The 57,671-nt window shown below is 61.9% G+C and carries 46 protein-coding genes (2 of these 46 cut by a window edge); 29 read left to right on the forward strand and 17 right to left on the reverse strand.

Annotation, left to right across the window (positions count from 1 at the left end; translation table 11 throughout):
- Positions 1-100: the 3' end of an RrF2 family transcriptional regulator gene (locus AC2CF9_RS01905; protein ID WP_039384233.1), read on the forward strand. Its footprint begins 386 nt before the window's first position; 100 of the gene's 486 nt are visible here — the last part of the coding sequence; its start codon lies beyond the left edge, outside the window; its stop codon occupies positions 98-100.
- 82 nt (positions 101-182) lie between these two features.
- Here AC2CF9_RS01905 and AC2CF9_RS01910 read toward each other — a convergent pair whose 3' ends face one another.
- Together AC2CF9_RS01910 and AC2CF9_RS01915 are read right to left on the reverse strand one after the other, a co-directional pair.
- Positions 183-3,335: an efflux RND transporter permease subunit gene (locus AC2CF9_RS01910; protein ID WP_484556121.1), complete on the reverse strand. Its 3,153-nt coding sequence runs from the start codon at positions 3,333-3,335 to the stop codon at positions 183-185.
- Positions 3,336-3,350: 15 nt separating this feature from the next.
- On the reverse strand, positions 3,351-4,505 hold the full coding sequence (locus AC2CF9_RS01915; protein ID WP_484556122.1) for an efflux RND transporter periplasmic adaptor subunit: 1,155 nt from the start codon (positions 4,503-4,505) through the stop codon (positions 3,351-3,353).
- Positions 4,506-4,793: 288 nt separating this feature from the next.
- On the opposite strand from AC2CF9_RS01915, the gene AC2CF9_RS01920 reads away from it, so the two are divergent.
- The 3 genes from AC2CF9_RS01920 (at position 4,794) to AC2CF9_RS01930 (ending at position 5,962) form a co-directional block, all read left to right on the forward strand.
- Complete coding sequence (locus AC2CF9_RS01920) at positions 4,794-5,141, forward strand: helix-turn-helix domain-containing protein (RefSeq protein ID WP_039384236.1); 348 nt, start codon at positions 4,794-4,796, stop codon at positions 5,139-5,141.
- A gap of 87 nt (positions 5,142-5,228) precedes the next feature.
- Positions 5,229-5,690 carry a ribonuclease domain-containing protein gene (locus tag AC2CF9_RS01925; protein ID WP_484556123.1) on the forward strand — a complete coding sequence of 154 codons (462 nt, stop codon included), beginning with the start codon at positions 5,229-5,231 and terminating at the stop codon, positions 5,688-5,690.
- Between the two features lie 2 nt (positions 5,691-5,692).
- On the forward strand, positions 5,693-5,962 hold the full coding sequence (locus tag AC2CF9_RS01930; protein WP_150016090.1) for a barstar family protein: 270 nt from the start codon (positions 5,693-5,695) through the stop codon (positions 5,960-5,962).
- Here AC2CF9_RS01930 and AC2CF9_RS01935 read toward each other — a convergent pair whose 3' ends face one another.
- The 4 genes from AC2CF9_RS01935 to AC2CF9_RS01950 all read right to left on the reverse strand — a co-directional run bounded on the left by AC2CF9_RS01935 (position 5,963) and on the right by AC2CF9_RS01950 (position 13,916).
- Positions 5,963-8,329, reverse strand: coding sequence for a virulence factor SrfC family protein (locus AC2CF9_RS01935; protein ID WP_484556124.1), 2,367 nt, complete (start codon positions 8,327-8,329; stop codon positions 5,963-5,965).
- Complete coding sequence (locus tag AC2CF9_RS01940) at positions 8,326-11,268, reverse strand: virulence factor SrfB (RefSeq protein ID WP_484556125.1); 2,943 nt, start codon at positions 11,266-11,268, stop codon at positions 8,326-8,328. The genes AC2CF9_RS01935 and AC2CF9_RS01940 overlap by 4 nt, the downstream gene beginning before the upstream one ends.
- Positions 11,269-11,270: 2 nt before the next feature.
- Positions 11,271-12,587 (reverse strand): SrfA family protein, encoded by a 1,317-nt coding sequence (locus AC2CF9_RS01945; RefSeq protein WP_150016093.1) that lies wholly within the window; start codon positions 12,585-12,587, stop codon positions 11,271-11,273.
- Between the two features lie 150 nt (positions 12,588-12,737).
- A complete protein-coding gene (locus AC2CF9_RS01950; RefSeq protein ID WP_484556126.1) occupies positions 12,738-13,916 on the reverse strand; it encodes a benzoate/H(+) symporter BenE family transporter in 1,179 nt (392 codons plus the stop codon).
- 95 nt (positions 13,917-14,011) lie between these two features.
- Between AC2CF9_RS01950 and AC2CF9_RS01955 the strand changes: the two genes are divergently transcribed.
- Both AC2CF9_RS01955 and AC2CF9_RS01960 read left to right on the forward strand, forming a co-directional pair.
- Positions 14,012-14,593 (forward strand): helix-turn-helix domain-containing protein, encoded by a 582-nt coding sequence (locus AC2CF9_RS01955; RefSeq protein WP_150016095.1) that lies wholly within the window; start codon positions 14,012-14,014, stop codon positions 14,591-14,593.
- Positions 14,574-15,131, forward strand: a complete 558-nt coding sequence (locus AC2CF9_RS01960; protein WP_150016096.1) for an isochorismatase family protein — start codon at positions 14,574-14,576, stop codon at positions 15,129-15,131. Before AC2CF9_RS01955 ends, AC2CF9_RS01960 begins: the two co-directional genes overlap by 20 nt.
- A gap of 37 nt (positions 15,132-15,168) precedes the next feature.
- Here the strand turns inward: AC2CF9_RS01960 and pqqU are convergent, their stop codons facing one another.
- Positions 15,169-17,277 (reverse strand): TonB-dependent receptor PqqU, encoded by a 2,109-nt coding sequence (gene pqqU, locus AC2CF9_RS01965; protein ID WP_484556127.1) that lies wholly within the window; start codon positions 17,275-17,277, stop codon positions 15,169-15,171.
- Between the two features lie 205 nt (positions 17,278-17,482).
- Between pqqU and AC2CF9_RS01970 the strand changes: the two genes are divergently transcribed.
- Positions 17,483-18,355: an NAD(P)-dependent oxidoreductase gene (locus tag AC2CF9_RS01970; protein WP_484556128.1), complete on the forward strand. Its 873-nt coding sequence runs from the start codon at positions 17,483-17,485 to the stop codon at positions 18,353-18,355.
- Positions 18,348-19,130: an AraC family transcriptional regulator gene (locus AC2CF9_RS01975; RefSeq protein ID WP_484556129.1), complete on the forward strand. Its 783-nt coding sequence runs from the start codon at positions 18,348-18,350 to the stop codon at positions 19,128-19,130. The genes AC2CF9_RS01970 and AC2CF9_RS01975 overlap by 8 nt, the downstream gene beginning before the upstream one ends.
- Here AC2CF9_RS01975 and leuA read toward each other — a convergent pair.
- Positions 19,051-20,763 carry a 2-isopropylmalate synthase gene (gene leuA / locus AC2CF9_RS01980; protein ID WP_150016099.1) on the reverse strand — a complete coding sequence of 571 codons (1,713 nt, stop codon included), beginning with the start codon at positions 20,761-20,763 and terminating at the stop codon, positions 19,051-19,053. The two genes, AC2CF9_RS01975 and leuA, sit on opposite strands and share 80 nt — an antisense overlap.
- 150 nt (positions 20,764-20,913) lie before the next feature.
- Here leuA and AC2CF9_RS01985 point away from each other — a divergent pair, with 150 nt between their 5' ends.
- From AC2CF9_RS01985 to AC2CF9_RS02050, 14 genes are all read left to right on the forward strand, one after another.
- Entirely contained in the window at positions 20,914-21,939 is a 1,026-nt protein-coding gene (locus tag AC2CF9_RS01985) for a dipeptidase (RefSeq protein WP_039384263.1), read from the forward strand.
- 139 nt (positions 21,940-22,078) lie between these two features.
- Positions 22,079-22,150: a pyrroloquinoline quinone precursor peptide PqqA gene (gene pqqA / locus AC2CF9_RS01990; protein WP_010617686.1), complete on the forward strand. Its 72-nt coding sequence runs from the start codon at positions 22,079-22,081 to the stop codon at positions 22,148-22,150.
- Between the two features lie 55 nt (positions 22,151-22,205).
- Complete coding sequence (gene pqqB, locus AC2CF9_RS01995; RefSeq protein WP_150016100.1) at positions 22,206-23,132, forward strand: pyrroloquinoline quinone biosynthesis protein PqqB; 927 nt, start codon at positions 22,206-22,208, stop codon at positions 23,130-23,132.
- Positions 23,126-23,881, forward strand: a complete 756-nt coding sequence (gene pqqC, locus AC2CF9_RS02000; protein ID WP_484556434.1) for a pyrroloquinoline-quinone synthase PqqC — start codon at positions 23,126-23,128, stop codon at positions 23,879-23,881. Before pqqB ends, pqqC begins: the two co-directional genes overlap by 7 nt.
- A 5-nt stretch (positions 23,882-23,886) precedes the next feature.
- Complete coding sequence (gene pqqD / locus AC2CF9_RS02005; protein ID WP_039384271.1) at positions 23,887-24,165, forward strand: pyrroloquinoline quinone biosynthesis peptide chaperone PqqD; 279 nt, start codon at positions 23,887-23,889, stop codon at positions 24,163-24,165.
- Positions 24,152-25,291: a pyrroloquinoline quinone biosynthesis protein PqqE gene (pqqE, locus tag AC2CF9_RS02010; RefSeq protein WP_484556130.1), complete on the forward strand. Its 1,140-nt coding sequence runs from the start codon at positions 24,152-24,154 to the stop codon at positions 25,289-25,291. Before pqqD ends, pqqE begins: the two co-directional genes overlap by 14 nt.
- The gene (gene pqqF / locus AC2CF9_RS02015) at positions 25,291-27,606 is read left to right on the forward strand and encodes a pyrroloquinoline quinone biosynthesis protein PqqF (RefSeq protein ID WP_484556131.1); all 2,316 of its coding nucleotides are present in this window, start codon (positions 25,291-25,293) and stop codon (positions 27,604-27,606) included. The genes pqqE and pqqF overlap by 1 nt, the downstream gene beginning before the upstream one ends.
- Positions 27,607-27,716: 110 nt before the next feature.
- Positions 27,717-28,076 carry a hypothetical protein gene (locus AC2CF9_RS02020; RefSeq protein ID WP_484556132.1) on the forward strand — a complete coding sequence of 120 codons (360 nt, stop codon included), beginning with the start codon at positions 27,717-27,719 and terminating at the stop codon, positions 28,074-28,076.
- A 49-nt stretch (positions 28,077-28,125) separates the two neighbouring features.
- Positions 28,126-30,129: a protein-disulfide reductase DsbD family protein gene (locus tag AC2CF9_RS02025; RefSeq protein WP_484556133.1), complete on the forward strand. Its 2,004-nt coding sequence runs from the start codon at positions 28,126-28,128 to the stop codon at positions 30,127-30,129.
- Positions 30,129-30,848, forward strand: coding sequence for a DsbA family protein (locus tag AC2CF9_RS02030; RefSeq protein ID WP_150016106.1), 720 nt, complete (start codon positions 30,129-30,131; stop codon positions 30,846-30,848). The genes AC2CF9_RS02025 and AC2CF9_RS02030 overlap by 1 nt, the downstream gene beginning before the upstream one ends.
- Entirely contained in the window at positions 30,845-31,351 is a 507-nt protein-coding gene (locus tag AC2CF9_RS02035; RefSeq protein WP_484556134.1) for a protein disulfide oxidoreductase, read from the forward strand. The genes AC2CF9_RS02030 and AC2CF9_RS02035 overlap by 4 nt, the downstream gene beginning before the upstream one ends.
- Before the next feature lie 256 nt (positions 31,352-31,607).
- Positions 31,608-32,444 carry an MBL fold metallo-hydrolase gene (locus tag AC2CF9_RS02040; protein ID WP_484556135.1) on the forward strand — a complete coding sequence of 279 codons (837 nt, stop codon included), beginning with the start codon at positions 31,608-31,610 and terminating at the stop codon, positions 32,442-32,444.
- Between the two features lie 111 nt (positions 32,445-32,555).
- Entirely contained in the window at positions 32,556-32,978 is a 423-nt protein-coding gene (locus AC2CF9_RS02045; RefSeq protein WP_039384314.1) for a DUF2231 domain-containing protein, read from the forward strand.
- Positions 32,975-34,270, forward strand: coding sequence for a PQQ-dependent sugar dehydrogenase (locus AC2CF9_RS02050; RefSeq protein WP_484556136.1), 1,296 nt, complete (start codon positions 32,975-32,977; stop codon positions 34,268-34,270). Before AC2CF9_RS02045 ends, AC2CF9_RS02050 begins: the two co-directional genes overlap by 4 nt.
- Positions 34,271-35,486: 1,216 nt before the next feature.
- On the opposite strand, the gene AC2CF9_RS02055 is transcribed toward AC2CF9_RS02050, so the two are convergent.
- Both AC2CF9_RS02055 and AC2CF9_RS02060 read right to left on the reverse strand, forming a co-directional pair.
- Positions 35,487-36,815, reverse strand: coding sequence for an MFS transporter (locus AC2CF9_RS02055; RefSeq protein WP_484556137.1), 1,329 nt, complete (start codon positions 36,813-36,815; stop codon positions 35,487-35,489).
- 187 nt (positions 36,816-37,002) lie between these two features.
- Entirely contained in the window at positions 37,003-37,971 is a 969-nt protein-coding gene (locus AC2CF9_RS02060; protein WP_484556138.1) for a GT-D fold domain-containing glycosyltransferase, read from the reverse strand.
- 615 nt (positions 37,972-38,586) lie between these two features.
- Here AC2CF9_RS02060 and AC2CF9_RS02065 point away from each other — a divergent pair.
- Positions 38,587-40,941 carry a membrane-bound PQQ-dependent dehydrogenase, glucose/quinate/shikimate family gene (locus AC2CF9_RS02065; RefSeq protein ID WP_484556139.1) on the forward strand — a complete coding sequence of 785 codons (2,355 nt, stop codon included), beginning with the start codon at positions 38,587-38,589 and terminating at the stop codon, positions 40,939-40,941.
- Between the two features lie 53 nt (positions 40,942-40,994).
- Here AC2CF9_RS02065 and AC2CF9_RS02070 read toward each other — a convergent pair whose 3' ends face one another.
- Together AC2CF9_RS02070 and AC2CF9_RS02075 are read right to left on the reverse strand one after the other, a co-directional pair.
- Positions 40,995-42,461, reverse strand: a complete 1,467-nt coding sequence (locus tag AC2CF9_RS02070; protein ID WP_150016113.1) for a catalase — start codon at positions 42,459-42,461, stop codon at positions 40,995-40,997.
- Between the two features lie 141 nt (positions 42,462-42,602).
- A complete protein-coding gene (locus AC2CF9_RS02075; RefSeq protein ID WP_150016114.1) occupies positions 42,603-43,058 on the reverse strand; it encodes an RpiB/LacA/LacB family sugar-phosphate isomerase in 456 nt (151 codons plus the stop codon).
- A 281-nt stretch (positions 43,059-43,339) separates the two neighbouring features.
- Between AC2CF9_RS02075 and AC2CF9_RS02080 the strand changes: the two genes are divergently transcribed.
- Together AC2CF9_RS02080 and AC2CF9_RS02085 are read left to right on the forward strand one after the other, a co-directional pair.
- The gene (locus AC2CF9_RS02080) at positions 43,340-44,125 is read left to right on the forward strand and encodes a triose-phosphate isomerase family protein (protein WP_150016115.1); all 786 of its coding nucleotides are present in this window, start codon (positions 43,340-43,342) and stop codon (positions 44,123-44,125) included.
- Positions 44,126-44,176: 51 nt separating this feature from the next.
- Positions 44,177-45,148, forward strand: a complete 972-nt coding sequence (locus AC2CF9_RS02085; protein ID WP_039384324.1) for a sugar-binding transcriptional regulator — start codon at positions 44,177-44,179, stop codon at positions 45,146-45,148.
- An 8-nt stretch (positions 45,149-45,156) separates the two neighbouring features.
- Here AC2CF9_RS02085 and AC2CF9_RS02090 read toward each other — a convergent pair whose 3' ends face one another.
- Positions 45,157-45,879, reverse strand: a complete 723-nt coding sequence (locus AC2CF9_RS02090) for an HPP family protein (RefSeq protein ID WP_484556140.1) — start codon at positions 45,877-45,879, stop codon at positions 45,157-45,159.
- Positions 45,880-46,044: 165 nt separating this feature from the next.
- Here AC2CF9_RS02090 and rluF point away from each other — a divergent pair, with 165 nt between their 5' ends.
- Positions 46,045-46,926 (forward strand): 23S rRNA pseudouridine(2604) synthase RluF, encoded by an 882-nt coding sequence (rluF, locus tag AC2CF9_RS02095; RefSeq protein ID WP_484556141.1) that lies wholly within the window; start codon positions 46,045-46,047, stop codon positions 46,924-46,926.
- A gap of 37 nt (positions 46,927-46,963) precedes the next feature.
- Here rluF and AC2CF9_RS02100 read toward each other — a convergent pair whose 3' ends face one another.
- Positions 46,964-47,704, reverse strand: coding sequence for a nitroreductase family protein (locus AC2CF9_RS02100; RefSeq protein ID WP_150016118.1), 741 nt, complete (start codon positions 47,702-47,704; stop codon positions 46,964-46,966).
- A 127-nt stretch (positions 47,705-47,831) separates the two neighbouring features.
- Positions 47,832-48,857, reverse strand: a complete 1,026-nt coding sequence (locus AC2CF9_RS02105; protein WP_150016119.1) for an NADP-dependent oxidoreductase — start codon at positions 48,855-48,857, stop codon at positions 47,832-47,834.
- A gap of 202 nt (positions 48,858-49,059) precedes the next feature.
- Here AC2CF9_RS02105 and AC2CF9_RS02110 point away from each other — a divergent pair, with 202 nt between their 5' ends.
- Both AC2CF9_RS02110 and AC2CF9_RS02115 read left to right on the forward strand, forming a co-directional pair.
- Entirely contained in the window at positions 49,060-50,172 is a 1,113-nt protein-coding gene (locus tag AC2CF9_RS02110) for a lactonase family protein (protein WP_484556142.1), read from the forward strand.
- 302 nt (positions 50,173-50,474) lie between these two features.
- Positions 50,475-52,586 carry an FUSC family protein gene (locus tag AC2CF9_RS02115; RefSeq protein WP_484556435.1) on the forward strand — a complete coding sequence of 704 codons (2,112 nt, stop codon included), beginning with the start codon at positions 50,475-50,477 and terminating at the stop codon, positions 52,584-52,586.
- On the opposite strand, the gene AC2CF9_RS02120 is transcribed toward AC2CF9_RS02115, so the two are convergent.
- Entirely contained in the window at positions 52,568-56,974 is a 4,407-nt protein-coding gene (locus tag AC2CF9_RS02120; protein ID WP_484556143.1) for a DEAD/DEAH box helicase, read from the reverse strand. The two genes, AC2CF9_RS02115 and AC2CF9_RS02120, sit on opposite strands and share 19 nt — an antisense overlap.
- Positions 56,975-57,080: 106 nt before the next feature.
- Between AC2CF9_RS02120 and AC2CF9_RS02125 the strand changes: the two genes are divergently transcribed.
- Positions 57,081-57,632, forward strand: coding sequence for a YbhB/YbcL family Raf kinase inhibitor-like protein (locus AC2CF9_RS02125; RefSeq protein ID WP_484556144.1), 552 nt, complete (start codon positions 57,081-57,083; stop codon positions 57,630-57,632).
- Positions 57,633-57,665: 33 nt separating this feature from the next.
- Here AC2CF9_RS02125 and AC2CF9_RS02130 read toward each other — a convergent pair whose 3' ends face one another.
- Positions 57,666-57,671: the 3' portion of a glycoside hydrolase family 2 protein gene (locus AC2CF9_RS02130; RefSeq protein WP_484556145.1), read on the reverse strand. Its footprint extends 2,199 nt past the window's final position; 6 of the gene's 2,205 nt are visible here — the last part of the coding sequence; its start codon lies beyond the right edge, outside the window; it ends in the stop codon at positions 57,666-57,668.

The raw sequence follows: 57,671 nt of genomic DNA on the forward strand, positions 1-57,671 counted from the left end.
CGTGGCGGATGCGCTGAATGAACTGAAAAGCAACGATACCAGCAATTGCGAACCGCTGCCGGACGCTGAACCCGCCGGGCTCTGCCAGAAAACCCGTTGATACCGGCGCTGCATGCGCGTCCGACGGTCAGGAAGATATAAAAAAGCCCGGCTTCAGCCGGGCTTTTCCATTTGTACCGCTGTTAAAGTGACGTTGCGCTTTCCGCACGCGTGCGGCGCGTTACCAGCTTGCGCAGCGTAACGTAGAACACCGGCGTCAGGAACAGGCCAAACAGGGTCACGCCAAGCATCCCGGCAAACACGGTTATACCGGTCACACCGCGCACTTCTGCGCCAGCCCCTTCACCCAGAATCAGCGGAACCGTACCGGCGATAAAGGCAATTGAGGTCATCACAATCGGCCGCAGGCGCAGACGACACGCCTCCAGCGCGGCAGCGGTCACGCTTTTACCCTGCATCTCCAGCTCACGTGCAAACTCCACAATCAGAATGGCGTTTTTGCACGCCAGCCCCATCAGCACCACCAGCCCGACCTGGACAAACACGTTATTGTCACCGCCGGTCAGCCAGACGCCCGCCAGCGCGGAAAGCATGGTGACCGGGACAATCAGGATCACCGCCAGCGGCAGCGTCCAGCTCTCGTAGAGCGCTGCCAGTACCAGAAACGCCAGCAGGACCGCAACCGGGAAAACGATCAATGCGCTGTTGCCCTGGGTCGCCTGCTGATAGCTCAGGTCAGTCCATTCGATATTCATGCCGTTGGGCAGCCTCTGCGCTGACATCATCTCCAGCTGCGTCATCGCCTGCGCGGAAGAGAGCACGCGCGGATCGGCATCGCCAATCAGATCCGCAGCGGGATAGCCGTTATAGCGGATCACCGGATCGGGGCCGTAGGTGGTGGCGACATGCACCATGCTGCCGACCGGCACCATTTCGCCCCGGTCATTACGGGTACGCAGCGAAGTGATATCCTCAACGCTGTCACGGAAATCACCGTCCGCCTGCGCCATCACGCGCCAGGTACGGCCAAACTTATTAAAATCGTTCACGTACGCGGAGCCGAGATAGACCTGCAGCGTGGTAAAGAGATCGGGTAACGCCACGCCCTGTGCGCGGGCTTTATCGCGATCGACCTGCACATCCAGCTGCGGAACATTGGCCTGATAGGAGGAGATCGGAAACATCATGCCCGGCGTCTGCATCACGGCACCGGAGAGGGTGTTAATCGCCTCCTGCAGTGCGCCATAGCCGAGGCCACCGCGATCCTGCACATAAAGCGAATACCCCGATCCCTGGCCCAGGCCCAGAATTGGCGGTGGCATAATCGAGAAGCCAAAACCCTGCTGAATCTTAGCGATTTTTGCATTCAGCTCCGCGTTGATCTCTGCCGCGCTGCGCGTTCGTTCGCTGAACGGTTTCAGGCCAAAAAACACCGTGCCGGCGTTAGGCGTATTGGTAAACTGCAGCGCGTTCAGGCCGGGAAACGCAACCGCATAGGCGACGCCGTCAGTATGCATGCCAATCTCGCTCATCTCGCGGATCACCGCATCGGTGCGCGCCAGCGAAGCGCCTTCCGGCATTTTTACGCCGCCGATCAGATAGAGCTTATCCTGCGTGGGAATAAAACCGCCCGGCACGCTGTGAAACAGCAGGCCTGCGCCGGCAAGCAGCAGCAGATAAACCGCAAACACCGCGCCGCGCCGGCGCAGCGTGGTGCCCACCAGGGATTCATAGCCCGTTGCACTGCGCTGGAAAAAGCGGTTGAACGGGCGAAACAGCCAGCCAAGCAGGCGGTCAATCAGCCGGCCCGGCAGATCTTTAGGCGCGTCATGGGCTTTCAGCAGTTTAGCCGCCAGCGCCGGCGAGAGCGTCAGCGAGTTAATGGCGGAGATCACCGTTGAAATAGCGATGGTCACGGCAAACTGCTTATAGAACTGCCCGGTCACGCCGGAGAGAAACGCCATCGGCACAAACACCGCGCAGAGCACCAGCGCAATGGCGATAATCGGACCGGACACCTCGCGCATCGCCTGGTGCGCGGCGGCCACCGGCGTCAGACCCTGTTCGATATTGCGCTCAACGTTCTCCACCACCACGATGGCGTCATCCACCACGATGCCGATAGCCAGCACCAGCCCGAAGAGGCTGAGCGTATTCAGTGAGAAACCCAGTAGCCAGAGCACGCTAAAGGTGCCAACCACGGAAACCGGTACCGCCAGCAGCGGAATAATCGACGCGCGCCAGGTCTGGAGAAACAGGATCACAACTAGGACAACCAGCGCAATGGCTTCAAACAGCGTCTGCACCACGGCGTGAATTGAGTCGCGGACAAACACCGTGGGATCGTAAGGTGCAGCCCATTGCACATCCTCCGGGAAGCGCGTGGCCAGCTCGTTCATTTTGGCCCGCACCGCGTCGGAGAGATCGATAGCGTTCGCGCCTGGCGCCTGGAAAATACCGATGCCGACCGCATCCTTGTTATTCAGCTGAGAGCGCAGGGCGTAGCTGCCGGAGCCCATCTCAATACGCGCCACGTCGCGCAGCCGGACCAGAGAGCCGTCAGCCGTGCTTTTCAGGATGATGTCACCAAACTGCTCTTCGCTCTCCAGCAGACCCTGGGTATTGATAGAGAGCAGGAAATCGCTGGCTTTGCGGGTCGGTTCCGCGCCAAGCTGTCCGGCAGAGACCTGCACGTTCTGCTCACGCATGGCGGTCATCACCTCTGCGGCCGTCATGCCGCGCGCGGCGACTTTGTTGGGATCGAGCCAGACGCGCATCGCATACTCACCCGCGCCGAAGATCTGAATCTGGCCGACGCCGGGGAGGCGTGCCAGCTCATCTTTCACCTTCAGGGTGGCGTAGTTGCGCAGGTAGAGCGAATCATACTTGCCGTGCGGGGAGAAAAGATGCACAACCAGCGTCAGCGTAGGCGACATTTTCTGGGTGGTCAGCCCCAGCTGGCGTACCGCTTCCGGCAGACGCGCCTCAGCCTGCGCCACGCGGTTCTGCACCTGTACCTGCGCCCGATCGGGATCGGTGCCGGGGCGGAAGGTCACGGTGGTGACCAGTACGCCATCGGAGCCAGCCACCGACTTCATGTACATCATGTTTTCAACGCCGTTGATCGCCTCTTCCAGCGGGGTCGCCACAGAATCCGCGATCGCTTTTGGGTTAGCGCCGGGATATTCGGCGCGTACCTGCACGCTGGGCGGCACCACGTCCGGATATTCGCTGATTGGCAGCAGCGGGATCGCAATTAGCCCGGTGGCAAAAATCAGTATCGATAGCACCGCCGCAAAAATGGGACGGTCGATAAAAAAACGAGAGAAATCCATAGAGTAGGGTCTCGGTTAAGGAGCGGGGCGCATCGCGACTGACTGAGCCTGTACCGGCATGCCGGGCATAAAGACTTTTTGCAGACCGTTTACGATCACGCGATCGCCTGGCTGCAGACCCTGCTGAACAATACGCAGTCCGCCGGAGAGATCGCCAGGCTGGATATCGCGCCGCTGCGCTTTGCCTTCGGCATCAACAATGTAGACATAGCGGCGGTCCTGATCGGTGAGAATCGCCTTATCATCAATCAGCAGCGCGGTGAAATCGGCACGACCCGGCAGCCGGACGCGGGCAAACAGCCCCGGCGTCAGTTCGCGCTGCGGGTTATCGAGCAGCGCGCGCATGCGAATGGTGCCGGTACTGGCAGTAAGCTGATTATCCAGAAAATCCACCGTGCCGCGATGCGGATAGCCGTGTTCGCCGGTCAGGGAAACCTGCAGCGGCAGGGCGCCGCGCTGTTCGCCCTGGCGCGCCAGCTGCTGATAGTGCAGAAATGTTGCCTCATCGACATCAAACCAGACATACATCCGATCCTGGGAAACCAGCGTGGTCAGCACGCTGGCGCTGTCGCCTGCCGTGACCAGATTACCGGCGGTGATCAGCGCGCGGCTGGCGCGGCCATCAATCGGGGCGGTCACGCGGGTAAAACTCAGGTTGAGGCGGGCCATATCAACCGCCGCCTGCGCCGCCAGCACGCTTGCCTGCGCCTGCTGCGTGGCCGAACGACGCTGCTGCCAGATCTCGCGGGACACCACCTGGCTGTTGATCAGCTTATCGGTACGATCCGATTCACTGCGCGCCAGCGCCGCCTGCGTGCGCGCACCGGCGAGCTGCGCCTCAGCCTGCGCCAGCGCGGCACGGTAGCTGCGGTCATCAATGGTGAACAGCACCTGACCTTTTTTAACCTCATCGCCTTCGCGATAGTTTACCCGGTCGATATAGCCGGAAACGCGCGGGCGCAGCTGAACGCTCTCGACCGCCTCGATCCGGCCATTGAAGTTATCCCATTCGCTGACCTGCTGCCGGATCACCTGTGCCGCACTCACCTCCGGCGGCGGCGGCGGGGCGTTTTGCGCCACGCCGCGATCGCAACCCGCCAGCAAACCTGCCAGCAGCGCCGCGCCTGCCAGGCCAATAGCCTGACGAACCCTGTCTTTTTTTCCGGACATTATTGTTATTCCACGTTGATGAAGCACGAAAGACGACGTAAAAATATGCAACTTTAACGATTGCATTAATCGGGAGGAGTGTAGGTCGCGGCGAAGTGCATCTGCAAGAATATCTGATACACTTTATGTGCGGTCTGACGGGCGCTCAGCGCAGAGAGAAAAACCCTGCTTTATGTGCGGCATTTAATGTAATAATAAAACTTGCATTAAGTGCGATAGTCAGTCACCCTTAAAGTGTAACTGCAACTGATACTGATACTGTTCGTAACGGCGACGGGAGAGAATGGGATGATGAGCGACGCGTTTATGCACGATCTGATTGACTGGATCGATAACAATATCGAAGCACGGCTGGATCTTGATACCGTGGCTGACCGGGCGGGCTACTCCAAATGGCACCTGCAGCGTATGTTCAAAGAGCACACCGGTTATCCGCTGGGCGAGTATATCCGGGCGAAAAAGCTGAAAAAATCAGCGGACCGGCTCACCACGACCAACGAGCCTATTCTGAACGTAGCGATTTCGCTGGGTTTTGATTCCCAGCAGTCGTTTAACCGCAGCTTTAAGCGCCAGTATGGCGTAGCGCCCGGCGCGTGGCGTCGTCACGCTTCACATGCACCCGGTGCCATGCAGTAAGTTCTCCGCCAGGGCCAGCCACGCTGGCCCGCGTCAATTTCCCGCCTGAATCTGCTATGCTGACCTCCTTTTTTCAGGGGTGTCTCAATGTCAACATTACGCTGGATCGGCCTGCTGGCGATCGTCATTGTCTGCTGGATCGCGCTGCGACCACAGCTTAGCACGCCGCCTGCCAATCCCACGGCTGGCCACGTCACGGTTTCCTCCTCCGCTACCATTGATGCGCTGACGCAGGCCGAACGCGTTGCGGACTGGCTGGTACAGCATCAGCGTCTGCCCGATTTTTACCTGACCAAAGCGGCCGCGCGCCGTCAGGGATGGGAGCCGGATAAAGGCAATCTGTGCGAGGTTCTGCCAGGGCGCGCCATCGGCGGTGACCGTTTCAGTAACCGTGAACAGCAGCTGCCGCGTCAGGCGGGACGGCAGTGGTATGAGGCGGACGTCAATTACCGCTGCGGGCGACGCGGCGCTGACCGTCTGATCTACTCCTCCGACGGGCTGATCTACCTCACGCGCGATCACTATCGCAGTTTCAGAAAGGTGCACTAGGCGTGCTGACTATACATATCGACTTCGCCACGCTGCGCGATCGCGCGGCGTTTTATCAGGCGCTCAATGCGCAGAGCGGTGCGCCTGCTGCTGCGGGCGAAAATCTGGACGCGCTGTGGGACTGGCTGACCGGCGGCATGGCGCTGCCGGCAACGCTCTGCCTGATACATGCAGAGCAGGCTGCGCAGCAGGCGGAGTTTGCGCCGGTTCTGGCGCTGCTTGAGGAGGCGGCGCAGCTGCTGGAGGGCGAGCTGCGCCTGGTCTGGCGCTGATCAGGCGTGCAGCGGCAGCAGCAGCACCGACAGCGTCTGCCGCGCGCCGGCGGGCAGATCGCTACCGCCCGTATAGCCATTATTCTCCACAATCAGCTGGTTGAGTCCGACCAGCCAGTCATAGATATAGAACGCCGTATGATTAGCGGGCGCAGCCGTCAGCCGCGTCAGGCGCTGGCCTGACGAGAAGCTGACGCTCGGCGCGGGCGGACGGGAAAAAATCGTCTGCCCCCGGTTTACGCGGCTTTCAGGCCGCTCGCTCTCCGGGCGCTGTAAAAAACCGAGCCAGGCGACAAAATCACCCAGCACCGTCATGGCGCGCGAAACCTGACGATCGGTGCGTGCTTCATGCGTGCTGCTGTCCGGCTCATTCAGCGCGCTCTGCAGCCTTGCCAGCAGCTTAAGACGAAAACTGGCCGCAATCAGCTCCTCAGTCAGCAGCTCCATGGTGGACTTGTCGACGTTCAGCAGCGCCAGCAGGCTGCGGTTCTCAGGCAGCTGGCGCAGATGCGCCAGCCACAGCGTCAGAACCTGCTGCGGAAACTGCTGATCGCTGCGGACGCTCGTATGCTGCGGCTCGCCGGCGGGAGCGGGCGCGTCGCTGAACAGATCGAATTCAAAGCCGATACCAAAATAGCTTTGCTCCGCAGCGGGCTTGCCGCTGTGCGCCGCCGTTACCGCGCCGCTGCTCTGACTCAGCCAGAGCTGGCGCACGGCATCACGCGACGGCTGCAGCCGCTCCAGCAGCTCACCGTGCAGGCCGGTGCGGTGCTGCAGACATTTCAGCAGCGTATCGGCGATGGTCTGCTTACGCAGCGCCTGCTCGGGTGAGGCGCTCGCTTCTGTCCACGGCTGCAGCCGGGCCGCCACTTTCTGCTGCAGCGCGCCCGTCAGCAGCGCCAGACGGTCGCGACGCGCCTCGGGCTGCATCTCCTCCTGCAGCCAGCTGCTCATGCGATCGACGCCAGCGCGATCCTGCGCCAGCATTGAGCCCCAGCTCTGACCCGGCTGGCCGATCTGACGCTGTACCGCCTCATCGACATTGATCTGCTGCGCCTGATAGCGCGCATCGTAAGGGGTTATCGCCCAGATCAGACGCGGTTTTTCGCTGCCGCTGCTTGCGTTCTGCTGCATCTGCCATTCGCGCAGCGCGCTGGCGGCGGGATCGGCGTCGTGCCGCTGGCTGGCGGCGGTGCAGATCAGCATCAGGTCAATACCCTGGCGCGTGGCGTAAAAACCGGGCAGCAGGGCGCGCTTCTGCTCCAGCAGCTGCGCACGCAGCGGATCGCGCAGACGCAATTGTGCCTGCTCCTCCTGCAGCTGGCGATCGGGAAGCGTGCCGGGTGCAGGCAGATCCAGCATGTCCGCCTCATCATAGAGCGCCTGACGCGGCGTGGAGCTGAGCGGTATGGTCAGCTCCAGCGTCAGCAGCGCCAGCTCGCCGAGCGCGACCCGCTGTGGCTTACCGCTGCGGCTGGCTACCACCGGACAGACCTCAATCATCTCCTGCAGATCGGCGTCGTGACCAATCAGCTTTTCAGCCGGCAGCTGCGCATCATCCACCAGCAGCGAGAGCGGGGCCAGCACGCGCGGCGCGTGGCGCAGCTGCTGAAGCAGGTGCAGCAGCGGACGCAGCGTCTCGCTCAGGGCGGGCTGGCCGGGCCAGAGCAGGGCATAAAGCTGTACGCGATCATCGACGCTCAGCCAGGGCGCCAGCTCGGCGGCCTGGGGCCAGAAATGGCGATCCAGCGCTTCAGCGTGACGACGATGACGGCGGCTCCATCCCCACAGGGTGATGAGCGCGTCGCTCTCTGCGCCAGGCTGCGGCTCGTTCAGCCGGTGACGCTGCAGGCGCTGCAGCGTGGTCTCAATGGTGCGGATATCCGCGCCGTCACGCTCAATGCGGGCGCTGGCGAGCAGCAGGCGGATCAGCTCCGCTTCATTAAGCAGCGTCAGCTCAACCGGCCAGGCGCCGGAGGCCGCTTCACGCTGATGACTGAAGCGCGTGGCCGCAGCGAAATCGAGATTACCGGGATTGATATGCTGAAAGTAGTTGAGCACTTTGTCACTGAGCCGGGTCATCAGCTGACCCTGCGCGTCGCCCACCATTTCACTCAGCAGCCAGGCTTTACCCGCCTGCGACTGCCCAAACAGCGCCAGCGTAACCGGGCGCGCCAGCTGCAGCGCCAGCGCCTGGCTCTCAGCGCGCGCGCGGCGCAGCTGCAGGCGCAGCGTATCCGCTTCCAGCGCCAGGCGCGGCGAGTGCGGCTGCTGGGCATCGATCCAGCCGAGCGCGCTGTCCAGCGTTTCCCGCAGCAGGCTCAGTCGCTTAGCCGGGGTGGCGGTGGTTTTTCTGGTCGTTCTCATCGTTTACAGACGCTCCCGCTGTCAATCCAGTATTGCGCGTTAGCATTGCCGCTGCCGGAAAGGGTGTTGAGCTTCAGACTCAGCTGCTCCAGCGGCACCCGCGTGCCATCATCCAGCCGCGCGTCGCTGAGGATCAGCCGCTCCGGCCCGTTATTATCCGGTCCCGGCTCTGCTGCCAGCTTAATACGCAGCACGCTTTCACCCGCAACTTTACGCGCCAGCTGCGGGTCGGTGATGCTCAGGCTGTAGAGCGGCGACGCCGGCCAGCGGTCGTTCTCCAGCTGACGAAAACCGAGGCAGACGTTGCCGCGAATGCGAAAGCTGCTTTTGCGATCCAGGGCAAAACTGCTGCTGTCGAGATCGATTTCGCTGTAGCAGAGATTATCATCGCTGAGCGTGGCATTTTCATCCAGAACGCCAAGATAGCGAATGGTGGAATAGGGTTCAAAATCACCGGCGCGGAACCAGAAGCTGCTGAGACGCAGATCGAGCGCCAGCAGGCAGAGCATCGCGCCCACCGCCGCGGTTGATTTCGGGTTATCGATGCGTCCCTGTTTATTAAACGGATACCAGTCGCTGGTGTGATACCCCTCCAGCGAGAGGATACGGCTGCCTGGCAGCGGCTGCAGATGACGCACCAGCGCCTGGATGCCGGGAAAGCGCGACGGCCGGCCGGTCAGCAGCAGAACATCACACTGATAGAGCGACACCACTTCGCACATGGCGCGCAGCGCCGGGATAATAGCCATACGGTGCTGCAGAAATTCGCCGTGCAGCTGCGCCATACTGACAACCAGCGGCACCTGCAGCAGATCAAACCGGCTCTCGCTGCCCAGCGTGCGCTGAATTTCGCCATTCACAAACGCCAGCACCGCGTCTGCCGGCTGCTGCGGCACCAGTTCGCCAAACGGGGCGTTAATTTCGCTGTGGCTGTCGAGCGGATCCCAGTTCTCATACCGCTCCAGCACCGCCTGCGCCAGCGGGATAAACAGCTGCAGGGTGACCTGCTGACGCAGCGTCGCCTGACCATCCATCCGGCTGTCGTGGCCAAACAGCTTCTGCATCAGCGGCTCGGGCAGGGTGACGCCCGCTTTTTGCAGACTCTGCTGCAGCGCCGGCAGGATCCAGAGCTGGATCACATCCAGCAGAATATCATCGCCGGCAACCTTAAAGCCTTCGCGAAACAGCAGGCGCGGCGTAATTTTCACATTATTGCCCTGACCATCATCCAGCCGGTACTGGGTGATCGCGAGGTCGGTGGTGCCACCGCCGATATCGATTGAGGCGATGCGCAGGTTTTTGCCCGGCAGCTCGTCACTCTCACGCGGACGATCGGGACGCGCCATACTGCTGAAAAAATCTTCCGCCCGTCCGGCAAAGTTCACCTGCGTTTCATTAAACAGCCACACCATCTGGCCGCAGGTGGCTTCGTCCCACTCCATCTGCACATCCGGCAGCGGGCGCTGCGCGGATGCGGCGTCCCATCCCTCAGCCTGCCACACCAGGGCGAGCGCTTCCTGCATGCGGCGGCGAAATATCTCCCGCTCCGGCTTGGGCATCGCGGAGGGCAGCGTCAGGATCACATGCCGCAGCTGGCGCGGCGCCTGGCTCTGCGGCATGCGCTGGCGCTGTGCCACGCTGTTCATCTGCATCATCGCCTGCGCCAGCAGCTCGCAAAGCATAAAGGTCATCAGCGCGCTGCGGCTGTAGCTGGCGGAAAACACCGGCAGGCGATCTTCTTCAGCCAGCGCCCGCAGCGGTTCTCCCTCATCATTGATCATCAGCGTAAAGGGCAGCGCAATAGCCTGCGCCTCTTCGCTCTGACCGCCAGCGTTAAAGCGCCAGCCTGGCTGATAGCGCGCCTCATCCCACAGATAACGCCGCGGGCTGGAGATACCGGTGCTGCCTTCTGTGCCGGCGCGCTGCAGCGCCAGACGGCTCGCTTCGCGCCCTACGCGGGTCAGCGAGGGCCACATAAATGCGTTATCGCGCCCGCTCTGCAGCGAGAAACTCGCTTTGCCAAAGCTCGCCTCTGCGAACTCCAGCCGGCTGTCGAACAGTTCGTTATAGACGCGGTGCGGCTGTGATAAATCGCGCAGCTGCATCTCATACGTCTGACGCAGGCCGTTGCTCTCTTCCGGGTGATCTTCCACCAGAATGCCGCAGGTATGCGAGTTGCCCACGTCGAGAATGAGATCCACACTGACCGCCGGAGTTTGCAGCGACGCCGCCTGAATAGCGATCTCCGCCAGGTCGAGCTGTTCGCCCAGCAGCTCCAGCAGATTGAGATAGTGCGCCTGATACTCAAACTCGCGCAGCGCCTGCGTCAGCGCCAGCTCCCCGCGCGATTCCAGCGCAACCGCCCGCTGCACAAAGGTCTCACGCAGCCAGCCGTCGACCCAGGTCAGGTCGAGAAACTCGCCCAGCTCATAGTTGTGCCACGCCAGCGCAAAACTCACACCGTTCTGCGCGTCGGCCGCGCTCAGACCGAGCTCTTCACCGCCTTCTGCTTCCGGCACCAGCCGGGTGTCAAAGGCGAGGGTAATGCGGTGCGTATGGCCCGCTGCATCCGGTTCGCTGAGCGGCGCAAGGCGGGCGCGCGCCCAGTTATCGGGACCGCCGATAAAGCGGCGACCGCTGGTGCAGCGCAGCACCGGCAGCGGCAGCCACTGATTAGCCAGCAGGGCGAGGGAGTCGGTCAGGGCGACATCCGACTCCGGGCGTACCACTTCGGCCGCGCCTCCCTCCTCCGGGTAGAGCAGGAATTTACCGTTATTGCCATCGACGTGCAGGCGCAGCAGCGGGCCGTTGGCGGTCTGGCGCACAAACTGGCGGCGCGCCTGGGCAGAGGGCAGGCGCAGGCCAAAATCGAGAAACTGCACGCCGCTCGCTTCAATCAGCGTGATTTTCTGTTTGTCATCAATCAGAGGAGCCAACATGGTTACTTACTCTCACGCTTAATCGTCAACGGGAAGGCCTGCTCGGCCCCATACTGTGCGTTACAGCTGGCAATACCGTCGCCCGCTTTGCAGATCAGCTCCGGCATACGATAGCGCGACTTGTCGCTGCAGCTGGCGGTATAGCGGCTGCGCACCACCATGGTTCCGGCGCTGGTCATCGCGGCGGTGATATCCGCTTTACAGCGAATATTGTCGCCCTGACTGATCCAGGCGGTGCCTTTGCCATTGCGGATCTTATAACGCAGGCTGGGTGGTTTGCCGGTAGGCAGGTTGGTCTGCCGCAGCGTCACGCGCCAGGTGCCGTCGATAAATTTCACCGAGCCGAGGCGGGCGTCATCCGTGGTCATGATCAGATCATCCGCCTTTGCTGCCTCGGTATGTTCCGCCACAATTTCTGGCGGTGCGGCCTCCGCCGGTGCCGCGGGAGCCGCGGCCATACGCTGCGGCAGCGTCGCGGAGAGCGTCGCGGCTTTGACCAGCACGCCCGGCAGAACCGGCGCGCTGACCGGGGCGGGGGCCACGGCTGCCGTCAGGTCAGCTGCGGGCGCGGGCGTTTCGCTGTGCTGCATCCACAGCGTGACGCCCGCGGCAACTGCCGCCGCCGGCAGCAGCAGGGCGAGCGGGCGCAGGCGGGAGGGGCGACGAACCGGAGCGGGCGCTGCCGGTTCTGCTGCCGGCGGTGCCTCAGGCGGTTCCGGCTCAGACACCGCAGCGGCTTCAGGTTCGGGCTCGGGCTCAGCCACCGGTTCAGCACGCACCGGCTCCGGTATGACCGGGGGCTCAGGCTCTGCCACCAGCGCCGGCAGCGTCAGCTCCAGCGTATCGCGCAGGCAGGCAAGGGCGTCATCGCGCGTGCGCGCCAGCGGATCCACAAATCCCCAGAAGGTGATCACCGGTTTAGCGTCAACCAGATAGACATATTGCTGATCGGGAAACTGAAAGCTTTTGCTCAGCAGCGCACCAAACAGACGCAGCGCCGGCTTGTCCGCCGCGCGCGCGCGTTCGCTCAGCGCCTGCAGCGCCTGCTGGTACTGCGTCAGCAGCTCCAGCGCCCGGCGCCGCTCGCTGTCGCTGGCGGCGAGCCAGGATTTGACCTTACCCGCGTGCGGGGCATACCAGTCAAGGCGATCGCCGCTGTCGCTGGCTTGCGGAATAGCGAGACAGCCGGCGAGCGCATCCTGATGACGCAGCCGCAGCGTTTCGCGAATTTGCAGCGCGGAGATCCATACCGGCTGGCCGCTCTCACCCAGAGCCAGTACCGAATCCAGCTTGCCGCTGCGCAGAAAAGTTTTTGCCACTCGTTGGCCCTTATCGATGGAGGTCACGTGCAAAACATCGTGTATTGATGGCGTAAAAGTGATCTTAAGCCAAATACGGAAAATCAAAGGCGCGAAAAGAGGGGGTAAACAGGCTGTTTTTCCCCGGCTCCGGTATGAAGTGGTTACGGATTAACCGCGGCGACGGGCGGTCAGCAGCAGGTGGACCAGCACGCCGCCCGCCATCCCCCAGAAGGCGGAGCCGATGCCGGCCAGAGAGATGCCGCTGGCGGTGATCATTACGGTAATAATGGCGCTGTCGCGCTGGTCCGGCTCCTGCAGCGCGCGCTGCAAACTGCCGGCGAGGGTATTCAGCAGCGCCAGTCCCGCCAGCGTCGCAATCAGCACGGCGGGCAGCGCGCCGAGCAGCGCCGCAATCAGCGCGCCGCACAGCCCGGCCAGCAGATAGAACCCCCCGGCGCAGACGGCGGCGATCCAGCGGCGCGCCGGATCGGGGTCGACCTCATCGCCCATACAGATAGCGGCTGAGATCGCCCCCACGCAGACCGAAAAGCCGCCAAACGGCGAGCAGAGCAGCGCGATGGCCCCGGTCCAGCTGGTCAGCATGGAGACCGGCGGCTGATAGCCATGCGCCTGCAGCGTGGCGATACCGGGCGCATTCTGTGAAGCCATGGTGATAAGAAAGCAGGGCAGCGCGACGCCGGTCAGGGCGGCGAGCGTAAAGTGCGGCATCACAAATGCCGGCAGGGCAAAGCTGAAGGAGTCCGGCGGCAGGATCACGCTTTGCTGAAGCAGCGTGACGCCCGCTCCGGCGATCAGCGCCAGAATAATGGCGTAGCGCGGCAGCCAGCGGCGACAGAGCAGCCAGACCAGGCACATGGTGCCGCACAGCGCGGCGTTGCTTTCCAGGCCGGTAAAGGTGCCGATGCCGTAGCGCAGTAAAATACCCGCCAGCATCGCCGCCGCGAGCGAGGGCGGAATAAAGCGCATCAGCCGGGCAAATATCCCGGTCACGCCGCTCAGCAGGATCAGCAGGTTAACCGCCACAAACACCCCGATGACCTCATTCAGGTTCAGCCCCTCCACGCTGGTCGCCAGCAGCGCCGCGCCCGGCGTTGACCAGGCCGCAATCACCGGCAGGCGGGTGCGCAGCGAGAGCGCCAGCGTGGCCACCCCCATCGCCAGCCCCAGCATGGTAAACCAGCCGGCGGTCTGCGCCGGTGTAGCTCCCGCCGCCTGCGCCGCCTGCCAGATAATGGCGGCGCTGCTGCTGTAGCCGACCAGCACGGCGACAAAACCGGCCACCAGCAGCGGAATAAACGGGAGAGAGCGGGTGTCAGCCAGATGCATAGAAAACGTCCTGTTGTGCGTTATAACGCACATTGTGGCACGCGTGCCCCGCCGCGACAAGTGATACACTGGGGGGGACGCTTTCAGGAGACGATATGGATAATCTGCAACACGAGTTAGGCCAGACGCTGAAGCAGCTGCGTCAGGAGCGGGGCTGGAGCCTGACGCTGGCAGCCGCCCGTACCGGCGTCAGTAAAGCGATGCTGGGACAGATTGAGCGCGGCGAATCGAGCCCCACGGTAGCTACGCTGTGGAAAATCGTGACCGGTTTCAACGTGCCTTTCTCCCGCTTTATCCACGGCGGCGCGCCGCACTCCGCCAGCACCACGGTATTCAGCGAGGCCAGCGCGCAGATGCAGGTCCGCCCGCTGCTGCCGTTTGATAGCCGGGTAGGGGTTGATCTGCTTGAGGTGACGCTCGCCGGCGGCGCGCAGAGCAGCTCCTCTGCCCACGAGGCCGGGGTCATTGAACAGGTAGTAGTGCTGGAGGGCGAGCTGCTGCTGGGCCTGGAGCAGGGCGCGCAGCGGCTGCGGGCGGGCGAGGCGTATCAGTTTGCCGCCGATAAACCGCACAGCTACGCGAATCCGCTCGCCACGCCGCTGCGTTTCCACAGTCTGATACACTATCTCTCTGCTAACGAACTGACGAGGAGTCCCCATGGCACTAACCACGCTTGATGCACACACCGCCCTGATTATCATCGACCTGCAGCACGGCATTGTCCGTCTGCCGGTCGCCCCGCTGAGCGCTGACGACGTGATTGCGCGCGCCGGTGAGCTGGCTGGCGCGTTTCATGCGCGCCATCTGCCGGTTGTACGGGTTAACGTCGCGGGCGGCGCGCCGGGGCGCAATGAGATGCCGCGCCACGACGCTGATTTACCTGCCGACTGGGCAGATCTGGTGCCGGAGATGCAGCCGGAAGCGGATGATATCTGCGTTACGAAAAAAACCTGGGGTGCATTTCATCAGACCGATCTGCACGCGCAGCTGCAGCAGCGCGGCGTCACGCAGGTGGTGGTGTGCGGCATTGCCACCAGCATTGGCGTAGAGTCGACCGCGCGCGAGGCGTATGCGCTCGGCTATAACGTGACGCTGGCCACCGACGCCATGACCTGCCTTGATGCGCACACGCATGAAAACAGCGTCACGCGCATTTTCCCGCGGCTGGGTGAGACCGGCAGCACCGCAGAAGTACTGGCGCTGCTGGCGGAGTAAGCGCTGACGGTGCCCGATCTGCTCAGGCACCGGCTGGTCAGTTAAAGGTGTAGCTCACGTTAAGGCCGGCGCTGTAATTACGACCCGGCGCCGGTTCGTAGTAGCGTCCGTTGCTCTCATTCACAATCACCGAGCCGATATAGTGGCGATCCAGCAGATTATCTACGCGGCCAAACAGATCCAGCGTCCAGTCGCTGATGTGCCACTTGTAGCCGCTGTTCAGACCAGCCAGCGTGTAGGCGGGCGCCCGCACGCTGTTCTCATCATTGGCCGCAATATCGCTCAGATAGCGCATGTCAGCCCCGGCGTAAAAGCCCTGTTCCGGCGCATACGCTATGCCCGCATAGGCCATGTTACGCGCAATGCCCGGAATACGATGGCCGCGACAGCTCTCATCACCGCAGGCGTTACTGCGGTAACGGGCGTCCAGCAGCGTCCACACCGCTTTCAGCTGCCAGTCATAGCCAATCTGCTGGTCGAACGCCAGCTCCAGACCGCGGCGGCGCGTCTCACCGGCGTTTTTAAAGGTTGCGCGTCCTTCGTAGCTGCCGGCTGAAACAATCTCATTGCGGGTATCGGTCTGAAACAGCGCCGCGCTGAGCAGGCCGTTGCCGAGGCGTTTTTTCGTGCCGAGTTCCAGCGTCTCGCTGGTGGCGGGCTGCAGATCCAGGTTCAGGCCGCTGGTGCCGCGGGTACGATAGGAGAGCTCATTCAGCGTGGGGGTCTCGAAGCCGCGTCCGGCGGAGAGGTAAGCGTTCCAGCCTGAATCGATAGCGTAATTCAGCGCGGCGGCCGGCAGCCAGCGGTGATAGCGACGGCTGCCGCTGTCGTCGGGATCGCTGGCGGTAACGTAGCGATCGTCCGAGGTAAAGTTCACCGTGCTGAAGCGCACGCCCGCATCCAGCGACCACGCGTCCGTCAGCTGCCAGGCGCTCTGTAAATAGGGATCGAGGTTCCAGATCCGGTTGCGCTCATCGCGGCGGCGCTCGCCCTGCACGCCCAGGGCGCCGTCCGGGGTAAAGTTGCGGTAGCCCTTGCGCTTTTCCGTCATGGTCTCATAGTCGAGACCGCCGGTCAGCGTCACCGGCACGCTGAACAGCGCGTCGCGATGGGTCCAGCGCGTATCGATCCCCTGATAGTGGCGCGTCAGCGCAATCACGCCGCCGGGATGACCGGGTCTGTTCTGCGCCACAACCGGAATGGACTGATACTGCGTGGTTTCACGCTCGCCGGCCCAGAGCATCAGGCTCAGGTCGTCATGCTCGCTCATCTCACGCTGATAGCGCACGCCCGCCTGCGTCTGATCCACGCTTTTACGGGCGTCATAGAGGGAGACGTTACTGGCAACCTGACGCGGATTGTCGCGCCACTGGGCGTCGGTCAGGCCGCCCGGATCCTGCGCCTCCAGATGCACGCTGTTGAAGAGCAGCGTCAGGGTACTCACCTCATCAATGCGCACGCCGAGCTTTGCGTTACCGAGGTTTTTCTGTGCGGCGCTGTGGTCGCGATAACCGTGGGTGGTAAACCGTGAAGCGGAAAGGGTGTAGCTGACATCGCCCGGCTGCGTGCCGTCGCCCGTTGCGCCGCTGGCCTTTAGGCTGTTGCGCCAGCTGCCAAAGCTGCCGTACCAGCTGCCCGCTTCCAGCACGGGAGGCTGTTCACCGCTGGCGGTTTCAACGTTAATCACGCCGCCTGATGCGTTGCCATAGAGCGCCGAAAAGGGACCGCGCAGCACATCCACGTGCGCCACCGAGCCGATATCGATATTCGATGTCTGCCCCTGGCCGTCCGGCATGGTAGCGGGAATACCGTCGACGTAAAGACGAACGCCGCGTACGCCAAACGTTGAGCGTGAGCCAAAGCCGCGCACCGAGAGCTGCAGATCCTGGGCGTAGTTCTGCCGGTTGAGTATCTGCAGGCCAGGCACGCCGGCGAGATTCTCCGACAGATTGACGCGCGGCGCGGCCCGGCGCATATCTTCGCCGCTGACAACGCTTACCGCAGCGGGCGTATCGAGTTCAGAGAGGCCGCTGGCCGCGGGTGCCGCGCTGACCACCAGCGTACGCTCCGGGTTATCTGCGGCGAGCAGCGGCAGCGGCAGGAGCGCCGGCAGCAGCAGCGCCTGACGCAGTAAAGCAATATTCATAATCAAAACCGTCAGAAAAAGAGAGAAATCAGAAATGCTCAGTGGGCGGTATGTTACCGGTTATGTCATTTGATTGAAAAGCGTAAAAAACTGCGCGGATCGTGGCCGGTATGATGAAAACGTTATCGCCGCGCCACGCACCTCTGGCTGCGTACTACGCTTTCTGTCACTGTAAAGAGAAGTGCTTACATCATCAGGAGAGAAAATGCGTCAGCAACCGGTTGTAGCCGTACTGGGTCTGGGAGCGATGGGCCATGCGTTCGCCGCCAGCTTACTGAAAAAAGGGTTTCGCGTGCAGGGCTGGAATCGTACCCGGTCTAAAGGGGAAGATCTGGAGGCGGCGGGCCTGCAGCTGAGCGACAGCGCGGAATCCGCCGCTGCGCAGGCGGATGTGGTGATTACGATGCTGGCCGACGGGGATACCACCCGCGACGTGGCGGCGCGCATCGCGTCGGTGCTGAAGCAGAATGCCACTCTGGTACAGATGGGCACCATCGGCGTTGCGGCAACCGACGCGCTGATCGCCCAGATCGCCGCGGCGCGTCCCGATATCAACGTTATTGATGCCCCGGTCTCCGGCACCAAAGCGCCGGCGGAAAACGCCCAGATTCTGGTGCTGGCCAGCGGTGACCGCACGCGGGCTGAGGATGCAGAGCAGGTGTTTGCCGCGATCGGCAAAGGCACGCAGTGGCTGGGCGAGGCGGGCGCCAGCTCGCGCATGAAGCTGGTGGTGAACAGCTGGCTGATTGGCCTGATGCAGAGCCTGGCCGAGAGCACGCGGCTGGCGGAGCAGTTTGGTTTCAGCACTGACGATCTCTGGCGGGTACTGGAGGGCGGTCCGCTGGCGGCTCCCTACGCGAAGGTCAAACTCGGCGCGATTGCCAGCGACGACTACACCCCGCAGATGCAGCTTACCTGGGCGCTGAAGGATGCAAAACTGGCGCTGGAGGCGGCGGGAGAGACCCGGCTGCCGGCGCTGGAGAACATTGCGCAGCTCTGGCAGCAGGCGGTGGAGGCGGGCTACGGCGAACAGGATCTGGCTTCCGTCTACGCCTGGCTGAAGCGCGGAGATGAGTAAACAGGTAAGCTTCGATTTTTCCCGGCGCCCGCTGATACCCTTTGCGCACGATTACGCGCACGGCGCCCGCGAGCCGTGGCACCATCACACCTGTGCGCAGCTGATCCACACCCTGAGCGGCGTGATACGGGTTGAGACAGCGCACGGCAGCTGGATGGTGCCGCCCAGCCGTGGGGTCTGGCTGCCAGCCGGTACGCAGCACGCGTTGCAGACCGGCGGCCAGGTCGCTGCCCGCACGCTGTTTATCGATCCGCTGGCGCGCGCTGACCTGCCGGCCAGCTGTCAGGTGGTGCAGATCTCCGCGCTGCTGCGTGAACTGATCGTGAGCGCACTGTCGCTGCCGGAGGGCTACTCTCCCGGCAGCCGCAGCGAACGCATTTATGAGCTGATCCTCGATGAGATCAGGGTAATGAATGTGCTGCCGTTTGATCTGCCGATGCCGCAAAGCCCGCGCCTGCTGGCGCTCTGTACCCGGATCCAGCAGAGGGCCGGAGAGCCGTGGACCCTGACGCAGGCCGCGGCGGAACTCTGCGTGGCAGAGCGCACGCTGTCGCGCCATTTCAGCCGCGAAACCGGACTGCGCTTTGGCGACTGGCTGCGGCGCGCCCGGCTGAGCCAGGCGCTGATGCGGCTGGCGCAGGGAGAGAGCGTGTTGCGGGTGGCGCTGGACCTCGGCTACGAGAGTCCGGGCGCGTTCAGCGCGATGTTTCGCCGCGTGCTGGGCGTTTCACCGGCGGGCTACTTTCCACCGGCAGAAAGGCGTCCGCCGCATTGAGCAGCGCCTGCAGTGAAGCGCGCGTCACGTCACTGTCGATGCCGACACCCCAGGCGCGTTTGCCGTTTGCGTCAGTGCAGCAGATATAGGCAACCGAGCGACTGTCGCTGCGTTTACCCAGCGTATGCTCGTGGTAATCCTCAATGGCGATTGCGCGCCCGTAGTGCTGCTGCAGCGCGCTGACGGCGGCGGAAAGCAGGCCGTTGCCGCTGCCATTCAGCATGCGCCCGCCCGATGCCGTCGTAAACTGCAGGCGGATACGCGTTGCCCGTTCGTCACTCTGGCTCTCCGCCGTGTCAAGCTGGCGCGCCGGCTGCGTCAGGCCGTAGTGGTGGCAAAACAGCTGCCAGAGGGCATGATGCGTCATCTCGCCGCCGTTCGTGTCAGTCTGCTGCTGCACCCGCTGGCTGAAATCCTGCTGCAGCGCGCGCGGCAGTTGCAGTCCGTGGTTCTGCTCCAGCAGCCAGGCGCTGCCGCCTTTGCCCGACTGGCTGTTGACCCGGATCACCGCTTCATAGCTGCAGCCAATGTCGCGCGGATCGAGCGGCAGATAGGGGATCTGCCAGCGGGTTTCCTGCCGCGCTGCACGTTCGGCAAAGCCTTTACGGATGGCGTCCTGATGGGAGCCGGAAAAGGCGGTAAAGACCAGCTCACCGGCATAAGGGTGGCGCGGATGCAGCGGCAGCTGATTACAGGCCGTCACCGTCTCAATCACCTGCTGCATATCGCTGAAATCCAGCCCCGGCGCCACGCCCTGGGTGTAGAGATTCAGCGCCAGCGTCACCAGATCAACGTTGCCGGTGCGCTCGCCGTTGCCAAACAGGCAGCCCTCAACGCGATCGGCCCCCGCCAGCAGCGCCAGCTCGGCGCAGGCGGTGCCGGTACCGCGATCGTTGTGCGGATGCACGCTGATAGTCACCGCCGCACGCTGGCTGAAGTGGCGGCAGAAATATTCAATCTGATCGGCGTAGACGTTAGGCGTGTTCACCTCCACCGTGGCGGGCAGGTTGATAATCATCGGTCGCTGCGGGCCAGGCTGCCAGATCGCCGCCACCGCTTCACAGATCTCCAGCGCAAAGTCCGGCTCGGTAAAGCAGAACGTTTCCGGTGAATACTGAAACGTCCACGCCGTGTCAGGCTGCGCGGCACAGCGGTCGCGGATCTGGCGGGCGGCGCTGCACGCCAGGGCGACAATCTCCGCTTTGCTCTGGCAAAACACACGCTCGCGAAACAGCGGGGCGGTGGCGTTGTAAAGATGAACAATCGCCTGCCGCACCCCCGTCAGCGCGTCAAATGTGCGATCGATCAGATCGCTGCGCGCCTGGGTGAGCACCTGAATAGTGACGTGGGGCGGAATGTGATCTTTCTCAATCAGCTCCCGCACAAACGCATAGTCGGTCTGCGATGCGGCAGGAAAGGCCACCTCAATTTCGCTGAAGCCGCAGCGCAGCAGCAGCTGCCAGAACGCCAGCTTGCGGGCGCTGTCCATCGGCACCGCCAGCGCCTGGTTGCCGTCGCGCAGATCCGTTGAGAGCCAGCGCGGCGCGTGAGTGAGCTGGCGCGACGGCCACTGGCGATCGGCCAGCGGCAGCACAGGGGTCGGGTAATATTTATCAGCAGGGTGAGTCAGCATCGTCGTCTCCTTTAGCAGAGCCTGCAGTGTGGCGCAGGTGAATCGCTGCCCGCCTGCGCGTAGCGGACAACCACGCGTGCGAAACGGACAGGTTGGCGAAAGCGGTGCGGGCGCGTAGCATAGCGGCACGATTTCCGGCTCAGGCAGGCTATGTCATTTATTACGTTCGACGGTCACAACGACCTGTTACTGCGGCTCTGGCTGCATCATCGCGACGATCCGGCGCGCGCCTTTTTTTCCGGTACAGAAACCGGGCATCTCGACTTTCCGCGCATGCAGCAGGGCGGCTTTGGCGGCGGGCTATTTGCGCTGTTTGTGCCGCCGGCTGGCTATCTCAGCGAGGTGGCGCCTGAGCGCGCCGGCGAGCAGCTGCCGCCGCTCACCATTCTCTGGCAGCAGCTCGCGATCCTGAAAACGCTGGCGGCGGAATCAGGCGGTCGCGCCCGGCTCTGCCTGAATGCGGAAGAGATTGCTGCCTGCCGGCGCGATGGCGTACTGGCGCTGGTGGCGCACATCGAAGGCGCCGACGGTTTCGACGGTGCCGGCGCGGATCTGCAGGCGTTTTATCAGGCCGGGGTGCGCAGCATCGGGCCATTCTGGAATCTGCCTAACCGCTTTGGTCACGGCGTTACCGGCGCGTTTCCCGGATCGCCCGACAGCGGCGACGGGCTGACGGAGGAGGGGGAGCAGCTGATTACGCTGGCCTGTCAGCAGCGTATGGTTATCGATCTCTCGCATATGAATGAAAAAGCGTTCTGGCAGACGGCGCGGCTCAGCACGCTGCCGCTGGTCGCCACGCACTCCAATGCGCACGCGCTCTGCGCACAGCCGCGCAACCTGACCGACGATCAGCTGCGCGCCATTCGCGACAGCGGCGGCGTGGTGGGGATAAATTTCGGCAACGCTTTCCTGCGCAGTGACGGAAAACGCGACGACAGCACCGCGCTGACGGAAATTGTTAAACACGCTGCGCATCTGATCGCTATTATGGGCCGCGATCACGTGGCGCTGGGATCGGATTTTGACGGCATCAGCGTGCCGGCGACGTTAAAAGATGTTACCGGTTTACCGCGGCTCTATGCGCTATTGCAAAGTCTCGGCTATGATCAGGCATTGACTGAACAGCTCGCGTGGGGCAACTGGCAGCGCGTGCTGCGTCAGATCTGGCAGGCCTGAACCGCGTTTCCCTGGTGAATCAGGGTTGATCTCCGCGCGACATTGGCGCAACATCGCCGCGCCTGGTGTACTGCCTGCAGTCGCCAGCGGCATTTATGGCAGAGCCTGCTCTGCGTTTTCATTGATGAGGAAGAACACTATGTGGAAAAAACCTGAGTTTGTTGACCTGCGTCTGGGCCTGGAAGTGACACTGTACATCTCCAACCGCTAAGACTCTCTGCCCGCCGCTCGTGCGGGCATTCTCTTTTTCTGCTTCGGTCTTTCACATGTTTATTAACGTTCTCGGTTCAGCGGCAGGCGGTGGCTTTCCGCAGTGGAACTGTAACTGCGCCAACTGCAGCGGCCTGCGTAACGGCACCATTCAGGCGCAGGCGCGCACCCAGTCCTCGATTATCGTCAGTGATAACGGGGAAGATTGGGTGTTATGCAACGCCTCGCCTGATATCAGTCAGCAGATTGCACAGACGCCTGAGCTGGTGAAAAAAGGGGTGCTGCGCGGCACCGCTATCGGCAGTATTATTCTGACCGACAGTCAGATTGACCACACTACCGGGCTGCTCAGCCTGCGTGAAGGCTGTCCGCATCAGGTGTGGTGTACCCCCGAAGTGCATGCCGATCTCACCAGTGGTTTTCCTGTCTTTACCATGCTGCAGCACTGGAATGGTGGCCTGAAGCATCATGCGCTGACGCCGCTTGAGCCGTTCAGCGTGGCGGTCTGTCCCGATCTGCAGTTTACTGCGATCCCGATCCTCAGCAACGCCCCCCCTTACTCTCCGTACCGCGACCGGCCGCTGCCGGGGCACAACGTGGCGCTGTTTATCGAAAACCGCGCCAGCGGACAGACGCTGCTCTACGCGCCGGGTCTGGGCGAGCCGGATGCGGTGATCATGCCGTGGCTGCAGAAAGCGGACTGCCTGCTGATTGACGGCACCGTCTGGCAGGATGATGAGCTGCTGACCACCGGCGTCGGCAAAAACACCGGGCGTGCGATGGGCCATCTGGCGCTGGCTGAAGAGCAGGGCCTGATGGCGCTGCTGGCCGCGCTGCCGGCAAAGCGCAAAATCCTTATTCATATTAACAACACCAATCCGATCCTCGACGAACACTCGCCGCAGCGCCAGTTTCTGACGCAGCAGGGCATTGAAGTGAGCCAGGACGGGATGGCGATCCACCTGCAGGAGTCCGCATCGTGATCACCGACGCTCTGACCCCCGAGGCGTTTGAACAGGCGCTGCGCGCCAAAGGCGCTTACTACCATATTCATCACCCTTACCATAAAGCGATGCATAACGGTGAGGCAACGCGCGAGCAGATCCAGGGCTGGGTCGCAAACCGCTTCTATTACCAGACCACCATTCCGCTGAAAGATGCCGCGATCATGGCCAACTGCCCCGATCCGGCCACGCGGCGCAAGTGGGTACAGCGCATTCTCGATCACGACGGCAGCCACGATCGCGATGGCGGCATTGAAGCCTGGCTGCAGCTGGGTGAGGCGGTGGGCCTGACGCGTGAGGCGCTGCTGTCGGAGCAGCACGTGCTGCCCGGCGTACGGTTTGCCGTTGACGCCTATCTCAATTTTGCCCGTCGCGCTGACTGGCAGGAAGCGGCGTGCAGTTCCCTGACCGAGCTGTTTGCGCCGCAGATCCATCAGTCGCGCCTCGACAGCTGGCCGCAGCACTATCCGTGGATCAAAGAGGAGGGGTATTTCTACTTCCGCAGCCGCCTGAGCCAGGCTAACCGCGACGTTGAGCACGGGCTGGCGCTGGCGCTGGAGCGCTTTACCACGGCGCAACAGCAGAACCGCATGCTGGAGATCCTGCAGTTTAAACTCGATATTCTCTGGACGATGCTTGATGCCATGACAATGGCCTATGTGCTGCAGCGTCCGCCTTATCATACGGTCACCGATCGGGCGGCCTGGCACACAACAAGACTGGTGTAATGCGCATGAAAGATACCCTGATCCCCGCTTTCCGGCGCGGTTATCGTCTGCAGTGGGAAGCCGCGCAGCAGAGCCACGTCGTGCTCTATCCGGAAGGCATGGCGAAACTGAATGAAACGGCAGCGGCTATCCTGGAGCTGGTGACCGGTAAACAGGATGTGGCCGCGATCGTCAGCACGCTTGACGCCCGTTTTCCCGAGGCTGGCGGCGTCGGTGACGACGTGAAAGATTTCCTGCAGTCCGCCGTTGAACAGAAATGGATCCAGTGTCGTGAACCCGAATAAACCCGCCGTCAATGCGCCGCTCTGGCTGCTGGCGGAGCTGACCTATCGCTGCCCGCTGCAGTGCCCGTACTGCTCTAATCCGCTCGATTTTGCGCAGCAGGAGAAAGAGCTGACCACCGACCAGTGGATTGAGGTGTTCCGCCAGGCGCGCGCCATGGGTAGCGTACAGCTCGGCTTCTCCGGCGGCGAGCCGCTGGTACGCAAAGATCTGCCTGAACTGATCCGCGCCGCGCGCGACCTGGGCTTTTACACCAATCTGATCACCTCCGGCATTGGCCTGACCGAAAAAAAGCTCGACGCCTTTGCGGACGCCGGGCTGGACCATATCCAGATCAGCTTTCAGGCCAGCGATGAAACGCTGAACGCCGCGCTGGCTGGCTCGCAAAAAGCGTTTCAGCAGAAGCTTGAGATGGCGCGGGCAGTGAAAAAGCATGGCTATCCGATGGTGCTGAACTTTGTGCTGCACCGCCATAACATCGATCAGATCGATAAAATCATCGACCTCTGTATTGAGCTGGATGCCGATGACGTTGAGCTGGCAACCTGTCAGTTTTACGGCTGGGCGCATCTGAACCGCGAAGGGCTGCTGCCGACGCGGGAGCAGATCGCCCGTGCTGAAGAGACGGTCGCACGCTACCGGGCACGCATGAGCGAGAGCGGCAACCTGACCAATCTGCTGTTTGTGACGCCGGACTATTATGAAGAGCGTCCCAAGCCCTGTATGGGCGGGTGGGGATCAATCTTCCTCAGCGTAACCCCGGAAGGCACGGCGTTACCCTGTCACAGCGCGCGCCAGCTGCCGGTTGAATTTCCCTCCGTACTGACGCAGAGCCTGCAGTCTATCTGGTATGACTCGTTTGGTTTTAACCGCTACCGCGGCTTTGACTGGATGCCGGAGCCGTGCCGCTCCTGCGATGAGAAAGAGAAAGATTTCGGCGGCTGCCGCTGTCAGGCGTATATGCTGACTGGCAACGCCGACAACACCGATCCGGTCTGCAGCAAATCGCCGCATCACGGGCAGATTCTGGAGGCGCGGCGTGAGGCAAACTGCAGCGATATCAAAATTGCCCAGCTGCAGTTCCGCAACCGGGCCAACTCCGCGCTGATTGTTAAACAGCGTCTCTGATGATGCAGCGCACCCTGACGCTGGCCAGCGGCCTGCGCTGCCACCTATATCACCAGCCTGACGCCCGCGAAGCCGCGGCGCTGGTGCAGGTCGGGGCCGGCAGCCTGCATGAGCCCGATCGCTGGCCCGGACTGGCGCATCTGCTCGAACATCTGCTGTTCTGCGACAGCGCGCGCTTCAGTGGCAGCCAGCGCCTGATGCCGTGGGTGCAGCAGCAGGGCGGCGAGGTCAACGCTACCACCCAGCTCAGCCGCAGCGCATGGTTTTTTCAGCTGCCGGCCGCCGCGCTGGAAGGCGGCGTCACGCGGCTGGCGGATATGCTGATCGCCCCGAACCTCGCGCCTGACGCCATCCGCCAGGAGTGCGCCGTGATCGATGCCGAGTATCAGCTGCTGCAGAGCCACAGCGAGACGCTGAGCGAGGCGGCGCTGCTGCATCCGCTCGGCAGGCGCTTCAGGCGCTTTCGCGCCGGCAGCAGGGCGGCTTTTGGTGACAACGTCACGGAGCTGCAGCGCGCGCTGCGCGATTTTCATCAGACCCGCTTTACGGCAAACAGTCTGGAGCTCTGGCTCTCCGGGCCGCAGTCGCTGGACGAGCTGGCAACGCTGGCCGCAGCCTTTGAATGCCTGCCGGGCGGCGAGGTACCGGCGCTGCCGGTGGTGCCCCGTCAGCCCGGCAGCCAGGTGCTCACGCAGCTTGAGCTGCCGGGTGAGAACGCATTCTGGCTGACGCTTTTAATCCCCTTCGATCGCGCATTTAGTGACAGTGTCACTCTGCTGCGCAGTTACTGGCTCGATGAGGCTGAAGGCGGCCTGCTGCATCAGCTGCGCAGTGAGGGACTCTGTGACACGCTGCAGGTCAGCTGGCTGTGGCAGGACACCCGGCACGCGCTGCTCGCACTGCGCTTCAGCGCAGCGGCGATCTCACCCGCGCAGGCCTGGCGTATAGAACAGCGCGTCTGGCAGCACCTGCAGGCCGTGCAGCACAACACGCAGCGCCAGCATCAGCACTATCTGCAGCTGGCGCAGCGCGACTTCCGCGCTGAGACGCCGCTGCGTCAGCTGCGGCTGCGGGCGGGTGCAGAAGCGCCCGCGGCCGATCTGCCTCCGGACCTGGCCCGGGCGATCCGCCAGCTGATGCAGGCTGGCCGCCTGCGCCTGCTGACCCGGCAGCCGCTGAGCGACGCTCAGACCTGCACCACGCAGGGATTTACGCTGCGCTGCAGTACCCGCGTGCTTTGCGGTGACGTACCGGCGGCGGTGCGCTGGCAGTTCCCGCCGCGCGCTCTGCAGGCTGCCGCGTCAGGTTACTGCGGCACCGCAGCCGCGTTACCGCAGGCGCTGCCGGTTGAGCCAGCTGAGACGCTGCTGCTGCGCCCGGCGTGCTTCCAGCCGCTGGCTGACCACGCAGGCGTGGCCTGCCAGCGGCGTTTGCGGCCGCTGCTGGCAGAGCTGCGTCATCTGGGGGGGCGTGGCGTCTGGCAGCAGCAGCAGGGGATCTGGCAGCTGCTGCTGGATATTCCGGCCGATGCCGCCGTGGCCTGGCAGCTGCTGCCGGCCATCACGGCGCAGCTGAGCGCAGCGGATGAGGCCAGCGCCCCGCCTGAACCCGCGACCATCGTTATCCGCCAGCTGCTGCAGACGCTGCCATTTCAGCTGCTGTATCCGGCGGCAGCCCGCGGCTGGCAGGCGGCGTGGTGCGGGCACGATCGGCACCTCAATCACTGCGCTGCCCAGAGTCTGGCGAGCCTCAGGCAACAGACAGCGCCCTCTGCGCCGCCACCGCTGCGGCGCGGCATTACGCCCGTCGCCTGCCAGGGACGCGACCAGGCGCTGCTGCTGTTTATCCCTCTGACGACGCCGGATGATATCAGCCTGGCGGCGCTGCAGGCGCTGGGACTGTTTCTGGCGCCGCGCTTTTTTCAGCGGCTGCGTGTGGATCAGCAGATAGGCTACGTGGTCGCGGCCCGCTATGAGCGCTGCGCCGATGTGGATGGACTGCTGTTTGCGCTGCAGTCGCCCGATATCGACTGGGTACGCCTGCTGGCCCACTGCCGGCGCTTTCTGCTGGATATGCAGACGGCGCTGAGCGAGTGTGAGGTCGGGGCGCTGCACGCATGGCAGCAGACGCTGCGGGAACGCTGCCAGCCGCACGCTAACCGGCAGGTGGCGCAGGATCTGCTGCGGCGCGAAGCGGGCGGCGCGATCCTGACACCTGAGGCGGTCTCTGGCCTGACTCTGCCGCACATGCAGCAGCTTTTCCGGCAGCTGGTGCGGCAGCGGCGGCGCTGGCGGCTGCTGATCAACCGGCACTGAACCGGTACACACCGGTGCCACTGCCTGTCCCGACAAAAGTTTACACGGCAAAACTTGGCGTTTGCGGCGGCGTTACATAAAATGCCCGCACTTTTCTCTGAGGCTGCGGCATGATGATATCGCCCCAACGCGCAACGTGGATCCTGGCACTCGCCTGTCTGGTGCTGGCATTTTGTCTGGTACAGCGCAGCTTCAGTATGCCCGTTCAGCCTGTTACCGTCTCTGCCGTGTTGAGTGAGTCCGGCGCGCAGGATGCCTCTGCCAGCAGTGACAGGCCCTGTGCGCTGAGCGCAAAATCCCTCAGCGCCAGCACGCCGGTCTTTGATGCGGCGCTGCCGCTGCTGATGCTTGTCATGGCGCTGCTCGCCGCGCTGGCCGTTCCGCAACGCCTCTCATTCTTCTGGCGTCATCAGTTGCACCGTCCGCCGCTGCGACGGCGACATCTTACGCTCTGCGTCTTCCGGGAATAACACCGCGCGCTGTTTCGCGTACCCCCTGTTATTTACCGGAGAATTTATCATGACTGTTTTACTCAGGAGCCTGCTGCTCCTGCTGGCAGGCTGCGTGCTGAGTGCGCAGGCTGCGGATACCGGCTGGCTGCGCAACGCGCAAAACAGCCACGCTGAGGTGCGCCTGCGCGCCGCGCCGCAGGCGGGCGACACCCGGCTGCTGCTGGATATTCATCTGGAGCCCGGCTGGAAAACTTACTGGCGCACGCCGGGAGAAGGCGGTGTGGCACCCGCCATCGCCTGGCAGACGCCCGGCATCAGCGCTCAGTGGTTCTGGCCTGTACCGGCGCGCTTTGACGTCAGCGGGCTGACCACTCAGGGCTATAAAGGCACTGTCACGCTGCCGATCGTGCTGCAGCGCCCGCCCGGCAGCGATACGCTTACCGGCACGCTGACGCTCTCTACGTGCAGCGACGTCTGTATTCTGACGGATTTTGCGTTCAGCCTCGATCTGACCCGGCCGGCCGCGGCGGCGTTTGACCGCGACTTTGCCCGCGCGATGGGGCAGGTTCCGCCTGACTCCGGCCTGACTGACCAGCTCAACGCCAGTTTTGTTAACGGTGAGCTGCAGATCCGCGCGGTACGCCAGGCGGGCTGGAGCACCCCGGCACTCTTCTTTGACTATCCGGCGGGCAGCATGCTGGCAGCACCGGTGATCAGCGTGCAGGGCAATACGCTCAGCGCGCGCGTGGCCGTGACCGATGAATGGGGCGATGCGGCACCCGACCTGCGCGGCCGCCAGCTGTCGCTGGTGATCAGCGATAAGGATCTGGCGCAGCAGAGCCACGTCACTCTCGGTGCGGAGCCGCTGCTGAGCGGCGGGACGCGCGCGACGCTCTGGTCGGTGCTGCTGCTGGCGCTGCTCGGCGGCCTGGTGCTGAATCTGATGCCCTGCGTACTGCCGGTTATGGCGATCAAGCTCAGCGGTCTGGTGCAGCAGCAGGGTCAGACACGCCGTCAGACGCGCCTGCAGTTTCTGGCCTCCAGCGCCGGGATCCTCTTCTCCTTTTTGCTGCTGGCACTTTTGATGAGCGCGCTGCGCCTGAGCGGTCAGGCGCTGGGCTGGGGCATACAGTTCCAGAGCAGCGGATTCCTGCTGCTGATGACCGGCGTCATGTTTCTGTTCAGCGCCAGCCTGTTTGATCTGCTGCATTTACGTCTGCCCTCCGCTTTTAACACCCGGCTGGCCACGCACCAGGGGAGCGGATTAGCGGGGCATTTTGCGCAGGGGGCGTTTGCCACTCTGCTGGCAACGCCCTGCAGCGCGCCATTCCTCGGCACGGCGGTGGCTTATGCGCTGACCGCGCCGCTGCCCCAGCTCTGGCTGCTGTTTGCGGCGCTGGGTATCGGCATGAGCGTGCCGTGGCTGCTGGTGGCCGCGCTGCCGGGCGTCGCGTGCTGGCTGCCGCGTCCGGGACGCTGGATGGTGCATCTGCGTACGCTGCTGGGCATTCTGATGCTGCTGGCGACGCTCTGGCTGGTTACGCTGCTGATCCCGCACTGGGGCCGTGGTGCAGCGGGCCTGCTGGCTGCCGCGCTGCTGTTGCTGCTGCTAACCTGGCTGCTGCGCCGCCGCGCGCTGCAGCAGGCGGGCGCGGTCGCTATCACGCTGACGATAGCGGGTGCACTGTTCCTGCTGATGCGTCCGGCAGAGGATGCCGGTGAACTGCACTGGCAGCCGCTGTCAGAGCAGGCTATCGCCGCGGCGCTGCAGCAGAACCGGCGTGTGTTTGTCGATATCACCGCTGACTGGTGCATTACCTGCAAGGTCAATAAGTCCCGGGTGCTGAACCAGCCTGACGTTCGCGCCGCGCTGAGTGCGGACGATATCGTGCTGCTACGCGGCGACTGGACGCAGCCGGATCCGGCCATTGGCGACTTTCTGCGCCAGCGCGATCGGGCGGCGATTCCGTTTAATCAGATTTATGGCCCGGCGCTGCCGCAGGGTCAGATTTTGTCACCGCTGCTGAGTCGCGACGCGGTGCTTTCCACACTGAGTAAGGCGAAAAAATAATGAAAAAATCACTGTTTGCAATGCTGCTGCTGAGCGCACCGGTACTGGCTGCCGCTCCTTTTACGCCGGAGCAGGAAGCGCGCATCAAAGCGCTGATCCGCGAAACGCTGGTACAGAATCCCGCCATACTGGCTGAGGCCGCCGATGCCTTTGATAAGGAAGCCGCGCGACAGCAGCAGAACGTAGTAGCTCAAATGGTTGAAAAGAATCGCGATATGCTGTTCAGCGATGCCGGTTCACCCCGCATCGGCGCTGAAAAACCGGCGCTGACGCTGGTCTATTTCACCGATTACAACTGCGTATTTTGCAAAAAATTTGAGGGTGATATCACCACGCTGCTGAAAGCGCATCCGCAGGTTGCGGTGGTCATCAAGCCGCTGCCTTATCGTGCCGAAAGCTCGCTGAGTTCAGCGCGGCTGGCGCTGACGGTCTGGGAGCAGCAGCCTAAAAACTTTCTGAAGCTGCACGAAAAGCTGATGGCGAAAAAAGGTAATCACGACGAGGCCAGCATCAGCGCCGCGCTGAAAAAAACCGGTATCAGCCTGTCAGCACCGAGCAAAGCGAGTCTGGATACCATTAATCACAACCTGACGCTGGCGCAGCAGCTGGGCGTGCAGGGGACCCCGGCCACGCTGGTGGGTAATCAGCTGATCAGCGGGGCGGTGCCTTATGCCCAGCTGGAGGCGGCCGTGAAAGATGCGCTGAAGGCGGCACCGTGAACCGGCTGAAGCGCTGGCTGCGTGAAGCGCTCTGGCTGCTGCTGGCAGGCGTGCTGATTATGCTGGCGGTCGACTGGCTGCGCGCGCCGCAGCTGCCTGCCGATCTGGCACAGCAGCCGCTCACCACGCTGCAGGGTGAGCAGAGCCTGGCCGGGCTGAGCGCATCGAAGCCGGTGCTGGTTTACGTCTGGGCCAGCTGGTGCGGCGTCTGCAAGCTGACCACGCCGGTTGTGGCGAAGCTCAGCCAGCAGGGCGTGCCGGTGGTCAGCGTGGCACTGCGCTCGGGTTCTGATGCGCAGGTTGCACAGTGGCTGGCAAAAAAAGGCCTGCGGGGGTTAGCCGTTAACGACGCGCGCGGCGAGCTGGGACAGCGCTGGCAAATCGCTGCCACGCCGACCTTTATCGTGCTCTATCAGGGCCGGATTGTCAGTACCACCAGCGGCTGGAGCAGCCGCTGGGGATTGCAGCTGCGTTTATGGTGGGCTGAACAGTTCAGCGGATAACAGAGGGCGCCTGCGGGCGCCTTTTTTAATAATGGCTGGTTCAATTTGCGCTGATTAATAATGTTTAAAACAGGAAAGTAATAATTATCAGGACAATTATCCCGGCGCTGCGGTTATTTTATCTTTTTGCGGCTGGCTTTATTTAAGGCAGTGATTAAATTTTTGCAATAATGGCGTAACTGATGCATACCTGAATAACAGACTAATTTCTGATTATCGCGGCGGGATATTTTCAGGCGCTGCAGTGAGGGAGAGTATGCGTATTCATCATCTGAACTGTGGTTGCATGTGCCCGCTGGGCGGGGCGCTGTTTGATGGCTTCAGCCAGGGCCCCTTTGCTGAACTGGTGTGTCATTGTCTGTTAATTGAAAGCGATCGCCACGGTCTGATTCTGGTGGATACCGGACTGGGAATTAATGATATGCGTTATCCGGAACGCCGGCTCTCTGGCTTTTTCCGTCTGCTGAATAATATTCGTTACAGTGAGCAGATGAGCGCGCTGGCACAAATTCAGCTGCTGGGTTTTCAGGCGGAAGATGTGCGTCATATTATTCTGACCCATCTCGATTTTGATCATGCAGGCGGCATCAGTGATTTTCCGGCGGCGCGGATCCATCTTCTGCAGCGTGAGCTTGATACGGTACGCAGCGGACGTGAGCAGAGCTGGCTGGCGCGTCAGCGCTTCCGGCCACAGCAGTGGACCGCGCACGATGGCTGGCACGGCTACGCCAGCGAGGGTGAACGCTGGTTCGGGTTTGATGCGGTGAGAGCGATTGACGATCTCAGCGATGAGCTCCTGCTGGTGCCGCTGCCGGGGCATACCGCCGGACACGCAGGCGTGGCGATCCGCCACGGCGGTGGCTGGCTGCTGCACGGGGGGGACGCCTGGTTTTATCGCGGAGAGATGCATCACACCCAGCGCCACTGTACGCCGGGCCTGCGCGCCTATCAGCGGCTGATGTGTAGCGATCGCGAAGCGTGGCGTATTAATCAGCAGCGGCTGCGCGAACTCTCGCTGCAGCCCCAGAGCGGTGTTGCGCTGTTTTGCAGCCACGATGCGCGCGAACTGGCACACTACCGGCCGCACTGTTAGCTTTTTTGCCGGTTTTCTGCGCATTACCCTTTATCTTTACTAATATTTCTCTGGCGGCGTTGCGAAGCCTGTCGGCTCGCCGCCGTCTGAAAACTCTAAAGGGAGCGTGCCATGTTTCATACCTCGGGAAAGTCGGCGTTCGGCATTACGCTGTATGCCTTGCTGGAGCCACTGCCGCTGGGCTTTTTTTTTGCCGCCTGGCTGTTTGACATCCTCTATCTGCAGACCTTTGTGGTGATGTGGACCAAAGCTGCCAGCTGGCTGATTGTCTTTGGTCTGCTGCTGGCTATTCTGCCGCGAATTATCAGCCTGATTCATCTGTTTCGCGGTGTCACTGCCGGTGAAAAAACCCATTTCTGGCTCTCACTGCTGGCAGTGCTGGTGGCCATAGTTAACGCCTTTATTCATAGCCGTGATGCGTATGCGGTGGTGCCCATGGGCGTCACGCTGTCGACCATTGTGGTGGCGCTGCTGCTGATCGCCAACGTACAGCTGGCGCTGCGCGCGCGCCGTATCCCGGGAGGTCGTCCATGAAACTGCGCATTCTGAGTGCTGTCAGTCTTGCTGCGCTGCTGAGCGCCTGCGACAGCGGATCGTCTCTCGATCCGCAGAAACAGACCGGACCCAATCCCGAGCTGCCTAAAGCGCAGAACTTTTTCATGCCGCCTATGCAGGTGCCGGAGGGGACGCCGTGGAAAACCGGCGAAACGCCAAAGGTGGCGGACGGGCTGAAGATAGAGCGGATCCCGGCGAAGCTGATGCACCCGCGCCAGCTCTACGTGCTGCCAAACGGAGATGTGCTGGTGGCCGAGGCCAACGGGGTAAAAAATCCGGTCACGGCGCCGAAGCAGCTTATTATGGGCATTGTGCAGAAATCCTCAGGCAAAGGTGCGCCAGGCGGCAACCGTATCTCACTGCTGCGTAACGTCAACGGTAAATGGGAGCAGCATCTCTTTATCGAAAATCTGAATGCGCCCTTTGGTATGCAGCTGATTGGCAACACGCTTTACGTTGCAAACGCCGATAGCCTGGTGAAGTTCCCTTATCAGACCGGGCAGACGGAGATCCGCACTGCGCCCGAAGAGGTCACGGCGCTGCCGGGTGGCGAGCTTAACCACCACTGGACCAAGGCGCTGCTCGCCAGCCAGGATGGCAGTAAACTCTATGTCGGCGTCGGTTCTAACAGCAACATCACCGAAAACGGACTGGGTGCGGAGTATCAGCGCGCAGCGGTGTGGGAGGTGGATGCCGCCAGCGGGGCGAGCCGCATCTACGCCAGCGGCATCCGCAATCCGACCGGGCTGCAGTGGGAGCCGCAGAGCGGCAAGCTGTGGGCGATCGCGAATGAGCGCGATGAAATCGGATCCGATCTGGTTCCTGACTATATGACGTCGGTGCAGGATAACGGCTTCTACGGCTGGCCGTGGAGCTATTTTGGCCAGCACGTGGATGACCGGGTCCGGCCGCAGCGGCCTGATATGGTGGCGAAAGCGATCAAGCCGGACTACGCCCTGAGCTCGCACGTTGCACCGCTCGGACTGCTGTTCTACGGCGCGGACAATATGCCACAGTATCGCGGCGGCGCGTTTATCAGCGAGCACGGCAGCTGGAACCGGACGCCGCTTAATGGCTATAAAGTGGTATGGGTTAAATTTGAAAACGGCATGCCGGTCGGTAAGCCACAGCCGGTAGTCACCGGATTCCTCACGGACGATGAGAAGAAGGTGCGCGGTCTGCCAGTGGGACTGGCAACGGATAATCAGGGTGGGGTACTGATAGCGGACGATGCGGGAGATGCTATCTGGCGCATCAGCGCGGCGCAGTAGTTTTTACCAGTAAAAAATAGAAAAGGATTTGGCTGGTCAGCCAAATCCTTTTTTTTGGTTCGCTTAAGCGGCGGGTAACCGCGCGGCGAACGGGGTGCTCAGCACTCCTCACACAGCGAATCATAAAATGTGACGAGAAATATTTCAAGTTTCAGTAAATTACTGTATGGTTATACAGTGTTGAGTGCGGGCGGAGTATCGTTGCTTTCTGATGACTCTCAGGGGCGCGGATAGTCAAATCCCGGCAGGTTTCAGGTGGTGCTGGCCTGTGGCTTTAGCAATGAGTGCCGCTCAGCGCTCCTCACAGATGTGCTCAGGCGGCCGGCGGGTAGGGTCATGGTCCCGGCCGCTGAATGGCGCGCGCTCCTGTCAGAGGAGAAGGAAAGTGATGGAACTTGTACGATTACTTCTGGACATCGTCCGGATCATCCTGCAAATCATCGTTGCCCTTTTGCAACTGACCGGTCAGGCGCACTGACCGGAACTTGAAACAAGGCGGAGCTCACCCCTCCGCCTTTTTTCGTGGCCGCTCAGGCTGTCTGCATGCGGCCCTGGCATATCGGATTTTATAGGCAACCAGGGCGCCATAAATGGCACCCCTGCGCGGATTTTCCGCAGGGGCCGCATTTATGCGGCCCGGGTTAAATCCCGTTGCGGCGTCCGGCGAGGGGCGCATGAATGCGCCCCTACGGGTACAGAATCCAGCATTCTTGTAGGGGTCGCATTTATGCGGCCCTACGAAATGGCGTAGATATCTCCCGTAGGGGCCGCATTCATGCGGCCCGGGTTAAATCCCGTCGCGGCGTCCGGTGAGGGGCGCATGAATGCGCCCCCTACGGGTACAGAATCCAGCATTCTTGTAGGGGCCGCATTTATGCGGCCCGGGCATATCTATTTCACACCGGGTTTTACATGCAACCAGGGCGTCATAAATGGCGTAGATATCTCCCGTAGGGGCCGCATTCATGCGGCCCGGGTTAAATCCCGTCGCGGCATCCGGCGAGGGGCGCATGAATGCGCCCCCTACGGGTACAGAATCCAGCATTCTTGTAGGGGCCGTAATGCGGCCCAGGTCAAATCCCGTCGCGGCATCCGGTGAGGGGCGCATGAATGCGCCCCCTGCGGGTACAGAATCCAGCATTCTTGTAGGGGCCGCATTTATGCGGCCCGTGAAGGCGGATGTCTATCCCGGGCCAGGGCGCTATAAATGGCGCCCCTACAAAATGACCCTGGCGGCCGGTGCTGACGAAACGGCGGGGGCTGGCTGCAGGCGTTTCTCTGGCTGCAGCAATGTCATGGCCAGCATGCTGACGAAGGCGATAACGGCAGTCACGGTAAACATGGCGTTATAGCCGTAATACTCCGCCAGCCAGCCGCACAGCATAGGGGAAATAATGGCGGCCAGATTCGCAATTGCCAGCGTCATCCCGCTGAATGCTCCCACCGACGCCTTTGGCGTAACGTCTATGACCACCGACCAGTAAACGTTATTGACCAGCGCATTGAGTGCGTTACCCAGCGTCATCAGGGCGATGATGGCGGCGGCCGAACCGGCAAACGGGATGGCCATAAAGCAGCAGGCGGTAGCGCAGAGCGTAATTGCCGCAAAGCCATTGCGGGCCAGCCGCAGATTTCCGGTTCGCGCCAGCAAACGATCGGCGAGGCGCCCGCCAAGCAGCACCGTCAGACAGGCTCCGCTCCACGGGATCATGGCGATATACCAGAGCGAATGCAGGTCATAATGAAAATTGTCCTGCAGATATTTTGGCAGCCAGGTGACCAGCGTAAAGGTGATATAGAGAAAACTGAAATAGCCCAGCGCATTACACACCAGCGTGCGGCTGGTGAAAAAGCGCCACCAGGGTAACGGGCGCTCATCATGCGCTTCAGCACGCTGCCCCTGCACGATCAGCGCGCGCTCAGCGTCGTTCGCCGCCGGATGCCGCTGCGGCGTATCGGCAAAGTAGCGGGCAAACAGCAGCATCGCCAGCAGCGAAAAGACGCCAAGCAGGATAAACATCATGCGCCAGTCGTTGGTCAGCAGCAGCAGGCCAACCGCGATGGGTGCGGTCAGCAGCGAGCCTACCTGTGTACTCAGCAGGCCGATGCCCAGCGCCATGCCGCGCTCATTATCCGGCGCCCAGTGCGCAATCGTCTTGTTCATCAGCGCGTAGGCAGGCCCCTCGGCAAAGCCAAACAGTACGCGCAGCGCGGCGAACCCCATAATGGCCGAGCCGCCAAACAGCGCCACGCCAATTTCACCTGCCCAGGCCGTAGCGATCTCCAGCAGCGACCAGAGCACGCCAGCCATCAGCCACACTTTGCGCGTGCCAAATCGATCGGCGAGAAAACCGCCGCAGAGCGAGCCAAACAGATAGCCAAAACCGAAGTAGCCCAGCACGGCGCCCAGCTCGACCTTACTGAAATGGAACTGCTGCGAAATGGCCTGCGCAGCGAAGGAGAGTGCACCGCGGTCAACGTAATTAATCAGCGCAATAAGGAACAATAATGAAAAGATACGGTAGCGGACAGCAGAGGCTTTCATGGCATAACTCCTGTGAAGAACACAGGAATGAGTAAGCAAAGGTAATGCCAGAATCTCTGGGCGGAGTCATATCAACGTAAAGAGGGATAAAGCCGGGCAGAACAGCAAGCACTTTATGCTTCGGGAAACGTAAAGGTTGCTGCGCTGCACCAGACTGGATGCTTAAGCGTGCATTGAGGGTGCAGAATCAGACAACGGGCTGCTGCAGAATCACGCCATTCACCATCGGCTCCTGAGGTAATCCGACATGCAGTAAAATCTGACCACGGTAGTGCTCATCCGTGTCGTGCTGATCGTCGCTCAGCAATACGCCCGCTTCATTGACATTCTTACCCGCGATTTCCGTTTTGGTACGCGCCGCGCTGCGCATCCACTCATATTCGATATCGATATGCCCGGTATCGATACAGCGGATCCCCTGCTGACTGAGATCGTAAGCCAGCACGGTTGCCGTCGGACCCAGCGAAATCAGCACCATGTCATACTCATGGGCATGCGCCAGCACGCTGGTATAGAGCTGATTATAGACTGAAAATGCATTACGGTTCAGCGTGGTAATACGCTTTATCTCGCGTGCGCCATCCATTAAGTCATTACCGATACCCAGCCGGGTGCCGCTGCCTTCAACGATCAATATTTTTTTGTCGTAAAAAAGCTGCCTGAATTTAGCAAATACGCGGGTCGCCTGCTGTTTATCAATATAATCATGATAAGGACGCGTCACCGAAGTATTTCCATACTGATACGTTTTGTTTAATAAAGGCTCATAGCGGCGAAAGAAAAAGGCTTTATGAAAAAACCAGAACAGGGCTGAGCCAAAACGCATATTGCGGGTTGAGCGAAAAGCATCCGGCATGCAGAGCAGGCAGGGGTTACCTTCGCGCGTACCGCGCCGCATAATCTCTTTCAGTCTGATAGAAAGACGCTCATCAAATGACTGAAAGCCGATATTTTTAAACAGTGTCATCTCCAGTTCTCCATCCCCATACCGGCATACGGATAACCTGTCATTACTGAGCAGCAAATCGATTGTCTGTTCAGGTGACATAACCTGATATTGCCGCGCATGTGCCTGGGCAACCGGGAATTTTAACGCTGCGTGTGTAAATTTAAATGGAAATCGTATTTTCCGATAAAGGGAATCTGCGCTGATCATAATAACCTTCTTTTTATCTGCGGATCTGCTACAGAGCAGTCAGGTGATTTATATCACTCTTCCTGAAAAAACAGAGGCTGAGGAAATTCCCAAACTGAAATTACGCTGCGTTATTTAATCATTAAACTGCAACTCAACGTAAAGCCAACGGGAAGAATTGTCAGGCGCAGCGGAAAATTAAATGATTGCAGACAATTTACACCAGGATAATTCGTACACAGGCTACGCGAACCCGTTAATCAATTTCATCAAAACGTGTTGCGGGCACTATTGCACCTCATTTCAGCCATTGAGTGAGCCTGACGGTAATCATTTTTATGATGCCAGGCCTGTTATCGTGCACGCGCTTACGCCATCTGTTATGCCAGTGTGTTAGCAAAAGGTGCGCAATCGCAGCGGCAATGATTAATTAAATCCATCAAAATTAAACGTGATTTCAGTCACATGATGAGCCTGCCGCTGCCGGCGAGCCTTAAGCAGCGCTTGATTCATTAGCGGATCTGACAACACATAAACTCACGGGTTTTTACACAGTGCTTACATAAGTTAATATTTTGTTGGAATTGCTGCGATGTCGTAACGGCATAAACTAATGAACAAAACTGAGGGATTGGCATGATAACAAAACTCACCAGTATCGTAATGGCGATACTGGCGATAGCGCTGCTCTATATGGGTGGTCAGCTGTTACTCAATGGAGGCAGCGCGTTCTACGCGATAATGGGGGCAGGGTTACTGCTGACGGCTGTTTTACTGTTCCGTAAACAGCGCAGTGCGCTGACGCTCTATGCGGTCCTGATGTGGATCACGCTGGCGTGGATCGTCTGGGAAGCGGGATTTGATAAGTGGCAGTGGATCCCGCGCGGCGACCTGTTTGGCGTGATCGGTCTGTGGCTGGCGATGCCGTGGATTGTCAGGCCGCTAACCCGCGGCGAACGCCGTTTTCATCCGCTGCTGGGCGGCACCGTGGCGATTATGGTGCTGGTCGTCATCGGCCTCTGTTTTTACGATCCGCTGCCGCAGGCCGGCACCATCACCAATGCGCGCGAGCCGGTGAGCGAGCCTGGCGCAGAAAATGAGTGGGCCGCCTATGGCGGTACGCCAGCGGGTCAGCGCTTCTCAGCGCTGAAACAGATCAGCAAAGCGAACGTCAGTAACCTTGAAGTCGCCTGGGAGTATCATACCGGCGATATGCGTCAGGAGAGTGATGCCACCGAGTATACGTTTGAGGCGACGCCGCTGAAAGCCAACGATATGCTCTATCTCTGCACGCCGCATAATGAAGTCCACGCGCTCGATCCTGAAAGCGGGGCGGTGAAATGGAAATATACGCCGGAGAAAAACCGCTCTTACCTTCAGCAGCATCAGACCTGCCGCGGCGTCAGCTACTACGCCACGCCGGTTGCGCAAACCAGCAGCAATGCGCCTGCGCTTTGCCGTAAGCGTATCTTCAATGCCACTACCGATGCGCGCCTGATTGCGCTGGATGCCGACAGCGGCAAGCGCTGTCCTGATTTTGGCCGCGATGGCATAGTGGATCTGCGCGCAAATATGGGTGAGATCCGCCCGCACGCGCTGATGCAGACGTCTGCTCCGCTGGTGGCCGGTAATCTGGTGATCGTGGGCGGTTCGGTCATGGATAACGGCTTTGAGAAAGGCAATCCGTCCGGTGTCATCCGTGCCTATGACGCGCAGAGTGGCCGCCTGGTGTGGAATTTCGATCCGGCCACGCCGGATGTGACCGCGCCGATTGCCGCTGATAAGCGCTATCCGCAGGATACGCCGGTTGCCTGGGCAACGCTGAGCGCCGATGTCAAAAATGGCCTGGTCTACGTTCCCTTTGGCAACGCGTCACCGGATGAAGTGGGGATTGAACGCGACGCTGACAGCAACACCGAGAAGTTCCGCGACACGCTGGTGGCGCTGGATCTGCAGACCGGTGCGTTTAAGTGGCGCTACCAGAGTTCGCACCACGATTTGTGGGATCGCGATAACCCGTCACAGCCTTCACTGCTGGATATCGATTATCAGGGCCAGAAGCAGCCGGTAGTGATCCTGCCGACCAAAACCGGCAACCTGTTTGTGCTGAATCGTCTGACCGGCCAGCCGGTTTATCCGGTGAACGAAGTGAAAGTCTCGACTGAAGGCGGCGTTCCCGGCGAAAAATTTGCCGCCACGCAGCCGGTCTCCAGCCTGAACTTTATTCCGCAGGCGCTGACGGAAAAGTCGATGTGGGGCATTACGCCGTTTGACCAGATCGCCTGCCGGATCGATTTTCATCGTCTGCGCTATGATGGCAATCCGTGGACGCCAGCTACTGAAGCGGGCACGCTGGTGTTCCCGGGCAATATTGGCGTCTTTAACTGGGGATCTGTCGCGGTCGATCCGGAGCGCCAGATGCTGATCGCTGCGCCGGTACGCCTGGCGTATAAATATAATCTGATCAAGCGCACGCCGCAGACGGCAACTGAACGCCTGTTCACTAAAGATGGTCAGCCTTACTGGAATGAAAACTTTCACGGCGACTATGCGATCCACATTCAGCAGCTCGCGTCGGGTCTGGGTATTCCCTGCATTGCACCGCCGTGGGGCCGTCTGGTGGGGGTTGATCTGAAAACCGGGAAAACGGAGTGGCTGCGTCGTATCGGCACCACGAAGAACCTGAAAACCACTTTCCTGCCGGGCCGCTTCCCGCTGGGATTCCCGATGGGGATGGTGGCACATGGCGGGCCGCTGCTGACCGCAGGCGATCTGGTGTTCCACGGTGCTACAGCAGATAATTTCTTCCGCGCCTATGACAGCACCACCGGCGAGCTGTTGTGGCAGACCGAACTCAGCGCAGGCGCACAGGCCACGCCGTCAACCTATATGGGCAAAGATGGCAAACAGTATGTAGTAATCGCGGCGGGGGGGCACGGATCGCTCGGCACCAAAGCGGGCGACAGCGTGGTGGCGTTCCGTCTGAAGTAAAAAAAGGATAGTCCAGCAGCGTCCCGCCGCCCGGCGGGACGCTGCATCAGAGATTACGCTTTCGCACGTTCGCTCTGCACTTTCTGCGCAATACGATCGCCAATGGCCCGATCGATATTACGCCAGTACTCGAAGGCGCGCGACAGCACTGGCTCTTCCACGCCGTTAAGCAGGTGACCGGCCACGTTGTTTACCAGACGATCGCGTGCGGCATCATCCATCACTTTATTCACCAGCTGATTCGCCTGGCCGAAATCATCGTCATCTTTGCGCAGCGTATAAGGTGAACGCACCATATCGCCCTGCGACTGCCAGGTGGAGTCGGTAGGGTAGCGCTCGCCATCGGCCACCGGGCCACCTTTGGAGTTGGGCGCATAGACCGGATCGGAGACCGGATTAATGCGCATCGCACCATCTTTGCTGTAGCTGTTGACCGGCGCCTGCGGCGCGTTCACCGGGATCTGCTTATAGTTAACGCCAAGGCGTGCACGGTGCGCATCTGCATAGGCGAAAATACGGCCCATCAGCATTTTGTCCGGGCTAAGGCCGATACCGGGAACCAGGTTATTCGGCTCAAACGCCGCCTGTTCAATCTGGGCATGGTTATCGGTGGGGTTGCGATCCAGCGTCAGCTTACCGACTTTAATCAGCGGATAGTCGTCGTGCGGCCAGACTTTGGTCAGATCAAACGGGTTGTAGCGGTAGCTGTCCGCCTCCGCAAACGGCATGATCTGCATATAGAGTGTCCAGCTCGGAAAATTACCCTCTTTGATAGAATTAAACAGGTCGCGCGTATGGTAGTCGCCATCCTGACCGGCCAGCGTGTCGGCATTCTCCTGCGTCAGGAACTCAATGCCCTGATCGGTTTTGAAGTGATATTTCACCCAGAATTTTTCGCCTGCGGCGTTGACCCACATATAGGTATGGCTGGAGTAGCCGTTCATGTGGCGCCAGCTCTTCGGAATACCGCGGTCGCCCATCAGCCAGGTCACCTGGTGCGCAGATTCGGGTGAGAGCGTCCAGAAATCCCACTGCATATCGTTATCGCGCAGATTGTTATCCGCCCGGCGCTTCTGCGAGCGGATAAAGTGCTGAAACTTCATCGGGTCGCGGATAAAAAACACCGGCGTGTTATTGCCCACCATGTCGTAGTTGCCTTCGGTGGTGTAAAACTTGATAGAGAAGCCGCGCGGATCGCGCCAGGTATCCGGGCTGCCGCGCTCACCGGCTACGGTGGAGAAGCGCATCACCACATCGGTGCGGGTGCCGGGCTGGAATACGGCGGCTTTGGTATAGCGGCTGACATCTTCTGTCACTTCAAAATGGCCAAATGCGCCGCTGCCTTTTGCATGGGGCTGACGCTCCGGAATACGCTCGCGGTTAAAGTTGGCCATCTGTTCAATCAGATAGTGATCGTGCAGCACCAGCGGACCATCAGGTCCGACCGACAGGGAGTGTTCATCGCTGGCTACCGGAATGCCCGCATCCGTGGTGGTCGGTTTGCGATTATCACTGCTCATAATATCTCCAGATCTTGTAAGGGTAATCTCAGCCTTTAAGCGTAGCAGCGTGCGCTGCGCTTGCCTGATTAGTTACGCAATCTGTAGCGAGCCACTGCTGCCCTGGCCGGAACACCCTGCGCGCCAGACAGAGGGGGGCGATCAGCGCTGCGCCGCGTGCTCGTAAAAATCTATCTTTTCTACTTTTGCCGCAGAACCGCCGCCCTCAAACTCCGCCGCCAGCCACGCATTCACAATATTTTTTGCCAGCTCCGGACCCACCACGCGCGCGCCCAGCGTCATGATCTGGGCATTATTGCTTTTACGCGCCCGCTCGGCAGAGAAGGTGTCGTGACACTGCGCTGCCCGCACGCCGGGTACTTTATTAGCCACAATAGCCACGCCAATACCGGTTCCGCAGAGCAGAATGCCGCGTTCAAATTCCTGACGCTGAATGGCAGTCGCCAGCGCCCAGGCGACATCCGGGTACATAGGGCGGGCGTTATCCGCATCGTTGGTAAAATCTGTCACGGTATAGCCCTGCGTTTCCAGCAGCGTCTTAATGATATTTTTCAGATCGACAGCCGCATCATCAGCACCGATTGCAATCGTTTTCATAGCGGTTCTCCGGTAAAGAAAAAGGGCCTGCATCCAGGCGTGGATCACAGCGTGCCACAGCGCTAAACATTTGTTCAATGCATGTTCATTTGTAATGTGATGGTTTTGTGAGCGCGATCGCGATAGGTGAGTCAGATGGTGAGTTTTAAGGCGCTACAGGGCCTTGCGCCAGGTCACAGATCCTTTAAACGTACATTGAAACAGGTTCATTAATTCATTTAATGTTCATATGAACAAACGACCCTCAGGGTCAGAGCGCGCTATAACCCGGGAGCTGCATGATGTCTCAACCACAACGCTTACTTGGTGTCAGTCTGAAAATGTACTTTGGCTATCAGCAAACGCTGGCGTGGTGTCGCGAGGTCGCCAGACTGGCCGATCACCCGGCGATCGAAAGCGGCAGCGTCGGCCTGTTTATTCTGCCCGCCTATCCGGCGATCCCCGCCGTAGCAGAGATCTTCGCGAACACGCCGGTACGCGTTGGCGGACAGGATGTCTGCCAGGCGGAAAACGGTGCCTGGACCGGTGAAGTCAGCGCCAGCATGCTGCAGGAGCTGGGCTGTTCGCTGGCTGAAATCGGTCATGCGGAGCGGCGGCGACACTTCCGCGAGGATGCGGCGCAGATTGCCGCTAAAGTGGCGATGTCGCTGCAGCACGGGCTGACGCCGGTGCTCTGTATTGGCGAGTCAGAGCAGGGCACGCCCGCGGAGGCCATTGCGCTCTGTGCTGCGGAGCTTAACGATGCGCTGGCGCTGGCGGCGGCACGTGGCCTGCGGGGCGAAATTCTGTTTGCCTATGAACCCCAGTGGGCCATTGGCGCGCCGCAGCCAGCCCCCGATAGCTATATTCGTACCGTCTGCGCCGGGCTGCGGACGCTGCCGCTGCCCGCCGGTATTACGCTGAAGGTGATTTACGGCGGCAGCGCCGGACCGGGTCTGATCCAGCGGCTGGAGAGTGATGTGGATGGTCTGTTTCTTGGCCGCTTTGCTCACGACCCGCAGGCGCTGGCACAGATTATTGACGAGGCCAGCGCGCTCGCCGTTGGCATAGCGGGGCAGGCGAGATGAGTGTTATAACTTACGGCTGCTTACGATCGCGCTACACAGGACAGAGAAGAGATGGAGAATACCACGCCGGGTCAGGATGCTGAGCTGCTGACCGAGATTGCCGTCGCCTACTATCAGGATGCCATCACGCAGGAGGAGATCGCGCGTAAATTTGGTATCTCGCGCATCAAGGTCGGGCGACTGCTTAAACGCGCGCGCGAAGAGGGCATTGTGGAAATCAGCGTGCGCTACCATCCGGTTTTCAGTACCCGTCTTGAGCAGCAGCTGCAGCGCTCTTTTCCGCGCCTGCAGCGGGCGCTGATTGCGCTGGATTCCGCCGACAGCGATGAGCAGCGCCGTCAGGTAGCCGCGCTGGTGTCTGCCCATCTGGCGCAGACGCTGAAAGATAACGCTATCGTGGCGGTTGGGCAGGGACGTAACGTGGCGGCAGTGGCCGATCATCCGGGTCAGGTGCCCGATCGCAACTGCCTGTTTATCAGCGGTATTGGCGGCACGCACCGCCCGGGTGACGCCATTAACGCCGATCATATCAGCCGCCGGCTGGCAAAAAAGTTTGGCGGCAGCAGCGAAACGCTCTATGCCCCCGCCTACGTGGAGAACCGCGCGCTGCGCGACAGCTTTATGCAGAACGGCACGGTAAAAGAGACGCTGGATCGCGCGCGTAAAGCGGATGTGGCGCTGGTGGGGATTGGGGATATGAATGAGAACAGCTACATGGTGAAGCTGGGCTGGTTTACCCCGCGTGAAATTATCGACGCCAGCGTTAATCAGGGCGTGACCGGTGATATTGCCGGCTATGACTTTTTCAACGCCCGCGGTGAAGCGGTGGAGACGGTCATGAATGAGCGCGTGATCGGGCTGAGCATTGATGAACTGCGCCGGATCCCGTGCGTGATCGCCATAGCCGCAGAGAACACCAAGGCGATGGCGATACTCGGGGCGCTGCGCACCGGGGCCATCGATATCATCGCGACTTCGGCGCAGAATATCCGCACGGTGCTGAGCCTGGTACAGGCGCGCTGAAGCGCGCTTTAGCGTGTCTGAACGCGCCGGATCGCAATCTCTTCGGCGCGCTGCAGCAGCTGCTGCAGATCGTCCTCATCAATATCCAGCAGGGGGCCGCTCTCCAGCGCCTGATGCAGGTCGTCGCGCGTGAGCGGAACCGGCATCGCCACCGGCTGCGGTTTCGCCTCGGCGGCCGCCAGCGGATGAGGATAGCGGCGTCCGGCGAGGTTATTAAACACGATCGCCAGCAGCGCGAGGCAGACCGAGTTAAGCATCACCGGCGTCAGCACAAAGTGGTAGCCGAGCTGCGCCACGCTGCCGCCGCCGAGAATCGCCGTCAGCGCGACCGCGCCGCTGGGCGGGTGCAGACAGCGCAGCTGAAACATCACCGCAATAGCGAGACAGGCGGCAACTCCGCACGCCAGTGCCGGCTGCGGGATCAGCAGTGCCGTGGTCACGCCAATAACGCCGGCAACGAGGTTACCGCCAATAATCGACCACGGCTGCGCCAGCGGGCTATTGGGCAGACCAAACAGCAGCACCGCAGACGCCCCCATTGGCGCGACAAACCACAGGTTTACCGCACCCAGCATCCAGTGGCTGATGAGGCTGGTCAGCATAAGACCCAGCCCGGCTCCGAGGCTGGCCAGCAGGCGCTGTCTGCGCGCCACGGGCAGGGGATGTGGCCAGAAGCGGGCCAGAAACAGGCGCAGCGAGGCCAGTCGGCTCGCCGGTTGCGGTTGCGTCATAGAAAATCCGTGAGAAGCCAGAAACAGTGGCCGGGGATTGTCGCCTGGCGTCTGACGCTAAACAACCCTGCAGTGTGCAGGGATTTATGCGCGCACGCGGAAGGTGCGACAGCCTTACGCAACGGCGGCAGTTGAGGTATAGTCCGTTTTTTTTTCGGAGGAACCATGCTGCCTGACTTATCTACCCGCCTGAACAAATACATCAGCGAGAGCGGAATCTGCTCGCGCCGCGATGCCGATCGCTATATCGAACAGGGCAACGTATTTATTAACGGTAAACGCGCCGCCGTCGGTGCTCAGGTGTACGCCGGAGATGAGGTCAGGGTGAATGGCCAGCTGATTGAGCCGCGTGACGCCGACGATCTGGTGCTGATTGCGCTTAACAAACCTACCGGCATTGTCACCACCATGGAAGAGGGTGAGCGCGACAATATCGGCGACTTTGTGAACCACAGCAAGCGCGTTTTTCCTATCGGCCGGCTGGATAAGGATTCACAGGGGTTAATTTTCCTCACCAACCACGGCGATCTGGTTAACAAAATTCTGCGCGCCGGTAATAACCACGAAAAAGAGTATGTGGTGACGGTTGATAAACCGATCACCGATGAATTTATCGCGGGCATGGCGGGCGGCGTGCCGATGCTGGGCACGGTAACGAAAAAGTGCAAAGTTAAAAAAGAGTCGACGTTTGTGTTCCGCATTATTCTGGTGCAGGGGCTCAATCGCCAGATCCGCCGCATGACCAAACACTTTGGCTATGAAGTGACGAAGCTTGAGCGTACGCGCATCATGAACGTCAGCCTGAAGGGCATTCCGCTCGGCGAGTGGCGCGATCTCACTGATGATGAACTGATCGATCTGTTTAAGCTGATTGAGGATTCATCATCAGAAGATAACAAAACCCGGCAGGCGCAGGCGAAGAAAAAAACGGCGTCACCGGCGAAAAAAGCGCCCGCTGCGGCTGCAAAGCAGAGTGATAAAGCGGGGGGCCAGGGCGCGAATCGCAAACGCTTTACCCAGCCTGGCCGTAAGAAAAAGGGGCGTTAAGCCCCGGATTATCCGCCCGGCCTGCGGGCGGATCGGATTATTTATCGGTGCCAAACCCCTGTTTATGGAGCGCCGCCAGCACGTGCGGGAAGTAGATGTGCTGGTAGTAGCCGCTGACGCTGTCGCTCCAGCTCTCGCCATCGCTGCGGCCGGTAGTTTGCCAGTGCTGCACCAGCTGCGCGTTGTAATCAGCGATATGCTGCGGCAGATCCGCCTGCTGATAACGCTCTTCGTGGCGAAAAGTCGGCAGCGGCAGACGCGGCTTCTGGTGCGCAGGCTGGTCGACGTGGCCGATGACCACACCGGCAACCGGGAAGGTATAGTCGGGCAGATCCAGCAGCGCGATCATCGCTTCCGGATCGCGGCGGATGCCGCCAATCGGCACAATACCCAGCCCCTCAGCCCGCGCGGCGGCCATCACCGATCCCAGCGCAATGCCCACATCGGTGGCGCCGGATACCACGCTTTCAATACTCTGCTGCGCAACCTGTTCACGGCCGCTGGCTTCCATCGCCAGGCGCGACTTATGCATATCCAGCACAAAAGTCAGAAACACGGGCGCTTTCGCGATCCACGGCTGCCCGCCGGCAATGGCGGCAATCTGCTGGCGCTGTGCGGCGTCACGGGTGACGACAACGGATACCTGCTGGGAGTTTACCGAGGTAGGCGCGTAGTACGCCGCTGAAATAATTCGCTCAAGTACCGCATCCTCTACGGGCTGATCGGTATAACTGCGCTCACTCTTATGCTGAGCGAAAAGATCGATAATGGAACTCATGCTGCCTCCTGTTGTGGGGGAGAGAGCGTAGCAGGCCGGGTAGCGGGACGTTTTACCGTTATTGCCGTGAGGCAGAGGAGAGCGGTAATAAAAACCGGGTGCCGTGGCGGCACCCGGCCGGGACGTATTAGCTGACTTTCACCACGGTTTTACCGAAGTTTTTGCCATTGAGCATATCGAAGAACGCCTGCGGTGCGTTCTCCAGTCCCTCAATCACATGCTCGCGATAGTGCACCTTCTCCTGCTCAACCAGCGGCGTCATCGCTTTCAGGAACTCAGGATAGCGGTCGCCGTAATCCTGGAAGATGATAAAGCCCTGCATGCGGATACGGCGTTTCAGGATCCCCGCCATGATCAGCGGCGTGCGATCAGGCCCCGGCGGCAGGTCGCGGCTGCTGTAGCCCGAGACGAGGCCGCAGACCGGAACGCGGGCAGCGGTGTTCAGCAGCGGGAATACCGCGTCAAACACTTTACCGCCGACGTTCTCGTAATAGATATCGATACCGTCCGGGCAGGCGGCCGCCAGCTGGTCGGCAAAGTCATCACTGTGGTGATTGATACAGGCGGAGAAGCCGAGCTTTTCAATTGCATAGCGGCACTTCTCTTCGCCCCCGGCGACGCCCACCACGCGGCAGCCGTTGAGCTTGCCCAGCTGGCCCACGGTCGCGCCGACCGGACCGGTCGCCGCTGCAACCACCAGCGTTTCGCCCGCTTTAGGCTGACCAATGTCCATCAGCCCCATATAGGCGGTAAAGCCGGGCATGCCGAGAATGCCGAGCGCCCAGGAGGGGTGAGCCAGCTCGCCGAGCTTTGCCACGCCTTCGCCATCAGAAACCGCATAGGTTTGCCAGCCGCTCTGGGACAGCACCCAGTCGCCCGCTTTAAAATCGCTGTGCTTTGACGCCTCAACCTGACACACCGTGCCGCCAACCATCGGCTGGTCGAGTTCCGCTGGCGGCGCATAGGATTTACCGTCATCCATGCGGCCACGCATATAGGGATCCAGCGACAGCCACACCGTGCGCAGCAGCATCTCACCCTCTTTAATTTCCGGCACCGGTTGTTCCACCAGCCGGAAGTTCTCTTTTACCGGTTCGCCCTCGGGACGGGAAGCCAGCAGCCAGGCCTGGTTTGATACAGCGTGTTGCGACATAGTTACCTCTCTTATGACAAACGGGTGAGGCAAGTGTAGCTGAGGATGCGCGCGCTGCTGTTAGCGGATATTGCGCGAGCGGTCTGCCGCAATAGTTTGTCACTCATTCGCTGAAGGGTGTTATATAAGAGCGACCCAGTACCAGATTACACCCCGGGCCGTGCTGCTTCGCATGTGCCGTTTCCTGACCCCGGAGATCGTTATGATAAAACCGTTACGCGCCGCGCTGCTGCTGGCGACGCTGGCAGGCAGTACGCCGCTGCTGGCACAGACTTACGTCTATGTTTCAGAAGCCGGCGACGGTACGATTGCGCGCTACAGTCTGGATCAGCACGGTGCCCTGCACCTGCTGGGCCATACCCCGGCGGACGGCAAGGTGATGCCGCTGGCGCTCAGCACAGATAAAACCCATCTTTATGCGGCGATCCGCAGCAAGCCGCTGCAGCTGGCAAGCTGGGTGATTGACCGCCACAGCGGCGACCTGACGCAGAAGCAGCAGGTGCCCGCCGCGGCCAGCTATCCCTGGATCGTCGCTGAGCCGCAGGGGCGTTTTCTGCTGGCAGCCTCGTATGATGGTAACGTCGTTGATGTATACCGGCTGACGCCGGAAGCGAAACTGAGCGCACCGCCGGTGAGCCGTTACGCCACCGGGCCTGCCGCTCACTCGGCCATCGCCGACCCAACCGGCAAAACGGTCTATGTTGGCAACCTCGGCACCGACCGCGTGCTGCAGCTGACGCTGAGCGACAGCGGCACGCTGGCCGCGCTCGGCAGCGGGTATGTCGCTACGGCTAAAAACAACGGCCCGCGCCACTCGGTAATATCCGCAGACGGGCGCTTTCTGTATAACATTGGCGAAATGGGCGGGGTGATCACGCAGTTCCGGCGCGAGGCGAACGGGGCGCTGGTAAAAGTTGCTGAATCCCCCAGCGCGGTTGCCGCCTCTTATCATCTGGCCGAGGGGCGCGAACGGCCGCCGGGATACAACGATCCCACGCCGCGTATCTGGGCCGCCGATATTCATCTTACGCCGGACGGGCGCTTTCTCTACGTCAGCGAGCGCACCAGCAGTACGCTGAGCGGCTACCGTGTGGATCCAGAGAGCGGGGCGCTGACGCTGGCGGGCAGCTGGCCGGTGGAGAAGCAGCCGCGCGGATTTGCCATTACCCCGGATGGACGCGGGCTGGTGGTCAGCGGCGAGAAGAGCGCAGTGATTGGCAGTTATCGCATCGATCCGCAAAGCGGGGCGCTGACGCGCACCGGTGAAGCGCCGGTGGGCAGCGATGCCAACTGGGTAACGATCGTGCACTACTGACGGCTGTGCAGCCGGCGGTCTGCACAAAATAATTTTATGGAGCCGCCGCACAGCCGGGAAATGTGATCGCCGACACATTTTATCTGTTAACCGGACGATTCCCTCCGGTGCCGTGCAGCCACTACGCTGGCCGCTGCGGCACCGGCAGCTTCGATAAGCGGCGTTAACGGATCACCGTACGCGCGGGGCGTATCATCCAGCATAAATTTTGATGGCGAAACAATTTGTCGAAGTTATCTGCGTGAGCGCAGGCAGCAATCTGGCAGGATACGCCGCACTTAGTGCCTTCTGGTCCCTGTGACATGCCGTGGCTTACCCGACCCGCTCTGTTCTTTGCCGTAAAAACCACGCTCGCTGCGTTTCTGGCGCTCTGGCTGGCGCTGGAGATTAACCTGGATCGCCCCGCCTGGGCGCTGACGACGGTGTTTGTCGCTTCGCAGCTCTACTCCGCCTCGACTATCTCCAAATCGCTGTTTCGTCTGCTCGGCACGCTGCTGGGCGGCCTGTTTATCTTTCTGATTTTTCCGCTGACGGTGGCGCATCCGCTGCTGTTCAGCCTGGTGATTTCGCTCTGGGTCAGCGGCTGTCTCTGGCTCTCACTGCATGATCGGACGCCCAAAAGCTATGTGTTTATGCTGGCGGGCTACAGCGCGGCGATTATGGGGTTTCCGGAAGTGTACACGCCGTGGGGCATTACCAGCACGGTGCTGTCGCGTATTGAAGAGATCACCTTAGGCATTGTCTGCAGCAGCCTGATACACGGCCTGCTGTTTCCGGTCTCCATGCGCAGCCTGCTGGAGCAGAGCGTGACGCAGTGGTATCTCACCGGCCGCCGGCTCTGTCACGATCTGCTCTCCGGGCCGGTTAGCGCCGTCTCGCCCGAGCGGGAAGCGATCCTGACGCAGATGGCTACCGCACCGCAGCAGGTGGAAATTCTGATCACCCACTGCGTCTATGAGGGTGACGCTGCCCGCCGGCTGATCCGCTTAGTCAGCGCGCAGTATCAGCATCTCTCCTATCTTATCCCGACGCTGACCGCCATCGAGCTGCGCCTGCAGCGCCTGGCCGCGCGCAATATCCTGCTGCCTGACTATGTGGCACAGGGATTTCAGCAGTTCCTGCAGTGGCTCAGCGACGGTGAGGCGCCGGGCGATGTGATCGGCATTCAGCTGGAGCTGACGCACCGGCAGGCGCAGGTCAACGCAGCGTGGCGCGCCGGCGAGCTGCCGGTGGAACACTGCCTGCTGCTGAGCGGGCTGCTGGAGCGCATGATCGACTTTGTGCGCATCGCCGGGGCGTATCAGAGCGTCAGTGGCATGGTGAGCGATCTGTCGGGTGACACGACGCTGGCGCGCGGCAGACGCACCCACCGCTTCTTTGATCGCGGGCTTATCCGTCTTTCGGCGCTGACCGCTTTCTGCGCCACCTTTGGCAGCTGCCTGCTGTGGATGGGAAGCGGGTGGCGCGACGGCGCCTCTGCCCCGGTTATGGCGGCGATCCTGAGCTCTTTTTTCGCCAGCCTCGATACGCCGCTCACCTCGATGAAGCTGTTCGTGCGCGGCGTGCTGATCGCCATTGGCATCAGCCTGGTGTATGTCGCGCTGCTGCTGCCGCAGGCGACCTCGTTTGAGGCGCTGATCATCTGCATGGCGCCGGGGCTTATTGTGCTGGCGCTGACGATCGCCCGCCCGGCAACCAACCTGACTGGCCTGAGCGTGGCGATTCAGATCCCGGGACTGATCGGTTTTGGTCACCATCTGCAGCCGGATCTGGTGCTGCTGGTGAATAACGCCATCGCCTCGGTGACCGGTGTCCTGTTTGCCGCGATCGCCACGGCCATTATGCGCAACAAGCGGCCGTCGTGGAGCGCGCGGCGCGCGGTGCGGCGCGGACTGCGCGAGCTGCTGCGCTTTATTAAGGAGATTGAGCGCAACGGCTCATCGCTGCCGGCCCGGCAGCGCTTTATCAGCCTGATGCTGGATAAGGTCAATATGGTGCTGCCGCGTCTGCGTCTCGATCCGCAGTCAGATATGAGCAGCGCCGGTATGCTGCTTAATGAGGTGTGGCTGGGCGTCAACAGCTTCGACTACTACGCGCGGCACCGGGTGCTGCTGGGTAATTACCTGCTCGACAGCGGGGCGTTTTTCTATGAGCTGGGACGCTTTCTGAAGCAGCGGCTGAAGTCGCTGCAGAGCGCCCCGCACGCTGAACTGCAGCAGACGCTTGATCTGCTGCTGCTGCAGCTGGAAGCGCTGGCGCTGGACGATGAGCGCCTGTTTACGCCGCTGTTTCATCTGTTCAGCGTCCGGCTTTATCTGTTTCCGCAGCTGGCGTGGCCGGAGCCGACCGCCGGCCAGCGCGCCGCCCTGCAGCAGCACGCTCTGCGCCTGCGCACTCAGCCATCCCAGCTGTAGCCGCCCGGCACACGCGCAAAGCCAGCCGGTTTCAGCAGCGCCGTCAGCGGCGACTGGCTGGCCGGAGAGCCATCAATCTGCTCCAGCGTAAAGCGCAGGCGCGGCTCGCGCCGGAGGGCCGTGGCTAGCGCGCCAAGCGCCTGCTGCAGGATCTCCGGTGATGCACCGGCCGTAAAAGTATGCAGCTGTTTGCCGCCGGGCGGCAGCCAGAGCAGCGGCTCTCCCTGAAACAGCACCACCCAGCTGCCGCTGCGCCGCAGCGGTTTCGTCCCGGAGAGGGTCAGCGGCCACGGCAGCAGGGTGCCGAACGGATTAGCCGGATCCAGCGTAGCCAGCGCCAGCGTCGCAGCGGACGGCGCGCGCTGCAGCTGACGGATACGCTCAATCAGCGCCGGCTCAGCGAACTGCGCGGCACCCATGCCGCTGACAAAGCGCCCGCGCAGCAGGTGTCCGGCATCCTCCATCGCGCGCAGCACCGGCTGCAGCGCCGGAAAACCACCGGGGATCGCGCTGCTGCGGGCAGCGCCGTGCGTTGCCACGCCGCTGCGGTCCAGCAGGGCGCGGGTCAGCGTCAGCGCCCGCACCGTATCGGACGCCGGTCGGATGTTCAGCAGCGTCCAGCTGCCGGGCAGCGTCACGGTGGCGGTCAGGGCCGGACGCCCGCCGCCGCCGGGTGCCGCGCCAAAATGGCGTCCGGCCATGCGGCGACGGCGTGCCGGACGCGGTTTGCTGCGCAGCGGCAGCATCCGCAGCGGCTGCCAGTTCTGCGACGTGATCCAGCCACGCCACACCAGATCCCACAGCGCCGCGTCGGTATCCGGTGACGCGCCTTCACCGGCGTCGCTCTCTGTGGCGAGCTGCAGCTGCCGGAAGGTTGCGCGGCCGTGCTGCTGCAGGTGCGCCACAATCCGCTGCTGCAGAGGTGACAGCGTCACGAGTTGCGTCTCCGCCGGCAGCGTCATGATTGCGGCAGCGGCGTCAGCCGGGCAGAGTTCCACCCGCTCCTGTCGCGTGCCGGCTGCGCGGCTGCCGCGCCAGAGCACTTCGCCGCTCGCCAGCAGTTTGTCCAGCAGCGCGGGCTGGTAATCAGCGATACGCGCCGGGAAAATCTGGCTCTCCCACAGCCCGACAGGCAGGGCTACTCCGGCCAGCTGCGCGATCACCCGGCGCAGACCCGCTGCGCCGCTGAGCGGGGCGGTAAGCGCGTGGCGCTCCGTCAGCGCCTGCACCCAGGCCGCCGGCGCAGCGGGCTGGGTCGCCTCACGCGCCGCCTGCAGCGATGCCAGCCGCAGGCGCCGGAATACCGGCGCGGCGATCCACTGCACCCCCCCGGAGGCGGGTTCGCTTCTGACAACGCCCGGCGTCTCCGCCAGTAGTCTCTCTGCCGTGCCGGCGTCGAGGCCAAAATGCCGGGCGACCTGGCTGGCTCTCACCAGCGTGTGCGTCTGCAGATAGCGGCTGACCAGCCCCTGCAGCGGGCGAACCGCGCTCTCCGGCACTGCGCTGCCGCCAGCAGAGAGTGCCTGCAGGCGGGCGGCATCTTCTGCGACCGCAAAACAGGCCTGCGCACCAGACGTAACCGGCAGGATCCGGCCCGCCTGCTGCAGGGTCTCCAGCACGTCAGCCAGCGGCGACGCGCCCCGGTAGCGCCGGGCTATCTCTCCGGCGCTGAGCGGCCCCAGTTCGCGCAGCAGATCCACCACCGTCTCCTCGCCGGTAGCCTGGCGTGCTGGCGTCAGGCGCTGCAGCAGCGCTTCCGTCTGCGCAATGACGTTTGCGTCCAGCAGCTGCTCTGGCGGCAGCGCCCCGATCAGCTCGCTGAGCAGTGACGTATCCAGCGCCAGCAGTGCGGCCAGCTGCTCAGCCTGTGGCACCGCCCGGCGGTCGGCGTCAGCCAGATGGCCGGTCAGCAGCGCGGCAGCGAAGGGCGAGGGCGCGTCAGTGGTCACCTCGCGCAGCTGCACCTCTCCGGCGCGGATCTGCGCCATCAGCTGCTGCAGCGCGGGCAGATCATAGACATCCTGCAGGCATTCACGCGCGGTTTCCCGCAGCAGCGGAAAATCCGGGAACGGCCGCACGGCGTCAAACAGCTCTGCGGCGCGCAGCCGCTGCTGCCAGAGCGGGGTGCGCTGCCCGGCACGCTGACCCGGCAGCAGCAGGGCGCGAGCGGCGCATTCGCGAAAGCGGGCGGTAAACAGCGGCGATCCGCTGACGGCGCGGCTGACCCGCTGCTGTAACTCATCCGGCGTAAACTGCAGCCAGTCGGTAAGTGAAAACGTGGCATGCGGCGGCAGACGCGTCACAATGCCGTCGTCGCTGGCGACCACGTCAGCCGTCATGCCGTGCTGTTCCGCGAGCCGATCGGCCAGCGCCAGCGCCCAGGGCGCGTGTACGCGTCTGCCCCACGGCGAGTGCAGGATAATGCGCCAGTCGCCGCTATCGTCCGCACAGCGCTCAATCAGCAGCGTGCGATCGTCCGGCAGCTGCCCGGTCGCCACCTGTTGCTCACGCAGCAGCGTCTGCAGATTACGCCGGGCGTGCGCGTCCAGCGCCGGATCTTCTGCCGTGCCGTTTGCAATCTCACGCAGATAGCGGCCGCGTGCCGCGCCGAGCGAGGCGGCGCGTCCGGGCGCATCCGCCTGCCAGAACGGCAGCCGTGCGGTGCGTCCCGGTGCCGGTGTGACAATCACCCGGTCGCGCATAATCTGCTGAATACGCCAGGTTGTGGCTCCCAGCGTCACGATGTCATTGACGCGCGAGCCGTAAACCATCTCCTCATCCAGCTCGCCCACGCGGCGGGTGCCGGCCTGCGCCTCACCCTCCGGCAGCATCACGCTGACGCTGCCGCGATCGGGAATGGCGCCGGCGTGCATAATCGCCAGCAGCTTTGCGCCGGGCCGGGCGGTGATGCGATCCGTCTGCGGATCCTGGATCAGGCGCGGGCGCAGCAGGGCAAAAGCGTCAGTGCCGTCGCGTCCCGTCAGCATCGCCAGCACCGCATCATAATCGTGCCGCGACAGCGTCAGAAAAGGCGCGCTGCGCGTGACCTGCTCAAACCAGCGGCTGGCGTCCAGCGGCGCTATGGCAGCAGCAGCGATGGTCTGCTGGGCAAGAATATCCAGCGGGTTCTCCGGCACGGTCAGCGGCTCCGTTTCGCCCGCCAGCATCGCCGTGACGATCACCGCCGTCTGCAGCAGATCGCTGCGCGATCGGGGCCAGAACTCCCCCTGCGGCGTGCTGCCTGGCCGGTGTCCGGCGCGCCCGGTGCGCTGCAGGGCGCTGGCCACCGACGGCGGCGTACCGACCTGAATCACCTGTCCGACGCTGCCCATATCGATCCCCAGCTCCAGGCTGGAGGTGGCCACCACGCAGCGCAGCGCACCGCTCTTCAGCGCGCTCTCGATCAGCAGGCGCTGCTCCCGGGCAACGGAGCCGTGGTGCGCGCGTGCGATCTCTGCGGCGTCGTCGTGCTGCTGCTGCCAGCGGGCGTTAAGGCGCGCCGTCAGCTTCTCCGCCAGCGCGCGCGAGTTGGTAAACACCAGCGTGGTGTGATGGCGCAGCACCGCGGCCAGTATTCCCGCTTCCAGATGCGGCCAGAGCGCGCCGGCTTCGCTTTCGCTCCCTGGCAGCGGCGGGGGCGCCGTAAGATCCGGCACCGGAACCGTAACGCGAAGCTGCAGCGGGCGCGGCAGCGGCGGGTTGACGATAGTGACCGGGCGGCAACCGGCCAGAAAGCGCGCCACGGTCTCCGGCGGGTTTACCGTTGCGGATAATCCGATACGCTGCGCCGGCCGGGCCAGCTGCGCATCGAGCCGCTCCAGCGACAGGGCCAGATGGGCGCCACGTTTGTTGCCCGCCAGCGCATGAATTTCATCAACGATGACGCTGGTGACGCCGCGCAGCGTATCGCGCCCCTGCGAGGTGAGCAGCAGATAGAGCGACTCCGGCGTGGTGATCAGGATATCGGGCGGATGGCGGCGCAGCGCTGCCCGCTCGCGCGCCGGGGTATCGCCGCTGCGGATCCCGCAGCGGAGCGTGATGGCCGGCTCGCCCTGCTGCTGACGACAGGCGCTGACGCCCGCCAGCGGTAGCTGCAGGTTGCGCGCCACGTCGGCGGCCAGCGCTTTAACCGGCGAGATATAAAGCACGCGTGTGGTTTCTTCGCGCGCGACGGCGGCATCCGGACTGCGCTCGCGAAACAGCGCATCGATGGCGTGCAGAAACGCCGCCAGCGTTTTGCCGGAGCCGGTCGGCGCCACAACCAGCGTATGGCTGCCGCCGGCGATCGCCTCCCAGGCCGCCTGCTGAACCGGCGTCGCCTGATCGAACGTCTGCGTAAACCACAGGCGCGTGGCGGGTAGAAAGTGCGACAGCGGTGGGACAGACATCCCGGACTCCTTGCGGGTAAGAGGGCGCGATTAGCAGTGTAGTCGCCCGCGCGCGGCTGAACAGGTTATATACTTGATGCTCAGCGATTTATTACGGGAGCTTGTTATGAACAGCGTAAAAATGGCGTTACTGGCACTGGCGCTGCCGGTCAGCGCGCTGGCCGCGCCGGTATTTACTCTGCAGTCGCCCGATTTTCAGGATGGCGGTATGCTGCAGAAGGCGTTTGCCAGCAATAAACCGGGCAATCCGGCGTGCAGCGGCGAGAACCTCTCACCCGCCTTCAGCTGGCACGACGCGCCGCCGGGCACGCGCAGCTTTGCGCTGCTGATGACCGATCCGGTGGGTGCGAAGGGACTCGGCGTGGTGCACATGGTCGCCTATAATATTCCGGCGGAGCGGCAGCAGTTTGCGCGTGGCGAGCTGAGCAGGGGAACCGGTTATACCGGCGGCACCAACAGCCCCGGCACGGCGCACTACTATGGACCCTGTCCGCCTGCGGGCAGCGGCATGCATCACTACAATTTTGTGATTATCGCCACCGATCTGCCGCCGGACAGGCTGCCGGCCGGGCTGACGCATGATGCGCTGATCGCTCAGCTTAAAGGTCACGCGCTCGCCGGCGCTACCCGCGTCGGTCGCTTTACCAACGATGAGTAAACCGTCACGCCCGCGTCCGTGCCGTGCCGGCAGTTATCT

It is taken from the genome of Pantoea sp. SYBGC1, assembly GCF_057197005.1.

Excerpts from the sequence above, each read along its gene's own strand:
- AC2CF9_RS01910 (WP_484556121.1), bottom strand. The coding sequence starts at position 3,335 with ATGGATTTCTCTCGTTTTTTTATCGACCGTCCCATTTTTGCGGCGGTG.
- AC2CF9_RS01915 (WP_484556122.1), bottom strand. The coding sequence starts at position 4,505 with ATGTCCGGAAAAAAAGACAGGGTTCGTCAGGCTATTGGCCTGGCAGGC.
- AC2CF9_RS01920 (WP_039384236.1), top strand. The coding sequence starts at position 4,794 with ATGATGAGCGACGCGTTTATGCACGATCTGATTGACTGGATCGATAAC.
- AC2CF9_RS01925 (WP_484556123.1), top strand. The coding sequence starts at position 5,229 with ATGTCAACATTACGCTGGATCGGCCTGCTGGCGATCGTCATTGTCTGC.
- AC2CF9_RS01935 (WP_484556124.1), bottom strand. The coding sequence starts at position 8,329 with ATGAGAACGACCAGAAAAACCACCGCCACCCCGGCTAAGCGACTGAGC.
- AC2CF9_RS01940 (WP_484556125.1), bottom strand. The coding sequence starts at position 11,268 with ATGTTGGCTCCTCTGATTGATGACAAACAGAAAATCACGCTGATTGAA.
- AC2CF9_RS01950 (WP_484556126.1), bottom strand. The coding sequence starts at position 13,916 with ATGCATCTGGCTGACACCCGCTCTCTCCCGTTTATTCCGCTGCTGGTG.
- AC2CF9_RS01955 (WP_150016095.1), top strand. The coding sequence starts at position 14,012 with ATGGATAATCTGCAACACGAGTTAGGCCAGACGCTGAAGCAGCTGCGT.
- AC2CF9_RS01960 (WP_150016096.1), top strand. The coding sequence starts at position 14,574 with ATGGCACTAACCACGCTTGATGCACACACCGCCCTGATTATCATCGAC.
- pqqU (WP_484556127.1), bottom strand. The coding sequence starts at position 17,277 with ATGAATATTGCTTTACTGCGTCAGGCGCTGCTGCTGCCGGCGCTCCTG.
- AC2CF9_RS01970 (WP_484556128.1), top strand. The coding sequence starts at position 17,483 with ATGCGTCAGCAACCGGTTGTAGCCGTACTGGGTCTGGGAGCGATGGGC.
- AC2CF9_RS01975 (WP_484556129.1), top strand. The coding sequence starts at position 18,348 with ATGAGTAAACAGGTAAGCTTCGATTTTTCCCGGCGCCCGCTGATACCC.
- leuA (WP_150016099.1), bottom strand. The coding sequence starts at position 20,763 with ATGCTGACTCACCCTGCTGATAAATATTACCCGACCCCTGTGCTGCCG.
- AC2CF9_RS01985 (WP_039384263.1), top strand. The coding sequence starts at position 20,914 with ATGTCATTTATTACGTTCGACGGTCACAACGACCTGTTACTGCGGCTC.
- pqqB (WP_150016100.1), top strand. The coding sequence starts at position 22,206 with ATGTTTATTAACGTTCTCGGTTCAGCGGCAGGCGGTGGCTTTCCGCAG.
- pqqD (WP_039384271.1), top strand. The coding sequence starts at position 23,887 with ATGAAAGATACCCTGATCCCCGCTTTCCGGCGCGGTTATCGTCTGCAG.
- pqqF (WP_484556131.1), top strand. The coding sequence starts at position 25,291 with ATGATGCAGCGCACCCTGACGCTGGCCAGCGGCCTGCGCTGCCACCTA.
- AC2CF9_RS02020 (WP_484556132.1), top strand. The coding sequence starts at position 27,717 with ATGATGATATCGCCCCAACGCGCAACGTGGATCCTGGCACTCGCCTGT.
- AC2CF9_RS02025 (WP_484556133.1), top strand. The coding sequence starts at position 28,126 with ATGACTGTTTTACTCAGGAGCCTGCTGCTCCTGCTGGCAGGCTGCGTG.
- AC2CF9_RS02030 (WP_150016106.1), top strand. The coding sequence starts at position 30,129 with ATGAAAAAATCACTGTTTGCAATGCTGCTGCTGAGCGCACCGGTACTG.
- AC2CF9_RS02040 (WP_484556135.1), top strand. The coding sequence starts at position 31,608 with ATGCGTATTCATCATCTGAACTGTGGTTGCATGTGCCCGCTGGGCGGG.
- AC2CF9_RS02045 (WP_039384314.1), top strand. The coding sequence starts at position 32,556 with ATGTTTCATACCTCGGGAAAGTCGGCGTTCGGCATTACGCTGTATGCC.
- AC2CF9_RS02050 (WP_484556136.1), top strand. The coding sequence starts at position 32,975 with ATGAAACTGCGCATTCTGAGTGCTGTCAGTCTTGCTGCGCTGCTGAGC.
- AC2CF9_RS02055 (WP_484556137.1), bottom strand. The coding sequence starts at position 36,815 with ATGAAAGCCTCTGCTGTCCGCTACCGTATCTTTTCATTATTGTTCCTT.
- AC2CF9_RS02060 (WP_484556138.1), bottom strand. The coding sequence starts at position 37,971 with ATGATCAGCGCAGATTCCCTTTATCGGAAAATACGATTTCCATTTAAA.
- AC2CF9_RS02065 (WP_484556139.1), top strand. The coding sequence starts at position 38,587 with ATGATAACAAAACTCACCAGTATCGTAATGGCGATACTGGCGATAGCG.
- AC2CF9_RS02070 (WP_150016113.1), bottom strand. The coding sequence starts at position 42,461 with ATGAGCAGTGATAATCGCAAACCGACCACCACGGATGCGGGCATTCCG.
- AC2CF9_RS02075 (WP_150016114.1), bottom strand. The coding sequence starts at position 43,058 with ATGAAAACGATTGCAATCGGTGCTGATGATGCGGCTGTCGATCTGAAA.
- AC2CF9_RS02080 (WP_150016115.1), top strand. The coding sequence starts at position 43,340 with ATGTCTCAACCACAACGCTTACTTGGTGTCAGTCTGAAAATGTACTTT.
- AC2CF9_RS02085 (WP_039384324.1), top strand. The coding sequence starts at position 44,177 with ATGGAGAATACCACGCCGGGTCAGGATGCTGAGCTGCTGACCGAGATT.
- AC2CF9_RS02090 (WP_484556140.1), bottom strand. The coding sequence starts at position 45,879 with ATGACGCAACCGCAACCGGCGAGCCGACTGGCCTCGCTGCGCCTGTTT.
- rluF (WP_484556141.1), top strand. The coding sequence starts at position 46,045 with ATGCTGCCTGACTTATCTACCCGCCTGAACAAATACATCAGCGAGAGC.
- AC2CF9_RS02100 (WP_150016118.1), bottom strand. The coding sequence starts at position 47,704 with ATGAGTTCCATTATCGATCTTTTCGCTCAGCATAAGAGTGAGCGCAGT.
- AC2CF9_RS02105 (WP_150016119.1), bottom strand. The coding sequence starts at position 48,857 with ATGTCGCAACACGCTGTATCAAACCAGGCCTGGCTGCTGGCTTCCCGT.
- AC2CF9_RS02110 (WP_484556142.1), top strand. The coding sequence starts at position 49,060 with ATGATAAAACCGTTACGCGCCGCGCTGCTGCTGGCGACGCTGGCAGGC.
- AC2CF9_RS02115 (WP_484556435.1), top strand. The coding sequence starts at position 50,475 with ATGCCGTGGCTTACCCGACCCGCTCTGTTCTTTGCCGTAAAAACCACG.
- AC2CF9_RS02120 (WP_484556143.1), bottom strand. The coding sequence starts at position 56,974 with ATGTCTGTCCCACCGCTGTCGCACTTTCTACCCGCCACGCGCCTGTGG.
- AC2CF9_RS02125 (WP_484556144.1), top strand. The coding sequence starts at position 57,081 with ATGAACAGCGTAAAAATGGCGTTACTGGCACTGGCGCTGCCGGTCAGC.